The organism is Wujia sp., from assembly GCF_056872695.1.
Window position 1 is genome coordinate 57672 of the sequence record NZ_DBMFCD010000008.1, and the last position, 57671, is coordinate 115342.

The 57671-nt window shown below is 45.1% G+C and carries 51 protein-coding genes, 1 other RNA gene and 1 riboswitch (2 of these 53 cut by a window edge); of the genes, 5 read left to right on the forward strand and 47 right to left on the reverse strand.

Annotated elements, in window-relative coordinates; translation table 11 throughout:
- On the reverse strand, positions 1-307 hold the start of the coding sequence (gene argC, locus ACZQK9_RS08815; protein WP_483270348.1) for an N-acetyl-gamma-glutamyl-phosphate reductase. It extends 737 nt beyond the left edge of the window; 307 of the gene's 1044 nt are visible here — the first part of the coding sequence; the start codon lies at positions 305-307; the stop codon falls past the left edge of the window.
- A gap of 250 nt (positions 308-557) precedes the next feature.
- Between argC and ACZQK9_RS08820 the strand changes: the two genes are divergently transcribed.
- Positions 558-1796, forward strand: a complete 1239-nt coding sequence (locus ACZQK9_RS08820) for an argininosuccinate synthase (protein WP_216507531.1) — start codon at positions 558-560, stop codon at positions 1794-1796.
- Positions 1797-1864: 68 nt separating this feature from the next.
- Here ACZQK9_RS08820 and ACZQK9_RS08825 read toward each other — a convergent pair whose 3' ends face one another.
- The 8 genes from ACZQK9_RS08825 to ACZQK9_RS08860 form a co-directional block, all read right to left on the reverse strand.
- Complete coding sequence (locus tag ACZQK9_RS08825; RefSeq protein ID WP_483270349.1) at positions 1865-2794, reverse strand: glycosyltransferase family 2 protein; 930 nt, start codon at positions 2792-2794, stop codon at positions 1865-1867.
- A 27-nt stretch (positions 2795-2821) separates the two neighbouring features.
- Positions 2822-3745, reverse strand: a complete 924-nt coding sequence (locus tag ACZQK9_RS08830) for a glycosyltransferase (RefSeq protein ID WP_483270350.1) — start codon at positions 3743-3745, stop codon at positions 2822-2824.
- Positions 3742-5646, reverse strand: coding sequence for a glycosyltransferase family 2 protein (locus tag ACZQK9_RS08835; RefSeq protein ID WP_483270351.1), 1905 nt, complete (start codon positions 5644-5646; stop codon positions 3742-3744). Before ACZQK9_RS08835 ends, ACZQK9_RS08830 begins: the two co-directional genes overlap by 4 nt.
- Positions 5647-5665: 19 nt before the next feature.
- A complete protein-coding gene (locus ACZQK9_RS08840; RefSeq protein WP_178016924.1) occupies positions 5666-6643 on the reverse strand; it encodes a glycosyltransferase family 2 protein in 978 nt (325 codons plus the stop codon).
- Between the two features lie 144 nt (positions 6644-6787).
- Positions 6788-8140, reverse strand: coding sequence for a cell wall hydrolase (locus tag ACZQK9_RS08845; RefSeq protein ID WP_483270352.1), 1353 nt, complete (start codon positions 8138-8140; stop codon positions 6788-6790).
- A 102-nt stretch (positions 8141-8242) separates the two neighbouring features.
- Positions 8243-9115, reverse strand: coding sequence for a DegV family protein (locus ACZQK9_RS08850; RefSeq protein WP_178016926.1), 873 nt, complete (start codon positions 9113-9115; stop codon positions 8243-8245).
- A 17-nt stretch (positions 9116-9132) separates the two neighbouring features.
- Entirely contained in the window at positions 9133-10233 is a 1101-nt protein-coding gene (locus ACZQK9_RS08855) for an N-acetylmuramoyl-L-alanine amidase (RefSeq protein WP_178016927.1), read from the reverse strand.
- A 142-nt stretch (positions 10234-10375) separates the two neighbouring features.
- A complete protein-coding gene (locus tag ACZQK9_RS08860) occupies positions 10376-11206 on the reverse strand; it encodes a DegV family protein (RefSeq protein ID WP_178016928.1) in 831 nt (276 codons plus the stop codon).
- Between the two features lie 235 nt (positions 11207-11441).
- Between ACZQK9_RS08860 and ACZQK9_RS08865 the strand changes: the two genes are divergently transcribed.
- Positions 11442-12356, forward strand: a complete 915-nt coding sequence (locus ACZQK9_RS08865; RefSeq protein ID WP_178016929.1) for a DUF368 domain-containing protein — start codon at positions 11442-11444, stop codon at positions 12354-12356.
- Here the strand turns inward: ACZQK9_RS08865 and ACZQK9_RS08870 are convergent.
- Both ACZQK9_RS08870 and ACZQK9_RS08875 read right to left on the reverse strand, forming a co-directional pair.
- Positions 12337-13236 (reverse strand): DUF2156 domain-containing protein, encoded by a 900-nt coding sequence (locus ACZQK9_RS08870; RefSeq protein WP_483270353.1) that lies wholly within the window; start codon positions 13234-13236, stop codon positions 12337-12339. The genes ACZQK9_RS08865 and ACZQK9_RS08870 overlap by 20 nt on opposite strands.
- A 6-nt stretch (positions 13237-13242) precedes the next feature.
- Positions 13243-14835, reverse strand: coding sequence for a hypothetical protein (locus ACZQK9_RS08875; RefSeq protein WP_483270354.1), 1593 nt, complete (start codon positions 14833-14835; stop codon positions 13243-13245).
- Between the two features lie 167 nt (positions 14836-15002).
- Here ACZQK9_RS08875 and gltX point away from each other — a divergent pair, with 167 nt between their 5' ends.
- Positions 15003-16460: a glutamate--tRNA ligase gene (gene gltX / locus ACZQK9_RS08880; RefSeq protein WP_483270355.1), complete on the forward strand. Its 1458-nt coding sequence runs from the start codon at positions 15003-15005 to the stop codon at positions 16458-16460.
- 151 nt (positions 16461-16611) lie between these two features.
- On the opposite strand, the gene yfbR is transcribed toward gltX, so the two are convergent.
- From yfbR to ACZQK9_RS08985, 21 genes are all read right to left on the reverse strand, one after another.
- Complete coding sequence (yfbR, locus tag ACZQK9_RS08885) at positions 16612-17211, reverse strand: 5'-deoxynucleotidase (RefSeq protein ID WP_483270356.1); 600 nt, start codon at positions 17209-17211, stop codon at positions 16612-16614.
- A gap of 83 nt (positions 17212-17294) precedes the next feature.
- A complete protein-coding gene (locus ACZQK9_RS08890) occupies positions 17295-17420 on the reverse strand; it encodes a hypothetical protein (RefSeq protein ID WP_483270357.1) in 126 nt (41 codons plus the stop codon).
- Positions 17421-17608: 188 nt separating this feature from the next.
- On the reverse strand, positions 17609-19504 hold the full coding sequence (gene ftsH, locus ACZQK9_RS08895; RefSeq protein WP_117780797.1) for an ATP-dependent zinc metalloprotease FtsH: 1896 nt from the start codon (positions 19502-19504) through the stop codon (positions 17609-17611).
- A gap of 205 nt (positions 19505-19709) precedes the next feature.
- The gene (gene glyA / locus ACZQK9_RS08900) at positions 19710-20945 is read right to left on the reverse strand and encodes a serine hydroxymethyltransferase (RefSeq protein WP_117780796.1); all 1236 of its coding nucleotides are present in this window, start codon (positions 20943-20945) and stop codon (positions 19710-19712) included.
- A 76-nt stretch (positions 20946-21021) separates the two neighbouring features.
- On the reverse strand, positions 21022-21930 hold the full coding sequence (locus ACZQK9_RS08905) for a YihY/virulence factor BrkB family protein (RefSeq protein ID WP_021985712.1): 909 nt from the start codon (positions 21928-21930) through the stop codon (positions 21022-21024).
- 15 nt (positions 21931-21945) lie between these two features.
- Entirely contained in the window at positions 21946-24300 is a 2355-nt protein-coding gene (locus ACZQK9_RS08910; RefSeq protein ID WP_483270358.1) for a SpoIID/LytB domain-containing protein, read from the reverse strand.
- Positions 24301-24317: 17 nt separating this feature from the next.
- A non-coding RNA gene (ssrS, locus tag ACZQK9_RS08915) (6S RNA) lies at positions 24318-24498 on the reverse strand.
- 127 nt (positions 24499-24625) lie between these two features.
- Positions 24626-26689 (reverse strand): FtsX-like permease family protein, encoded by a 2064-nt coding sequence (locus ACZQK9_RS08920; RefSeq protein WP_178016936.1) that lies wholly within the window; start codon positions 26687-26689, stop codon positions 24626-24628.
- Positions 26676-27443 (reverse strand): ABC transporter ATP-binding protein, encoded by a 768-nt coding sequence (locus ACZQK9_RS08925; protein WP_021985715.1) that lies wholly within the window; start codon positions 27441-27443, stop codon positions 26676-26678. Before ACZQK9_RS08925 ends, ACZQK9_RS08920 begins: the two co-directional genes overlap by 14 nt.
- 509 nt (positions 27444-27952) lie before the next feature.
- Entirely contained in the window at positions 27953-28990 is a 1038-nt protein-coding gene (locus tag ACZQK9_RS08930; protein ID WP_178016937.1) for a hypothetical protein, read from the reverse strand.
- A 53-nt stretch (positions 28991-29043) separates the two neighbouring features.
- Positions 29044-30537: an MBOAT family O-acyltransferase gene (locus ACZQK9_RS08935; protein WP_483270359.1), complete on the reverse strand. Its 1494-nt coding sequence runs from the start codon at positions 30535-30537 to the stop codon at positions 29044-29046.
- Positions 30538-30639: 102 nt separating this feature from the next.
- Positions 30640-30867, reverse strand: coding sequence for an acyl carrier protein (locus tag ACZQK9_RS08940; RefSeq protein ID WP_177969446.1), 228 nt, complete (start codon positions 30865-30867; stop codon positions 30640-30642).
- A gap of 166 nt (positions 30868-31033) precedes the next feature.
- A complete protein-coding gene (locus ACZQK9_RS08945; RefSeq protein WP_483270360.1) occupies positions 31034-32239 on the reverse strand; it encodes an alanine racemase in 1206 nt (401 codons plus the stop codon).
- Positions 32236-33921, reverse strand: a complete 1686-nt coding sequence (locus ACZQK9_RS08950; protein WP_483270361.1) for an AMP-binding protein — start codon at positions 33919-33921, stop codon at positions 32236-32238. Before ACZQK9_RS08950 ends, ACZQK9_RS08945 begins: the two co-directional genes overlap by 4 nt.
- A 177-nt stretch (positions 33922-34098) precedes the next feature.
- Positions 34099-35124, reverse strand: a complete 1026-nt coding sequence (locus ACZQK9_RS08955) for an SGNH/GDSL hydrolase family protein (protein ID WP_483270362.1) — start codon at positions 35122-35124, stop codon at positions 34099-34101.
- The gene (locus ACZQK9_RS08960) at positions 35111-36634 is read right to left on the reverse strand and encodes an MBOAT family O-acyltransferase (RefSeq protein ID WP_483270363.1); all 1524 of its coding nucleotides are present in this window, start codon (positions 36632-36634) and stop codon (positions 35111-35113) included. Before ACZQK9_RS08960 ends, ACZQK9_RS08955 begins: the two co-directional genes overlap by 14 nt.
- Before the next feature lie 147 nt (positions 36635-36781).
- Complete coding sequence (locus tag ACZQK9_RS08965; protein WP_483270364.1) at positions 36782-37795, reverse strand: ATP-binding protein; 1014 nt, start codon at positions 37793-37795, stop codon at positions 36782-36784.
- The gene (locus ACZQK9_RS08970; protein ID WP_483270365.1) at positions 37792-38601 is read right to left on the reverse strand and encodes a response regulator transcription factor; all 810 of its coding nucleotides are present in this window, start codon (positions 38599-38601) and stop codon (positions 37792-37794) included. The genes ACZQK9_RS08965 and ACZQK9_RS08970 overlap by 4 nt, the downstream gene beginning before the upstream one ends.
- Entirely contained in the window at positions 38552-39463 is a 912-nt protein-coding gene (gene nadA, locus ACZQK9_RS08975) for a quinolinate synthase NadA (protein WP_483270366.1), read from the reverse strand. Before nadA ends, ACZQK9_RS08970 begins: the two co-directional genes overlap by 50 nt.
- A gap of 89 nt (positions 39464-39552) precedes the next feature.
- Positions 39553-40080 carry a DUF3877 family protein gene (locus ACZQK9_RS08980; protein ID WP_216507505.1) on the reverse strand — a complete coding sequence of 176 codons (528 nt, stop codon included), beginning with the start codon at positions 40078-40080 and terminating at the stop codon, positions 39553-39555.
- A 66-nt stretch (positions 40081-40146) separates the two neighbouring features.
- Positions 40147-40941: a tRNA threonylcarbamoyladenosine dehydratase gene (locus ACZQK9_RS08985; protein WP_178016947.1), complete on the reverse strand. Its 795-nt coding sequence runs from the start codon at positions 40939-40941 to the stop codon at positions 40147-40149.
- Positions 40942-41302: 361 nt separating this feature from the next.
- Here ACZQK9_RS08985 and ACZQK9_RS08990 point away from each other — a divergent pair, with 361 nt between their 5' ends.
- Positions 41303-41761 (forward strand): MarR family winged helix-turn-helix transcriptional regulator, encoded by a 459-nt coding sequence (locus ACZQK9_RS08990; RefSeq protein WP_483270367.1) that lies wholly within the window; start codon positions 41303-41305, stop codon positions 41759-41761.
- 21 nt (positions 41762-41782) lie between these two features.
- Complete coding sequence (locus ACZQK9_RS08995; protein ID WP_483270368.1) at positions 41783-43114, forward strand: MATE family efflux transporter; 1332 nt, start codon at positions 41783-41785, stop codon at positions 43112-43114.
- Between the two features lie 214 nt (positions 43115-43328).
- On the opposite strand, the gene ACZQK9_RS09000 is transcribed toward ACZQK9_RS08995, so the two are convergent.
- The 15 genes from ACZQK9_RS09000 to ACZQK9_RS09070 form a co-directional block, all read right to left on the reverse strand.
- The gene (locus tag ACZQK9_RS09000) at positions 43329-43964 is read right to left on the reverse strand and encodes a GDSL-type esterase/lipase family protein (RefSeq protein ID WP_178016957.1); all 636 of its coding nucleotides are present in this window, start codon (positions 43962-43964) and stop codon (positions 43329-43331) included.
- A 135-nt stretch (positions 43965-44099) separates the two neighbouring features.
- Positions 44100-44873, reverse strand: a complete 774-nt coding sequence (locus ACZQK9_RS09005; protein ID WP_178016950.1) for a DUF1189 family protein — start codon at positions 44871-44873, stop codon at positions 44100-44102.
- A 3-nt stretch (positions 44874-44876) separates the two neighbouring features.
- Positions 44877-46664, reverse strand: coding sequence for a LytS family sensor histidine kinase (locus ACZQK9_RS09010; RefSeq protein WP_483270369.1), 1788 nt, complete (start codon positions 46662-46664; stop codon positions 44877-44879).
- Positions 46665-46667: 3 nt separating this feature from the next.
- Complete coding sequence (locus ACZQK9_RS09015; RefSeq protein ID WP_483270370.1) at positions 46668-47477, reverse strand: HAD family hydrolase; 810 nt, start codon at positions 47475-47477, stop codon at positions 46668-46670.
- Positions 47478-47537: 60 nt separating this feature from the next.
- The gene (ribH, locus tag ACZQK9_RS09020) at positions 47538-47999 is read right to left on the reverse strand and encodes a 6,7-dimethyl-8-ribityllumazine synthase (RefSeq protein ID WP_021985734.1); all 462 of its coding nucleotides are present in this window, start codon (positions 47997-47999) and stop codon (positions 47538-47540) included.
- A 358-nt stretch (positions 48000-48357) separates the two neighbouring features.
- A complete protein-coding gene (locus tag ACZQK9_RS09025) occupies positions 48358-49560 on the reverse strand; it encodes a bifunctional 3,4-dihydroxy-2-butanone-4-phosphate synthase/GTP cyclohydrolase II (RefSeq protein ID WP_483270371.1) in 1203 nt (400 codons plus the stop codon).
- Between the two features lie 55 nt (positions 49561-49615).
- Positions 49616-50272 carry a riboflavin synthase gene (ribE, locus tag ACZQK9_RS09030; RefSeq protein ID WP_483270372.1) on the reverse strand — a complete coding sequence of 219 codons (657 nt, stop codon included), beginning with the start codon at positions 50270-50272 and terminating at the stop codon, positions 49616-49618.
- Positions 50254-51348 (reverse strand): bifunctional diaminohydroxyphosphoribosylaminopyrimidine deaminase/5-amino-6-(5-phosphoribosylamino)uracil reductase RibD, encoded by a 1095-nt coding sequence (gene ribD, locus ACZQK9_RS09035; protein ID WP_483270392.1) that lies wholly within the window; start codon positions 51346-51348, stop codon positions 50254-50256. The genes ribE and ribD overlap by 19 nt, the downstream gene beginning before the upstream one ends.
- Before the next feature lie 236 nt (positions 51349-51584).
- Positions 51585-51699: riboswitch (FMN riboswitch) on the reverse strand.
- 61 nt (positions 51700-51760) lie between these two features.
- A complete protein-coding gene (locus tag ACZQK9_RS09040; RefSeq protein ID WP_483270373.1) occupies positions 51761-52489 on the reverse strand; it encodes an NAD-dependent protein deacylase in 729 nt (242 codons plus the stop codon).
- A gap of 68 nt (positions 52490-52557) precedes the next feature.
- Complete coding sequence (locus ACZQK9_RS09045; protein ID WP_178017052.1) at positions 52558-53796, reverse strand: CdaR family protein; 1239 nt, start codon at positions 53794-53796, stop codon at positions 52558-52560.
- A complete protein-coding gene (gene cdaA, locus ACZQK9_RS09050) occupies positions 53783-54655 on the reverse strand; it encodes a diadenylate cyclase CdaA (RefSeq protein WP_178017053.1) in 873 nt (290 codons plus the stop codon). Before cdaA ends, ACZQK9_RS09045 begins: the two co-directional genes overlap by 14 nt.
- A 28-nt stretch (positions 54656-54683) precedes the next feature.
- Positions 54684-55868, reverse strand: coding sequence for a proline-rich domain-containing protein (locus ACZQK9_RS09055; protein WP_178017054.1), 1185 nt, complete (start codon positions 55866-55868; stop codon positions 54684-54686).
- The gene (locus ACZQK9_RS09060; protein WP_178017055.1) at positions 55869-56642 is read right to left on the reverse strand and encodes a hypothetical protein; all 774 of its coding nucleotides are present in this window, start codon (positions 56640-56642) and stop codon (positions 55869-55871) included. It abuts the gene before it with no gap.
- Between the two features lie 112 nt (positions 56643-56754).
- Positions 56755-57513: a glycosyltransferase family 2 protein gene (locus ACZQK9_RS09065; RefSeq protein WP_483270374.1), complete on the reverse strand. Its 759-nt coding sequence runs from the start codon at positions 57511-57513 to the stop codon at positions 56755-56757.
- A gap of 2 nt (positions 57514-57515) precedes the next feature.
- On the reverse strand, positions 57516-57671 hold the final stretch of the coding sequence (locus ACZQK9_RS09070) for a CDP-glycerol glycerophosphotransferase family protein (RefSeq protein ID WP_178017057.1). It continues 1110 nt past the right edge of the window; only the last 156 of its 1266 coding nucleotides appear in the window; the start codon falls outside the window, past its right edge — the gene reads right to left on this strand; its stop codon occupies positions 57516-57518.

Below are 57671 nucleotides of genomic sequence, written 5' to 3' on the forward strand. Positions count from 1 at the left end.
GGAAATCCGCGGACAGATCTACGATCTTCGTATTCGATAAAATCTGCTCATTCACAAGTGATGCACAAAGTCCCTGCGGTGTTGCAGTGAATATCACATCTGCCTGCTTGCTAAGGTCTTCCATATTATCATCCATACATTTCGCATCGACTAACTGAAACATATTCCGATATACAGATGCGTATTCCTGGTCAATATAACTTCTGGATCCATACCAGACGATCTCTGCGTCCTTATGGCCCAGCAAAATTCGTACTAATTCCTGACCGGCATATCCGGTTGCTCCTATAATTCCGACTTTTACCATTCTTCCTGCCTCTTTTCCATAATCACAAATTTGTCTCATTATACATCCGTAGTTTTATTTATGCAACCCTCTTTCAATATTTTATGTATAATTTTAAAAAATGCCATTATTTTATGCATATTTTATTCGTTTATGCGTTATTTATACATAAATATGCAAAATTTCCGGTTGCATCTTACCGAAAAAAGAAGTATACTAGACAAAACGTGTCGAAACGTGAATTATTACATATTTTATGGAGGAAACTTTGATGGGTAAAGAGAAAGTTATTCTTGCGTATTCCGGTGGTCTGGATACCACAGCAATCATCCCTTGGTTAAAGGAAACTTACAATTTCGATGTTGTATGTGTATGTATCGATGTCGGACAGGAAAGCGAGCTGGAAGGACTCGACGAGAGAGCGAAATATTCCGGAGCTGAGAAGCTCTATATCCTGGATGTTGTTGATGAATTCTGTGATGAGTACATCCTTCCAGGTGTAAAGGCAAATGCAACTTACGAGTATGAGTATCTGCTTGGTACTTCTTTTGCAAGACCTCTGATTGCAAAGAAGCTGGTGGAGATCGCACGTAAGGAAGGTGCTACAACGATCTGCCACGGTGCTACCGGTAAAGGAAATGATCAGGTTCGTTTCGAGATCAACATCAAGGCACTTGCGCCAGACTTAAATGTCATCGCAACATGGAGACAGCCAGAGTGGACGATGCAGTCCCGTGAGGACGAAATCGCATTCTGTAAGAAACACGGTATCGATCTTCCATTCGATGTAACAACTTCCTACAGCCGTGACCGTAACATCTGGCATATCAGCCACGAAGGTCTGGAACTGGAAGATCCATCCTTGGAGCCGAACTGGGATCACCTCCTTGTACTTGGTACTTATCCTGAGAAGGCACCAGATGAGGCTGAATATGTAACTGTAAACTTTGAGAAGGGTGTTCCGACTGCTGTCAACGGCAAGCAGATGAAGATGTCTGATGTCGTCCGTGAGCTGAACCGTCTCGGTGGCAAGCATGGTGTTGGTATCGTCGATATCGTAGAGAACCGTGTCGTAGGTATGAAATCCCGTGGTGTCTATGAGACTCCTGGTGGAACCATCCTCTTGGCTGCCCACAAACAGTTGGAAGAGCTCATCCTCGACAGAGATACACTTGCATTCAAGAAGACCGTTTCTGACAGATATGCAGATCTTGTATACGAGGGAAAATGGTTCTGCCCACTCCGTGAGGCACTGCAGGCATTCATCGAGAGCACGCAGGATCGTATCACAGGTGAAGTGAAGTTCAAGCTTTACAAGGGTAATATCATCAAGGCTGGTACAACTTCTCCTTATACACTCTACTCTGAGTCACTTGCAAGCTTTACAACTGGTGATCTGTACGATCATCACGATGCCGAAGGCTTCATCCATCTGTTCGGTCTTTCTATGAAGGTTCGTGCAATGCTTGACCAGAAACGTGAAGAGAAGGATAAGAATAACGGTAAATAATCCTACAAGTAACTATACTGCAAAAAGAACCATGGTTTTAAACACCATGGTTCTTTTTTAACTCTGTTTTATCTATTTTTGCGTTTCTCATCGACATACTCGATCCGTGGCCGGAAGAACAATCCCTTCACAAACCCCTTCGTAAGCACCCACATACGCTTACATTTATGTCCATTTCCCTTCTCGCATAAAATCTTTTTATACATATAGGCAACCAGTTCAAAGTAGCTCAGAATGTACATAATACCATTTCGGTATGCCGTACATCCATCATTTCGAAACGCCAGCTCATAGCGGTCGATTCGTTCGTAATCATCCACACTGATATCAGAACCTTTGTTATTCTTCATCTTATGAATCACTTTGCTGTCTGTGACAAAGTAAGATGGGATACGTCTGGAAATACGCAGCGTATACTCCTGATCATCCCCCCATATAAAATATTCCTTGAGCGGAAGGCCTACCCGTTCAATCGTCCGTCTCTTAAAAAACAAAGAAACAAAGGTCGCCTTGCATACCCGCACGATTCCCTGCCCCAACATATCGTATTCCTCTACTGAACATTTCAGATCAATCATCGGCTTATTCATATTGCAATAGCTTCCATCCGTCCACAAAACGCAGCTTGCCAGAAAACCATACTTTCCTTTCAGCTTCTTATCAGCGGCAAGCAGCTTCTCCAGAGCATCCGGATTGGCGATCGTATCGTCATCCATAATCCACATATACTCGTACCCACGGTTATACGCTTCCTTCAAACCATAATGAAATCCGCCTGCTCCGCCAAGGTTACTTCCCGTATTCAAATATGTTACCGTATCATTTACATCGACAAGATCTTCGATATATTCATACGTTCCATCGGTGCTTGCATTATCAATCAGCAAAATATCAAGCTGATTCATGCTCTGTGCAAGCAACGCTGTGATACACTCCCTCAGCAGTTCCTTCCGGTTATAGGTTACGACAACTGCCGCAATCCGATTTTTCTGTTCCATAACTTCCTCCATATCCTGTTTCATCATCTAATTCGGACTATATTTTTCATTTTTTCCAAGTGTTCCTTTATATCCATCCCGCAAAGCTTCCCGCAGCATCTGCGCTATGTATCTTCCCTGTTTTCTTTTTCCCGGCAGAAACTGCATACCATAAGCACACGCGATAAAAACAAGAAACTCCGCAATGATTACCGCCTCTGTCCACGGACTGCAATGCGTCTTTACTGCATCCAGCCGGTTCCGGTGACCATAATAGGTCCGCCAGTTCATTCTGGCAAAAAATCCTTCCTGTCTGCCAGACGGCAAAACTGTTTTATGATTCAGATGTGCTGCGTTTATATTTACGATACCACCATATTTCCGCAGGCGCATGGAATACTCCGTATCATCATACCAGATAAAATATTCCGACTTCGGAAGCCCGACCTTTGTAAGCATATCTGTACGAACCATAAGTCCACAAAATGTAGCCAGATCATAACGAAAGCATTTTCTCTCATATGCAGATAATGGCACATTTCTTTCCAGATGTAACAGATGGTTTGCAATGACTCGTCTATGACTTGTCTGAATTTTACCGTCCGTGTACACAGTTCCGGAGCATGCTACAAAATTCGGATACCGCCGTATCACTCTGTCACATTTCTGTATATAGTCCGGTGCAATCATTGCGTCATCGTCTATAATCAGCACCCAGTCCAGATCTTCCTTTTCTGCAAGTGAAAGTCCTACACGAAACCCTCCGGCTCCACCAAGATTCTCCGATTGTTTTGATATCAGGAAATGCGGATCCGCCTCAAACTGCTGCAGGTACACATCTGTACCATCCGTACTGCAATTATCGACAACGATAATTTTCTCAAATGGCACCGTCTGCTGCATACAATGTTCAACACATTCTTTCAACAGCTCCAATCGATTATACGTAACTAATACTACTCCATATTTCATCTCAATCTCTCCGTTACTATCGTCTTCAATTCCCACGCGAAATCTGTATCCTTCTGTTCCAAAGCAGGAAATGTATATGCTTCTTTTATATATTGCCTGCAAACCTCACTATCCAGATGCTGCGCTTCTATCGTCTGCAGCAAGAGTTCCAGCCAGTGTTCCAGTTTTATACGTACCAGTTTTCTGCCCTGTACTGCATCCTTTCTTCCCGCGAAAAAACATCCCAGCGAATCCACGATCTGTCCGGTTTTGCACATTTCCTTAAAATCATCTTCCGAAAACATCTTCCGGCTTTTCCCGGTCGAAATCGAATAATTATACAACCTCTGCGGGATTCCCGCATAGCTTCGACATAATGCATACAGGATACAGCAGACATATACATCATCCTTATAGTAGATATCTTCACGATCGCACATTTCATATGCTTTCTTCATCAGAGACGTCCGCACAACCTTATTCCACGGCATCTGCCCCAGTGCATCCTGTGTTAACGCATCGAGAATATCTGCCCCCTGCAAAGCTCCAATATGAATCCTGCAATAATTATCATGTAATAAATCATCTTTTATTTTTTTCAAACGATTGAGTACGGCTGCCTTAGCACTTCCAGACGCGTCTAACACAACATTTGCACAAAACTCCATCACATCCGGATAGTTACATTCTTTCAGCTTATTCCGGATTGTCCGCAAAGCACCTGCAGGAAGACTGTCATCGCTGTCAATCTGAAAAACATATTGTCCACGTGCCTGTGCAATCGCACGCTTCCGTGTATATACCAGTTTTCTATTTTCCTCGTTTACAAGCACCCGTATGCGTGCATCCTTTTTCTCATAATCCCGGAGAATCTCCAACGTTCCATCTGTCGATCCATCATCCACACACAGAATCTCACAGTCATAAAACTCCTGACTGAGAATACTGTCCAGACATCGTGCAATCCATTGTTCTACATTATAACATGGAATACAGACAGAAAGAAGCGGTGGGCGCATCGCGCGAATCAATACCCGCAACGATTCAGCCTGATTCTTACAGACAAAAATTTCCTTTTCCCGGCGTTTTTTATATGCGGAATTTGTAGACACATCTTCCATATGCAAAATATCAATATCCGGGTCATAAACTGTCTTCAAGTCATGTTCCCTGCAACGCAGATACAACAATTCCTCTTCCTTAAACATAAATGTATCCGGACAAAAGCAATCCGAAAAATGATCAATATACAATGGTGAAAACACAAGGCAGCATCCATGCAACAATACATTTTCATGCCGTTCATGGTAGACAGAAAAATCAACCGTTTTGTTCTGTTCTTCTTCCGGCTTCTTTCCTGCCTGAAATGGCTTCTGCACCATACGAATCGCTCGGTTTGCAAGCTCCCGTTCCGGATACAGTTTGGACGAAAAATACCGATACAATTTACTCAGCCGTCTATATTCAGATATATAGAAATCAACCGGCTTCAGCAAAAAGTCAAACAGATTTTCTTTTTCTCCAGGTAACGTCACATGCGGTCCCAGCACAGCAAACCCACTTGTCTCATATTCCTTCTTCAGCCGTTCCAGCATATCCGCCTGCTGTACCATTACATCATTATTCATGACACAGATCATATTGCACTGCTTCTGCTCCCGCAAAAAACGGTACCCCACATTGTTTCCACGCGCGAATCCGAGATTATCCTCATTGACCAGAACTGTAATCTGCCCCTTGTCCTGATAAAACTGCCGCAGTTTTTCCCCTGAACGGTCTGGAGAATGATTATCTACAATCGCAATCGCAACATCCGGTCCATACAGTTTCTCCACACAGGAGATGCACTGCTTTGTCACATCCATTCCGCCATAATGCAGCACCACGAATCCAAATTTATATGTTTCCTTTCGTTCTGCCATACTTTTCCCCTGCTCCGATCTATAAATATGCATCATAACTATCTATAAATGCATCCCGTTTTTTCTTCGTAATTTTTTCTAAAACAAGCAGACACCGATAACGCAGCTTATCCCACGCAAAAAAACCGATATTACCGAAATACCGCACATAGTCAATCCTCAGATGTGTCATTTCCGCAATCTTCTTCAGATAAAAATGCTGACGTTTCCGGTCTCCGGCATTCTCGCATCGTTTCGCCGCGTCAATATAAATCATAAGCTTCCGATCCCATTTATATTGCTCCGGAAGATCTGCAATCAGATCTTTATATTTATGATTCTGGTATCTGACTGCCTGTACCCACCCATCAAACTTATTCGTAAGCCGGTGCTTATCTGAAATATTATGCCGCAACAGCATCAACGGTTCCTTCACAAACGCCACCTTTGTAATCTGGCACAACCGGATACATACATCATATTCCTGCCAGAATCGTATATTCTCATCAAAACAGCCAATCTGGAGCATCAGGGATTTTCGAACCATCATCATGGAAGTTGTGCAAAAAATAAATTTAAACACAAACTGGGATAAATCTCCCTGCTGGTCGTCCGCCGGAGTAACCTTCACCATCATATTCTGATAATCATATACATCGATATGTCCGCAAAAAACGAGTCCCACTTCCGGGTCTTCAAACAATGCAAGCTGTTTTTCAAGCTTGGTTGGAAACCATTCGTCATCATCATCCAGAAATGCAAGGAACTCTCCATTCGAAGCCTGAATCCCCCTGTTTCTCGCATAATTTCCGCCTTTTGATTCTTCTGGTGTGATAAATACAGGTTTTATCCTTGTATCCTTGATTCCCTCCAGATATGCACGTGTTTCATCCGTGGAAGCATCATCCACGACTATACATTCCAGATCCTGATATGTCTGATTCAACACACTTTCCACTGCTTTTTGTAACAAATCCCTACGATTTTTCGTTGTTATGATTGCGCTTATCTTACACATAGTTGCATTCTTCCCTATCCTTATAATTGTAGTCAGTTTAGCAAACTAAAACATTGATGTCAATGTTTCACACCTGGTTATAATACAGAAAAAAACAACACCCTGACAAAGTGCCAGGATGTTGTCTTATGCTTTTCAATTTTATTAAAAGAACACGTGATTTCCGATTTGCTTGTAAGTACCAAGTGTACTTGTATCCACATTTCTTGCCGGACGGAATGACATCAGATCTCCGATGTTGTTATTTCCTGCACATGCATCTCTGGCTGCCTGAATACAGCTTGCCTGTGCACCATTCTGAATCAGTCCCTGTAATCTGGAATCCGATACTACACTGAACTGATTTGCTGCATACACGACACTACTGATCGTGTTGCCCCATGCGCCGGACTGCAAACGATTCAATATTACATTTGCGACTGCAAGCTGTCCCTCATAGGACTCACTACCACATTCCAATGTCATAACAGCCGCCATCAGATTAATATCTGCATCACTCAAAGATACTGGTGTTCTGGATGAAGAACCAATTGTAGAACTGTTATTTGCCTGTGTTGTCGCTTCCGTAGTAGTCTGCTGTGTTGTCGAAAGCTTCTCCGTTGTGGTCTGTGTTGTCTGTTTGTTCTCCTCCACACTGCCTGTTGCCTTTTTCTCCTCTGTTGTAGATGCTGTATCTTCTGATGTCGCATCATTTTCCGCCTCTACCTCATCCACAGGCTCTGCCACACGATATCCCTCTGTGACTTCCATATAATCTGCACTTGCATATCCCTCTGCACCCGTCGCTACCTGAAGGCATACCCATGCATCATCTGTTTTCTCAGGTGTAACAGCATAAGTTACATTCTCATAAACCGCGCCAACAACCTCAGCGTCCTTACTCGCAGCTGCACGAAGGTTGATGCCATCCTCTTTTGCAACGGCTGTCATAGAATAATACTTCTTTGCAAGCGCATATGCTTCCTCACCGACTGTCACATAATCTGCTTTTACATATCCTTTTACATCACCGGATGTAATCTGCACCCATCCATCTGCCTGTGCAAGTACATCGCCACAGGCTCCGATATTCATGTGTCCAACGATTGCAGAATCTGTAGATGCCTCTGCACGGACATTCACATCGTCTCGATTGGCTGCACACTTATCTGAGAACTCAGCAACTGCCGCAGCAACCACTTCTTTTTCTTTTGCTTCCTTATCTGCTGTCATGACAGACTCTAAATCCGCACGGATCATATTTGTTCCGGATGCGTTCATAGAAGCCATCGAACTGTCCAGAATTACAACCTCTTCCACATTTCCTGAAGCGATTGCGGTCTCTGCCTTTGCTTCTTTTTTATCACCAATTACGATAACAGCCCCTGCACACATGGCAATCACTGTAATCATAATCGTAAAAGCTAAAATATTTCTGACTATGTAACGACTGTTAAATACATTCTTTGTAAGAAATAACCGCATATTCCGTACTTTTAACTTCGTTCTTCTACTCATTTCTTTCACCTTGCAAAATAATTTTGTAACTTTTTTCGTACATTGTTACATTTTTATTACAAATGTATCTTAACATTATCTTACAAAGGTGTCAATAGTTTGTTACATATTTGTTACAAACGCAATCGCTAACATACCGGAACCGACATGGGTACCGATGATTGGCCCAATCGGTGCGATCATCAGATTGTCCGCCTGCATGCCTGCATCCACTGCCATCTGTTTTAATTTCTCTGCTTTTTCAATACAATCCGCGTGTCCAATTACGGCACGAAGCTTCCCTAAATCTCCGCCCTCTTCAACAGTCTTTGCAATGAGATATTCCATTGCCTTGTTCGTGCCACGCGCCTTGGAACGGATCACCAGCTTACCTTCCTCATCTACACTCAGTATCGGCTTGATTTTAAGCGCACTTCCAACCATCGCCTCTACTGTCGATACACGTCCACCGCGTTTTAAATGGAACAGATCTTCCACCATAAACCAATGATGTACATGTCCACGTGTCTGCTTCACCCACTCTGCAAGGACATCCAGTTCCAGCCCTTCCCGCTTCTTGCGCACGATCTCATACAGAAACGCCCCCTGTCCAACAGCGGCTGAACGGGAATCCACACACACAACCTTTGCCTCCGGGTATTTGTCCAGCACCATATCCGCGCCAAGCACAGAGGATTGATACGAACCGCTTAAGCCGGAAGAAAAACTGATATATAAGATATCCTTTCCTTCTTTTACATATGGCTCAAAGAAATCCTGATACATCACCGGATTGATCTGTGATGTCACAGGCATCGCCCCCTTGCGCAGACGCTCATAAAAGCTTCCGATGTCACCGTCGCGCTCATCCAGATAATACTCGTATACCTGTTCCTCAATAGAATAGGAAAATGGTACGATCGGAACCTCTAACTCTTTTACAACCGCGATCGGCAGATCTGCCGTTGAATCACTTATAACGATATAGTCTCGCATACAATCTATCCTCCAATTTAATATCCATAATACGCATCCAAGCCATCTGCAAGTCCCTGAATGATCTCTTTCTGATAATCCTTGTCAATCAACTTGGATTCTTCCTCTGCATTGCTCAGATATCCCAGCTTGATCAGTGCTACCGGCTTTTCACTCCAGTTAATCGCTGTCATCTGATCCGTCTCGTAGATTCCCTGATTAGCACATGCTGTGTTATCCAGAACTCCCTGCATCAATCTCGTTGTCAGACGGTAACTGTCATTGTACAAATCACTGTTAAACTCACTGTCCTGCGTCATGCACACACCCATTACACCCGCCAGAGAGCTGTTCTCACTAAAGTTCATCTGGATACGCACATACACCGTTGCTTCCGAATCATTTGCAAGCAATGCGCGATCCTTGTTTGACAGATTGATCTCATCGGTATCTCTTGTCATCAACACCTGATATCCACGGCTTTCCAGCTCAGTCTTTAACAGATTCGCATAGGTTAAATTCAATTCACTTTCTTTCGTTCCAAGTGTCGTTCCAACATTTCCGGTAGAAGCCCCCTGCTTGGTCACATCAGTATCCGGTCCGATCTCGACCTGCTCGGCATTCACAACTGCCTGATTGGCTGGATCAAGCATAACAATCTTCTTTATCTTATCGGCATCACTTTTTGTCGCCGTATCCGTCGGCGTTTCTTCCTCGGTTGTATCTGGCAGGATTCCGGCTGGCGGCTCTGTCTGAATCACATATTCGGAATACACATAAAATGTACTGCCATCCACAAGAACCTTCGTCCACTCTTCATTGTAACCAACACGATTCAATACCTCACCACCCGGAAGCAGTTTGTAGATATCCGCATCTGTAGACGCCGCCACACGGACATTAATCGTCTCACCCAGAGTTTTTACATAATCATTTGTAATATAAAACCCATCTGCGTCCATCGGCAGATCCGGTTCCTGTGCCGCATCCGCATTCGTTGCAACAACTACAGGTGCTGCTGTCGTAACCATCTCGGTTGTTCCATCCTGTTTTTTCCCACAGCCACCAACCAACATCATACAAACGGCACCAATCAGCCAGCCCGCCAGTTTATTTCTTCGATTTAATTTTTTCTTCATAGCTTGTTACTCCTATTTTCATACTTCAATTCATCTGTAAAAAGCGTATTTATAAATAGTATCATTCCATAAAAAAAAAGACAAGATGTTTTTCCGCATCTTGTCCTTTTAAACCTTGCTTTAACTCTTTTAAATTGTTATATCAGAAACAAACAATCACACCACCACGGCTCTCGTAAGTGGTACTGACCCCATAGGCATCAAGAATCTTCACATCTGTAAATCCAAATTGTTCCATCAAAATCTTTTTCACGTTCTTACAGCGTTCCATGCTTCCGCACTGCGTAATCCGGACCGGTTTTGTATTGTCATAGCCTTCCTTCTCAATATGTGACAACAGCTTATTTAAAGCTTTGTTCATCCCCCTTGCCTGATCAAGCTGCTGGATTTCTCCATCCACTCCATGCAATACCGGCTTGATATTCAACATATTGGCTGCCAGCGCCTTTACCTTCGTAATTCTCCCATTCTTCCGCATCGTATCAAGACTGTCTAATACGAAAAGTGTACGGATCTCTCCAACATATGTTTCTGTCTTTTCCACGATTGTCTTGAAATCAAGATTCTGCTCTATATAACTCTCCAGACGTTCACAAATCAGATGCTGTGCTGCCGCAGCGGACTTGGAATCAAACACATGGATCTTTACATCCGGATGGTTCTCCTGATAGATCTGCTTTGCAAGCATTGCACTGTTGTAGGAGCCACTTAGCTTAGAAGAAAGTGTCACAACAAATACATTCTCTGCACCCTCAAAATGCTGCATATAATTCTCAGGGGATGGGCAGGATGAACGTGGACAATCCGGGCAACGTTCTACCATATCCAGATATTTCTCCTGATCAAATGTATCATCGTCAATCACATCCGTATCTCCAACTGTGAGAATCAATGGCACCCGGCTGATATATTCCTTTTTCAAATCCTCGGCTGTAAAATCACAACAGCTGTCTCCAACAATCTTATATTTCATAGTTTTCGCCTTTCAACTCTTTCGGAACTATTACACGTGGTTTTTAATACTACATATAATAGCATGTCAAAACACGAATTGCAACCCATTCTTATACGAATTCATAAGTTTTTCATGATTTATAAAATATTTATCTTTTATTTACCTTTTTCAAATTGTATTTTTATACCTTTCATAGTATAATTTCAAAAGTTTGTATTATACATTCAATATAATAATGAAGGAGTACGAAAACGTGAATTTTTTAGTTGATCTGATCAAAGGTGTTTTTGTCGGTATCGCAAATGTTATTCCGGGGGTCAGCGGAGGTACGATGGCAGTTTCGTTCGGCATCTATGACAAGCTGCTGAATGCAATTTCCAGCCTCTTGAAAAGCTTCAAAAAAAGCTTTTTGACCCTGCTTCCGATCATACTCGGAATGGCAATTGGAATTGTTGGTTTTACTTATATCATTCCGTGGCTGCTTGCAAACTTTCCATTTGCAACTTCCTGTGCATTTACAGGACTGATCATCGGTGGTATTCCAGCTATCTTACGTTCCCTGAAGGACGGCTGGCAAAGTGAAGAGAAGAAATCTCTGCTTGTGAACATTCTTGTATTTTTGATTTTACTTGCCGTAGCAATGGCAATGGTATTTTTAAATGGTGACAGCGAAAGCGGCATTGCACTTACCGCAAGCGCCGGTATGATCGTGAAGATCTTCTTCATGGGTATTATCGCAAGTGCAACCATGGTAATCCCTGGTGTCAGTGGCTCTTTAGTGCTTATGATCCTTGGATATTACTTCGGTGTTATCAATTCTGTAAAACAGTTTGTAGAGGCACTCCGCACACTGAATCTGCAGGGCATGCTGAATCAGCTTTACATCCTGATTCCTTTTGCAATTGGCTGTGTACTTGGAATCTTCTTTATCTCCAAGCTCATAAGCTATCTGCTGAAGCATTTTGTATCTGCGACGTTCAGCGGAATCTTCGCACTTGTAGCATCTTCTCCGATTTCGATCTTCTATAAGGTAAATCAGGAATACAGCATGAATGGAACTTCCGTCGTATCCATCATCGTCGGTGTGGTTCTGCTGGTTGCATGTGTAGCATTAACCTTATTCATGGAAAAACTCGGAGCACCGGAATCTACGGTGTCCGAGTCTTAGTTACGATTCCTTTCTCCACAAGGCTGTCCGGCTGATAGGACAGCTTTGCCTGGCGAAGTCCGGGAATTCCCATATCTTCTTCCCGATTTATATAGGTATAGTCCGACAATTCCCGTCTGACGAATTCCCGATTGATCATGGCATATGCACCTTGTACATCTGCGTATGCCTTTTCAAAATGAACATCAAAGGTGTCTTCTGTTAACCGTTCTCCCAGAGTAAACGCAACAACCTTGCCATCCGCACGGATCAGTCCGCCAATCATGCCAAACATCTTCCGATGCGCAAGCGCATAGGCAATGATTGCTTTCTCATTTTCTTTATCCCCATCGTGTTCCGGGTTGTTCTCCCGCGCCCATGCTTCTTCTAATTCCAGACATTCCTTCCAGTTTTTCCCATTGATCCGCTCATACTGATAATCCGGGTAATTCTCTAAAAACCGGTTGATATGGTTTCGCTTTGCATGCAGCTTCTTGCCTGCAAGTGTCGCTAGCGATTCCTGTCTGTACAGATAATCGGCACTGTCTCTGTCATATTCGATCTGATACTGTCCCGGATACCAGCGTTCAATCATCTCGAACATTTCCGGCTCCACCATATACATAGTAAATGGCAGATTACTTTCTCCAAAGTAATCTACCACCCTGTCAAATGCATCCTTTGGATCGTGTTCCCCAACCGGGAACGTAAATGAGGTCGGGACACCATCCTCCACTCTGCAAAACACAAGCATGTCCTCTAAAATCGTGAATTTCGTCTGATAGAAATCACACCAGAACAGACTGTTTGCAGCGGAAAATTCGCATCCTCTGTAATGATTGTACTGTAAATAATGATCTAACAACTCTTTGGTCTCGATACTCGGTCTGATAATGTCCATATTTGTCTATTTTCCTTCCAATAATGTATCGACGTCATTTCGTCCGTACGCACATAATTGTTTGCGGATTTCCTGAATTGTATACTCGTCTGCATGAATTTCCACCTTATCCAGCAGATGATCCACATAACCACACCACTTCTCGTAGATACGGACCAGATCCTGTTCCGTCGGTTCCTTCTTCTTGTGATCATTCAAGGAAACCGTACCTGACATAATCTCCTTCATCGTAAGTGTCCGCGGCTCAATGCCATATGCGATATAGCGGATTTCCTCAGTACGAACCAATGCACAGTCATACATCTCTACCAACAAATCCTCGATACAGTCATCTGCAATATTAAAATGGTGATAATATGCTTCAATCGGACGGCGTGCCGGACGGTCTGCCGCATCCTCTTTGTTATACCAATAGAAATCCTCGTCACTTGCAACCTTGGATTTCGCACGTTTATTCTTCTTTGAACCATAGGAAGAAAGCTCTTCATTGATGCCAAACATCGTCTCAACCGGCACCTTTGCCGCCTTCAGATCTCCCATGATGGCTGCACCCATCGCCTCTGCTTCCCGTACGGACGCAGCAAGCGCTTCGTTACTGATATTGATCTCCGGAATATCCGGTCCAAATGCCGAATCAGAAAAGTCTTCTTTTGAAGCCTCTGATTTCGGTTCTGCAACCGCTTCCGGTTGTTTCTTCTGCTTTCTTACATGTTTTTTCTTCTGCTTCTTTGGAGATTCAACCGGCATCTCTGTTTCTGCTGGTTCCTCTGTCGTTGTAACAGATTCCGGTTCCTGTTCTGTTGGAACACCTTTTTCTATCAGTTCCGACGTTTCTGTAATATTCTCCGATTCCGATGAATCCGTAATTTCCTCCGGTTCAGCGAAATTACTTTCCACATCTTCCGGTTCCCCGTAAACATCCGGCATAGCTTCTTCTATGTGCTCTGTTTCTGATGTCTCAGTTATATCTATATCTGCATCTTCCACTGGTGTTTCCAATTCTGTTTCAATCTCTGGAATAACATCTGCATCTTCCGCCGGTGTTTCCTTTTCCTGCATTGAATTCCATCGTTCTTCCTTAACTGCCTTTGTGTCAATCTCCTGTGTCGGTGCATTTGCCTGTTCGTGATCAATCTGCAAAGATCCCGGTACATCAAATGCACTATCAAGCTCTGCGTCATAGTCGTCAACTTCTACGTTCTCATAATCTTCGTAAGAATCATCTACATCGGCTGCATCAACTTCTTCATAGTCACCCTCGTCTGTATCAGTGTCATACCCGCCAGCCTCAGCGTATTCATCTTCATACTCATCGTCATAGCCAGCCTCATCCTGTGCAAACGCAGAATCTCCACCCGGCATATCCAGATTATCTACATAGAAATCATCCGATAACATGGCATCTGCATCATCAAATACCGTTTGTCCTTCGTCCGGCTGTTCGGTATCTTCATACTCTGTTCCATCCTCAAACTCATCCTCGTCATCATAGCGGCGCTTTGACTTGCTTGCAATCACAGCAATTGTTGCTATAACCATAATCAGAAATAGCGCAAGCAATGCGACAAAATATATCATTGAAATCATTGATCGATCCATATCATTTCCCAGCTTTCTTAAAAAATAACCACTCCCAAAAATGAGAACAATCCTTTTGTAGTATACTAAAAATAATTTCAATAATCAACATTATGTTGTAAAATGATTTTTCCTTTGTTATAATTTCCTAAGAATTTATCTGTTATACAGGAGGCTATCATATTAAAATGGCAAAGAAGATTAGAACAAGATTTGCACCAAGCCCAACCGGCCGGATGCATGTAGGAAATTTGAGAACTGCATTATACGCATACCTGATTGCAAAGCATGAGGGTGGCGATTTTATTTTGCGTATCGAGGATACGGACCAGGAGCGTGAGGTAGAAGGCGCTGTCGACATCATCTACCGTACCCTAAAGGAAACAGGACTTGAGCACGACGAAGGGCCGGACAAGGACGGCGGCGTTGGTCCATACATCCAGAGTGAGCGCCAGAAGAAGGGCATCTACTTAGAATATGCGAAGAAGCTGATCGACAAGGGCGAGGCATACTACTGCTTCTGCGATGAGTGCCGTCTGAAGACACTTGTCACCGAATTCGAGGGAAAGACCATCTCCCGCTACGACAAGCACTGCTTACACCTGTCCAAGGAAGAGGTTGAGGCAAACCTTGCGGCTGGCAAGCCATATGTTATCCGTCAAAACAACCCGGAAGAGGGCACAACAACATTCTCTGACGAGCTGTACGGTGACATCACAGTTCCGAACATCGAGCTTGACGACATGATCCTGATCAAGTCCGACGGTTTCCCAACCTACAACTTCGCAAATGTTGTGGACGACCATCTGATGAACATTACACACGTTGTCCGCGGAAATGAATACTTATCTTCCTCTCCAAAGTACAACCGTCTCTATGATGCATTTGGATGGGAGGTTCCAACCTATATCCACTGTCCACTGATCACGAACGAAGATCACCAGAAGCTCTCCAAGCGTAGTGGTCACTCATCTTTCGAGGATCTGTTGGAGCAGGGATTTTTGACCGAAGCAATCATCAACTTCGTTGCATTGCTCGGCTGGAGCCCGGAGGATAACCGTGAGATCTTCTCTTTGCAGGAGCTGGTAGAAGCATTTGACTACCACAATATCTCCAAGTCTCCGGCAGTTTTAGATATGACGAAGCTCAAATGGATGAACGGCGAGTACATCAAGGCAATGGACGATGAGAAGTTCTACGAGACGGCACTTCCTTACATCCGGGAAGTCGTTGGCGACAAGATGGATGCGAAGAAGATTGCCGCTATGGTAAAGACAAGAATCGAAGTATTCCCGGACATCAAGGAGCAGATTGATTTCTTAGCAGCCGTACCGGAATACGATATCGCAATGTATACACACAAGAAGATGAAGACAAACGCTGAGAATTCATTGCAGTTATTAAAAGAAGTTCTTCCGGTTCTTGAGGCACAGGAAGCGTTCGACAATGACAGCCTGTTCGCGGCTCTTTCCGCATTCGGTAAAGAGCACGAGTACAAGACCGGCTTCGTCATGTGGCCGCTTCGTACCGCTGTATCCGGCAAGCAGGCAACACCTGGCGGCGCAACCGAGCTTATGAGTATCCTTGGCAAGGACGAAACACTTGCAAGAATCAATGCCGCGATTTTGAAGCTGGAGAATGCATAATCTCTCAGCGCAAGCATATAAGCTATGATAAATCAATCGTCATGATATAATCTCATGTAGACGCGCTCCCGCTCAGAGAAAACACGCAGCGGATACAAAAAATAGGGACTACCTGAAATGGTAGCCCCTATTTTTGTACCGACGTGTTTTTTTAATTCAACTCATCGAGCGTCTTCGCATAAGCTGGCAGGAATTCCTGCACGAAGTCCTTTACTTCCGGGTAGCTATCGGATAGCTCCTGCACCATCTGCTCCGTGCTTTCTTTCGCCTTGACGAATTCGCGGTTGCCGGTTTTTTCTTCCTCCATACACTTGATCAATGCAGAGAGTTTATCTGCCGCTTTTACGAGCTTCCACAGATACTTCGTCTCTTCCGTATCATCGCCCTGCTTGAAGAAGTAGTCCCGGTAATATGTCTGCAGATCTTCCGGAAGCTGTCCGATCAGCTTCTCGCACGCTTCATCCTCGATGGAATGAAACAAATCCTTCATCCGGTTGTTGTAATACTTGATTGGTGTCGGCATATCGCCGGTGATGATCTCAGACGCGTCGTGATACAGTCCGATCACTGCCGCCTTGTCGGCATCTAAATGCTTGCCATACCGCACATTCCCGATCACGCAGAGCGCATGCGCCAGCATGCTCACCTCCAAACTATGCTCGGACAACGTCTCCGGGTATGTGTTCCGCATGAGTGCCCAGCGTTCAATGTATTTCATGCGCGCCACCGTCGCAAAGAAATTGTATTCCATTTTGATTTTCCTCCACATGTTTGAAACGTATTGTGATTTCTATATCCATGTATCAACAATCAGAAATATATGATGTATTGAAACTAAGAAGTACTAAATGTTCTGATATACACAATAATATCGTCCGCAACCGCCGCACGGGTATTGCCCCCTCGCTTCGCTCGTCGGCAGATTGTCGGGCGCATCCTAAATATGAATCTACGATTCATATGAGCCCTCCGCTCGCCGTCCGTGGCTCAGTGGCGGCTTGTTTGAACATCGTGTTCAAACATTGCTGAATATTTACAGAACATCAAGTACTTCTAAGTTCCAATCATATTTATATTTCCAGACATGGATACATACGGATATAGAAACCACAAAAACGTTTCCTGCTATTTATTAAAAATCACGTTTCCTACTGTACCTTCTCCGCTTCCGTAAGCTTCACGTTCTGGTATTTCTCATACAGTTCCATGAATTCCTTGCCACTCAGATTTTCCTTCTCGTAGAGTACCTGCGCGATCGCATCGAGTGTCGGCATATTCTTTTTCAGTAACTTGTATGCCTTCTCGTAGCTTGCTTTCATCATGTTCTTGACTTCGGTATCGACCTTCGTCTCTGTCTCGGAAGAACAGTTAAGTACGCGGCGGTTATCCAAGTATTCTCCGGTTACGCCTTCGAGCTGCACCATGCCGAACTTCTCGGACATACCGTACATCGTGATCATCGTCCGCGCCAAGCTCGTCGCCTTCTCGATATCGTTGGAGGCACCATTCGTAACGGAATCAAACTTCAGCTCCTCCGCGGCACGCCCCGCCAGAAATGTCACGATATCCTCTTCCATTTCTTTCTTCGTCTGCAGCTGCTTCTCTTCCTCCGGCACCTGCCATACATAGCCAAGCGCGCCGGATGTACGCGGTACGATCGTGATACGCTGGATTGGAAGCGTGTTCTTCTGCAATGCGGCAACAAGCGCGTGTCCAACCTCATGATAGGCAACGATTTTCTTCTCTCTTGGGGAAAGCAGCTTCTCCTTCTTCTCTTTTCCGGCAAATACAACTTCCACCGAAGCGATCAGATCCTTCTGGGATACATAATCCCGCTTGTTACGGACAGCCATTAACGCTGCCTCATTGATGATATTCGCAAGGTCTGCACCGACAGCCCCGGATGTGGCAAGTGCAAGCTCCTTGAAATCTACCGTCTCATCCATCTTGACATTCTTGGAATGTACCTTGAGTGTATCGATACGTCCCTGCATATCCGGCTTTGACACGATGATTCTACGGTCGAACCGTCCCGGACGAAGCAATGCCTTGTCAAGTACCTCCGGGCGGTTTGTCGCAGCAAGCACGATAATTCCCTTCGAGCTGTCGAAACCATCCATCTCCGATAAGAGCTGATTCAAGGTCTGTTCCCGCTCGGAATCGCCACCGCCATGACGCGTGTCACGCTTTCCTCCGATCGCATCGATCTCATCGATAAATATGATACATGGCGCCATATTGTTTGCCTTGCGGAACAGATCACGCACACGGCTCGCACCGACACCAACAAACATCTCCACGAACTCCGAACCGGACAGCGAAAAGAACGGAACGTTCGCCTCTCCGGCAACCGCCTTGGCAAGCAGCGTCTTACCGGTTCCCGGAGGTCCTACAAGCAGGGCTCCCTTCGGCAGCTTCGCACCGATCTTTAAGTACCGGTCCGGCTGATCTAAGAAATCCACCATCTCGCAGAGGGATTCCTTTGCCTCCTCCTGACCGGCAACATCCGCGAATGTCACACCGGTTTTCTTCTCCACATACATCTTTGCATTGCTTTTTCCGATGCCGCCGGATTTGGACATATTCCGCATCAGTAACGACATCAGCAGATAGAAGGCACCGATCATTACCACATACGAGAGAATCGTCGAAACGACTGCATTTTTCCCTTCATCCATTTCCTCAAACTGCACACCCGCCTTCTGCAGACGGTCCACGATCTTGTAATCACTGATGCGGATCACATAATACGTCTTGTCCATCTCCGCACCCGTCTCCTTCGAGATCGGCGTGAAGCTGATCCGGTCATTGTAGAGCTTCACATCGGTAACTAATTTATCATCAAGCATCTGCAGGAATGTGTCATACGTGATCTTCTCCTGTTTGGACTGCTGTATCGCCGTAATTCCCTGCCAGATCATAAATGTCAATAGAATGGATACGATCCATATCACCACCGTCTTGGATGGCTTTTTCTTATTATTATTCGAATTCCGGTTGTCCGAATTGTTCTCCGGGGCGGAATTTTTCTGCTGATTTTCCATATATCATTCTCCGTTATTCAAGCGTACTTATCTATAAATCTCATACAACCATGAGCAAGCTATTTCTTTCTGTATTATTAAGATATTTCTTAAGACATAATAAACCGGAAGCCACATGTCAAGGGAACGGATTCCCTCTCGCGCAGCCCCCGGTTTTGCATTTGATTTTACTTAGTATACGATTTGATCTCGTTCTTTATGCGTATTATGCATACAATGGATACTTGTCTGTGATGCTCTTTACAAGTGCCATTGCCTTGTCATTATCCTTGTCAATGACTGCAGCCTTGATTGCATCTGCGATCACAATCATATCATCTTCTTTTGCACCACGTGTTGTGATAGCCGGTGTACCAAGACGGATACCACTTGTAACAAATGGCGACTTTGGATCGTTCGGTACCGTATTCTTGTTCGCTGTGATATGAACAGAATCGAGAAGCTTCTCCACTTCCTTACCGGTCAGGTCAAGGTTCTGTAAGTCAACAAGCATCAGGTGATTGTCTGTACCGCCGGATACGATCTTGAATCCACGCTCAGTCAGTGCCTGTGCCAGACATGCTGCGTTCTTCACAACCTGCTTCTGATACTCTTTGTATTCATCTGTCAGTGCTTCCTTCAGGCAGACAGCCTTACCTGCAATCACGTGCATCAGAGGACCACCCTGAATACCTGGGAACACTGCCTTATTGAAGTTATATTTCTCATTTACTTCATTGCTGGAAAGAATCATACCACCACGCGGACCACGCAATGTCTTGTGCGTTGTGGTTGTTGTTACGTGTGCGTATGGGATTGGGCTTTCATGAAGTCCGGCAGCAACCAGACCTGCGATATGTGCCATATCTACCATAAGTACTGCGCCAACCTCATCTGCAATCTCACGGAAACGCTTGAAATCAATTGCTCTCGCATATGCAGATGCACCAGCTACGATCATCTTCGGCTTGCATTCCTTCGCAATGCGGAGTACCTCATCATAATCAATAAAACCATCATCGTTAACACCGTAAGGTACGACATTGAAATACTTACCTGACATATTGACCGGTGAACCGTGTGTCAGATGTCCACCGTGTGCCAGATTCATTCCCATAAATGTATCGCCCGGCTGCAAAATAGCGAAGAATACTGCCATATTTGCCTGTGCGCCGGAATGTGGCTGAACATTGACATATTCACATCCAAACAACTTCTTTGCCCGCTCTCTAGCAAGGTCTTCCACTACATCAACATACTCACATCCGCCATAATAACGCTTTCCCGGATACCCTTCAGCGTATTTGTTTGTAAGCGGACTTCCCATAGCTGCCATAACTGCCTTGGATACGATATTCTCTGATGCGATCAGCTCAATATTATGATCCTGTCTGTTGATCTCGTCCGTCATTGCCTGTGCAATCTCTGGATCGAAATTTGCTATTTCATCAAAACTGTACATCTTTGTCCCTCCATCTTGTTATAATTCTATCTGTTAGATTATCGCACATCCCTTGGGGAGTGTCAACCGATTGACCTTAAGATATCTCTGCTTTTTCTTTCTGATTTTTTTTAATTTTTTGTTTTTCTTCCCGTTTAGCTTTTTTCTTCATGTGGTATTTTTCCCGGTATTTCCAGATCAGATCTGACAGATAATAATTGATTTCTGCACCATACAAAACAATCTGCATACCGATATACAGCCAGATGATAATCAATACGACAGATGTCATACTACCATACATCTTTGAATTATCCGCCGAATATTTGATATATACAGAAAATCCCCGCGTCATCAGCATCCATGCAAGCGAAGCAAGCACAGCTCCGGTAAACTCATGCCGCATATGTCCGCGCCGGTTCGGAAGCTGATAATAAATCAGAAGCAAAAAGACAAAGATAACAAGAAATGTCACAACATTCTTCAAGCTCAAAATCAAAAGTGTTGCATCTGCAAATGCCGGGTAATTGTCAATAATCTTATGGGCGATCTGCGAACCGAATGCCTGTATCGCGATCACGACGATACAAAGTACCATAAACACCAGTGTATATAACGCACAGATCAGCCGCACAAGGAAATAATTTTTGTTCTGTTCCACACCATAAATTTTATTTAACCCGGTCGAGAGTGCCTGAATGCCCTTTGCTGCAGACCACAAGCTGACAAATACCGTAATGAGTGTAAACGACTGCACATTTGCATTGACTACATCATCCACAATATACGCCACATAAGATTCCAGTCCGCTCGGTACGACACGCAGAATATAGCCAAGTACATTTGTGTTCATAACGGACAGCTTCGATACGATCATAACAAGCAGCATCATAAACGGAAAAAATGAAAGCATGACAAAGAAAGCAACCTGTGCCGCATACGCCGGCACGCTGTCTGCGGTTGCTTTGTTCACAAATTTGATAATAAACCGAACGACCTTTTTCATACATCCCCCGTTTTGTTATTCTGAATCTGCTGTTTCCTCTCCATCATCCATTGTATAGATCGACGTAAAATCAACATACGAAAAATAATGCCGTAATATATATTTGTAGCTTTTTCCCTGTCTGCCAAGCACGCCGGCACCATAGATACTCATTCCTGCACCATGTCCGAATCCACCACCATGAACGACAAATCCCGCGTCTGTCTTCTCCACATAATAATATGGGCTTGGAAGTGACGTCCAGCCAGTTACCGTCGAGTCATCCTGCCGTACAATCTCCTGATTGACTGGATTCAAGATCGCACGGATATTGCTCTGTCCGCTGATGGATATCGTATGTTCACTGCCGTGGATGACAAGCTTGGATACAACACCACTCACCGTCCGCTCTGTCACCTCGATCTCTGTCACGGTTCCAAGCTCCGGCACGTCTGCCGATACAAACTCGCCGGTTTCATCCTCGACAAGTATCGCCTCTGCCATCAGAGATTTTCGGTTTTCCAAAACCGTCTCGATCGCGTCTGTCATTTCTTCCTGCGTAAATGTTATATCCCACCGATAGTACGGCGAATCTTTATCTATAATAGTATACGCATCACTATCTGTCAAAAATGCCTCAAAATCAGCTTCATCCGATAAATCGATCTTGTCCTTATCCAGATTCTCCACATTGGACTCCAGATAACTATACGCATCGCCGCCCCAGATCTCAGCATTCGTGCAGGTCGTTCCGAAAGATGTGTTAAATGTCATCGGTACGATCAGTGTTCCGTGATACGTCGGAACAAGCCCGTATGTATCCTTTACCGCGCGGATCGATGCATCGGTCTCTGCCACATTATTATATACCTGACACAGACTAGAATCGTCAAGATGCGCATGATATTCTGCGTAGCTTTCATCCTTTAACTTCGCATATGCCGTTCCTCTGGCACAGATTGCCATCGCCTGCATGGCTGCATCCGGGTAATCCGACGGCATTGCATTTGCCACGACATTTGCCAGATATCGTTCTAATGAAAGCTCATTGATCACATAGATATATCCATCCTGTACATCAAGCTCCATTGTTCCATCGTATTCCGGATTGCCACATTCGCGTGTCACGCTGAGCAGCTTGATCCGCCCACTGTGTGTATCCGGTGTTACCTTCAACACTTCGTCTTTTTCATACTCCGATGCCTGAATCGTCACCATATCGCCTGCCTGATACTTCGTCTCTGTCTCATCCGGATTCGTTACTGTAAACGCAGATGTCGCTGTGAGCTGTACCATTTCCATCTCATAGGATGTGTAATCATCATTACTGATAATTACGCGGATATCCTCACTTTTCAGTTCCTGATTGATCACGACAGCCCCGACTTTTCCATCCTGCATATACATGTCTACATACGAATAGCCGGTCAACAGGGAAAGGCTCTCCTCATCCACGGCATCCTCATAGACGTTATACATTTTATAATGCTCCGCAAGTGTGAGTCCGCCGACATTTTCCACCTGAATGTCTGTATCTCCCGTCGAAATGACTCTGCCACGCAGCACCTTCTGTGGTCGTTCAATCTTACAGATTCCTGCATAGTTAAAGACAAGATTTGCCACATAGCCTGCCGTCTCATAGTCAGCTTTGGTCTGTCTGTCCGCATCCAGACTCGTTGCGACTGTCACAGCTTCATCCGAGACACCCTCCATCCGGACAGGGTAGATCTTTTCCAGATTTCCATATAAGAAGGTACACATACCATCCGAGATTTCCTTCACCCATACATTCTGCAATGTAATTTCAGAATTGCCAAGGCTGTTTATCTTGAAAATCATGCCATTCTTCATATAGACATCAAGCACGTTTCCCTCATAGGTTTCATCAATTTCAAATTCTGCATTATAGGTGTCCTGTCCATCAGAAAAAGACGTTTTATCCTCCTCTGATATTGCAAGCACCAAAATATCTTTGCGAAGCAGCCCCTTCACGGTTGCCGACGCCACAATCCTCTCATAGAAGTCCTCGAATTCCGCCTTTGTCACATAGTCAGAATCCTTCTTTCCATTTAATGCTTCCTCATAAATGGACGTTTTTACCTGTATTACCTGTGCCACTGACTTCACAAACGCCGCATCGATCACTTCACTCTTCTTCAAAGGATCGATCAAACGGGATAATGCCTCAGATTCTGCCTTTGTATCTGCCAGATAACTGACGACCTTCTCCACATCTCCATATGTGTAATATACGCTATAATCTACAGCTGCTTCGGTTATCTCCGTATTTTGTTCTGCTTTGTGCATATGCCGTGCGATCTCATGACCGGCTATCATAAGGATTCCCGTTACAACCAGCAATAAAACAAACGTGAGTATCTTCTTTTTCACGTATTTTCCTCCAAAAAAATATATCCGGGATGCCGGTTCCTGCCTTTTGACTCCTAGCTGACGCTAGGTGGGCAACCGCATGTGATCGTCTGTCTTCCACTCGAAGGAGGCCTGACATAATATCACAGATATAGGAATCCCGTTTAAAGTAAATGTAGGTTCAAAAATAACAGGAGTTATCGAACATTCCAGATATATTATATTTTTAATATGTGCTAATTATAGCCTAGTTATTCTGATTTTTCAAGATATTTATTCATGTATGCATTGCGGTGATTTTTCGCACAGGCCGCCCGTGTCCATGATTATTTTCCTGTGCAGCCGGCTATTCACTGATAATCTTGCGGCTGCAGATATATGTGATTGCAAAATAAAAACCATATATCACAAGTATGATTGCTGCTGCAAGCAGAATCGAACCAAGCAGTCCGCCCCGTCCAAATACGGTCAGAATGAACATCGCTGTCTGCATTCCGAAGATCGAATGCACGATTGCAAGCAAAAGCGGCATGGCAAAGAACACGCCAGACTGTGCCAGGAGGGAATGACGGATTTTCTTCTCATCCACTCCAATTCGGCGCAGGATTCGGTATTTCTCCTTGCTGTCGGCTGCCTCGGAAAGCTCCTTGAGTGACAGAATCGCGGCTCCGGAGATCAGGAATACAACACCTAAGTAGATTCCGATGAATACGATCATCGCAGTAAGACCCACACTGTTGTCACGGAGCCGCTTGCTTGTCTCGCAGTTCATGGAATAATAGGAGCCATCTTCGCTTAAGAGTGTTTCTGTCTTCGCCTCCTGCAGTTTGTAGAAATTTGCATCACTATAGTACTCATTAAGCGCATCCACCTCTGTTGGGTCTGTCGTATTGTAATTTGCTGAATAGATATCATACCAGAAATCACAGTCAGACATATCTACAGAATCCGGCACAAGCAGCACGCCTGCATTGCTCTCCGAATTGCTGATGTGCACGATTCCATCTACGCAAGTACTGTATTTCGGATGATAGGTCTTTCCTTTTATCGTAACCGTCTGTCCCTCCGCAAGTCCTTCGTTGTATCGTGGTTCCATCTCCCCGTAATTACAGAGTATCACATATTCATCCTCTGCAAGGTCGATTGTCGTTCCACCAAAGGATTTTACAAAATCATTGTATTCTCCAATGTGCATCGTCTCCATCGATGCTTCTTTGAAATAATCCTCCGATCCACTCTCTGCAAATGCCTTTCCGAAGAAATCTCCGACACGAATTTCCTCCGGTGCATACAAATGCATTTCTGTCACATCCGTAAGCTTCGATGTATCGATATCACAGGCTTTCAGGTTTTCTTCCACATTGTGTCCGGTCATATCATAGTCCTCGGCTGCATCATAGGAATACAGCTTTGAAAACTGCACATCAACCGGAGTACAGGTCTCTAACACATGGTTCATCGAATTTCGGATTGCCATCGAGCTTGACAGGATACAAATCGTGAAAAAGAGAAGCAGACAGATAATCCCTCCAGAGAACACCGTCGTGTTGATCCGGCTTCCAAGCTCTTTCACACTGAATGAGTTGATGCCTTTATAATAAAACCGTCTGCACCGCTTCACGATTGCAAGCAACATTCCGGATACCGACCAGAATATAAGGAAGGTTCCGATGATACCTTTCGCGATCTGGATACCAAGTCCCTGAAACTCAGAGATTGTGCGGACACCGGCTGTCACTTTATAATATGCCGTTCCAAGCAGGATAGCCGCTACAATAAATACAAGCACACAGACAACCGGATTTTTTGCGTGGTTTTTTTGTGCCTTTGCGCCTGCATAAAGCAGGTTTATTAGCTTGGCGCGGCTGACAATGATTACATCTAATGCCATAACAATCACATACATGATTGCAAAATAAATAATCGTTTTGATGATGGCTGATGTGCTGACCATAAACCGGAAGTTCGTCATATCCGCTTCGAAAAGATTTGCCGTCACAACGCTCATCCCCTGCGAGATTCCAATACCGAGCAGCAACCCGATTACCAGAGAGATCACACCGATCAGCAGTGTCTCGATCACGAGAATCTTTGCTACCTGTGTTTTTCCCATACCAAGCGTTAAATAGATACCGAATTCCTTCTTCCTTCGTTTCATCAGGAAGGTACTTGCGTACACGACGAGGAAACCAAGTACGATCGATACGAACACACTGACGACAGACATCGCCTCGTTCATAAGCCCAATGATTTCTTCCGTATTTGACGATACCTTCAGCATAACCGTCTGGCTTCCAAGTGCATTAAATACATAGAAGATTGCTACGCCTAAGATCAATGTTGCAAAATAAATCAGATAATTCTGCATACTTTTCCGGATATTCCGGGTGGATAATTTAAAGAGCATCATTCAAACTCCCCCCTAACACTGTCACAACCTCAATAATGCGGTTAAAAAACTGTTTCCGGGTATCATCACCTCTACGGATCTCATTGAATATCTTGCCATCCTTGATGAAGATCACGCGCGATGCATAGCTTGCTGTAAATGCATCGTGCGTAACCATCAGAATCGTTGCAGCAAGTCCTTCATTCATCTCCTTCATGCTTTCCAACAGATAGCGGGAGGATTTGGAATCAAGAGCACCGGTTGGCTCATCGGCTAAGATCAGCTTCGGATTCGTAATCAGGGCTCTGGCTGCCGCCACACGCTGCTTCTGTCCACCACTCATCTGATAGCTGTATTTGTTCAGAACTTCCTCGATTCCAAGCCGCTTCGCAACCTCTTGGATCCGGCTGTCAATCTCCTTCGGTTTTACATTCTGGATGGAGAGAGCCAGTGCAATATTCTCATATCCGGTCAGCGTATCCAGCAGATTAAAATCCTGGAAGATAAATCCCAGCTCTTCCCGGCGGAACTTATTTAATTCATTTCCCCGGATGGTTGTGATGTCCTTATCCCCGACATAGATATGTCCGGCTGTCACACGGTCGATCGTGGAAATACAGTTTAAGAGCGTTGTCTTTCCAGAGCCGCTGGCTCCCATAATTCCGACAAACTCGCCTTTCTCTACAGAGAAAGAAATCTTATCTACCGCCTTTGTCAGATTCGCTTTGTTGCCATAGTATTTTTCTACATTGTCAAGCTTTAATATCTCATTCATAGATAGTCTCCCTTCGTTTGCTAACATTCTGATTGCGGGCAGGCATGTTGTGCTTCTGCCGCTTAACGGTTTCTGGATTTCAGCTGTTATTTTGCCTGCTCATGCACGCAGACATACTGTGTTCCTTCCACATCAGCCTTTTCCATGATTCTCATACCTTAATGGTTCTCTGGTTTCCACATGAATTGTGCAAACCATCTCCCGCATCAACTGTACTCAGTATATATGGTTTTTCATCCGCCATCCATCGGTCTTGATTACAGGTTTCTTACGATTTTGTAATATAACGGTTGTATTATATATTGATTTGGTGCAGATGCCTATGGGTGAGATTCGTTGTTGAAGTAGCCATTTGGGAATTTTGCTTGATTTTCTGCTGTTTTGCTCCAATCCACTTGCTTCCTGTGACTGCTCCATTGGGGGATTTACCCATATTTCAGGTTTTTGCTCCAATTCAAGAAAAAAGGAGGCATCCCTGCCTCCAAAAATAACATGGTATATATCAATAATCACTTCTTACCTGATGCATACTCCACACTGTCTTCCTCCCAGTGTTTGTAATCCGGATTGTTTCTTTTGTCTTTCAACCCATAAGCTTCCGATAGCCAGTTTCCCACATATGCGCTTACCTTCTTCGCGCCTTCAAAGTTCAGATGATCGCCACCATCCTTCGTATCGGACGCCCAGTCAATGCCAAGCGCATCATTCAGATTCAGATCTTCATAAGTAACTGCGTTTGCCTGTGCCCAGTCAGCTACACTGTTGTGCTTAGCATAAGTCCAGTTCTTTGGAGACGGAGAACTGACCAGGACAAGATCCGCACCATGATTTTCACAATATTCTTTCATAAGGAGCAGATATTTTTCTGCATCGGCATCTATCATCCTTCGTTCCTCACTTGCATGCATGTAAGCTCCACCCTCATAAGGCTTGATCGTATTTCTCCTGATAAATCCACGGTTCTTCCCATCCTTTTTCTTTGTCAGGGCATTTGTACTTACAAACGCATCCTTCCAACGAGAATGATTCTTAAAAATCTCAACATGATCGGACAGACGATCTAAAACATAATCTTTCGAATCGCCTTTTGATTTCACGCTGCGGAACAGGCAGTTCGTCTCTAAAACAACAACCTCTGGCGTCTGAGTCTCAAATGCCGCCTGTAAAATTGCATATGAATCGCACATGCGCTGTGCGGATGTCCCGCAGATAAACGAGGTGTAGCCATGCTCCGCGAACATCTGTAATGGATTGAAGCTCGAATAGCATTCACTATCCCCTAAAAACAATACATCGATCGTATCCTTCACTTCACTTTTTACTTCCGCATCCTTCGTCCGGACGGCTGTTGTGTCGTAGATATCTGCATTGTTTTTCGGACGCAGGAATTTTCCTGCCAGTAACAGGACCACACAAAGTCCGGCTAAAAAACCGACGCTGCCTGCAGCCATCCTAAAAGTTCTTTTCCATTTTCCACTTACTTTTTTCATATACATTCTTCTTTCGTAAATCTTACACCATCCATACGCCGCATACATGTTACTCATATTCATTCTTCCATCCTGACGCCGCATACATGATTCACATATTCATTCTCCTGTCAATACGCCGCATATATCATATCTACGATCGTATATCCGCTGCCATATGCGCCAAATACAACGACTAGAAGTATAACCGCATACCAGAAACTCCACCGGACCGGCAGCTTGCATTCCGCCACCCTTCTCCGGATTGAAATCCCCTTCTCGTGAATAATATCCACCACAAATACGAGCAGGATACTTACAGATGCCAGAATGAGATCCGGCACATCCACGCCGAAATTTGACTCCGTAAGTGCTGTGATATGAAAATCTGTTATGATTCCACGAAGCATCCGGAATCCGGTTGCAACGGTATCTGCACGGAAGAACATCTCACCGATGTTCACAATCAGAAACATTTTCAGGAACCGGAATATTCTGAATCCAATGCTGTCTGTATCAAGTCTAAGATGCTCCACAAGCTTCCTGCATGGTTCCTCAGTCAGATTCTCAATCACGATCAGCACAAAATAATACATACCATAAAAGATATAATTCATATGCGGTCCGTGCCAGATACCATTTGACAGCCAGACGAAGAATAACGCAATCGTTGGTGCCACGAATTTACTGACCGAAAATCCGGCTTGCTTCTTGATCTTCTTCGCAAGATTCTTGACCGGTTTCGCAAGGGAGATTGGATAAAACACATAATCCTTCAGCCATGCGCCAAGCGTAATATGCCATCTGCGCCAGAAATCCCCTGCATTCTTCGCGAAGAACGGCTGACGGAAATTCTCCGGCAATGATACACCGAAGATCTCGCCGCTTCCCATAATGATATCCATACATCCGGAAAATTCCATGTAAAGCTGCATCGTATACGCAAGCACACCGACAAGGATTGCCGCACCGTCGAAATTGTTGTAGCTGCTGAATACCTTTGATACAAGCGGTGCCAGCCGGTCTGCAATCACCATCTTCTTAAATAGTCCCCAGATGATACGCTGGTACCCAAAAACAAGATTTTCAAACTGAATGCTTCTTCCGCCATACAAAGCTTCTGCAGTCTCAGAAAAACGGCTGATCGGACCTTCCATAATCTGTGGAAAGAAGCTTAAGAATAGTGCCACCTTGAACGGATTCTTACAGGACTCCTGAGTGCCTCGATAGACATCTGTCATGTAGGAAATCGCCTGTAAACTGTAATAGGAAATACCAATCGGTGCTGCAAGTGTCACACCAAATATCCGCAGGTATTTGAGTGTCACAAGTGCCCCTAAGATCAGCACAATCCCGACTGCCAGCACGCCACGTTTCTTCCGTGTAAGTGCTTTCCCGCGCAGGTCACTATGCTTTTCAGGAATTAGCGCAAGCCATCTTCCGGTTCCGTATGTCACAAGCGTTGCCAGAAGCAACCAGACAAGAAGCTTACCGCTTATCATACAGAAAAATGTATAATCCGCTGCCAGCAGCACCAAAAAACGGAACCGCGCCGGACATAGCTGGTACAATGCGATTACAACCGGCAAAAATATTAAACTATATGTAAGCAGATGATACGCCATATGTCCTGTTCCTTTCTCTATCGTATGATTTTGTGCCTGATTTTTTCATCCCACATCCACACGCACCCATTCGCTTGAATGCTTTCCTGTGTGTATGGGATGCTACGCCTCCTTCAATCTACAGATCATCTCCCACAGGCTCTTTGCTGAATTAAAGTTCGCCGGAATCAGTTCTGCCGGTGATACCTCAACATCAAAAGTATCCTCAATCTCTGACACAAGTGATAAAATAGCAAAGGAATCTAAGATATGATCGTCAATTAATGTCGTACAGTTCTCAAAATCCTCACCTGGTGCAATACCTTCCAAAATCTCTAATAATTCTTCCATGTTACAAATCCTCCTATTTTTTTATTGTGAACCCATGCTTTCTCATGCATTGCCGCATTCCGGTTTCCTGTTTTCATGCATCCTGCGTTGTCGCATTCTGGTTCTCTGTTTTCATGCATCCTACGTTGTCGCATTCCGGTTCCCTGTTTTCATGCATCCTGCGTTGTCACATCCGGTTCCAGTTTCCACCGCCATGAAACGGATACGTCTCCACCCGTTCACGCAGCTTTTCGATTTTTCCGTCTGTCCTGCTGATTAAAACCTGCGGCAGTTCCCGGCTCAGAAACATTGCCATACCCTCGGTCGCCGCATAAGCGCCACACCGTTTGAAGCAGATCACATCGCCCTTTTCGGGATTGTGCAAAGTGACATCCCGCGCGAGCACGTCATTCACGGTACAAAGCGATCCACACAGATGAAACAGCTCTCCGTCATCACCATCTTTTTCTGCAAGCACTTTCATCTCCGGCTGCTTCATCCCCATCATCCACCCATAGTAGTTGATCTGGTGGATTCCGCCATCTAAGATCACAAATCCCGGCTGTGCCGTCCGCTTGACATCCATCACGCGCGTCAGATAATAACCACTCATCGACACAAGGAACCGCCCAAGCTCGATTGTCTTTTTGCCGTAAGCGTCACATGCCCGAAGCTTCTCGGCAAGAGCCTGTATCTGCGGCTCCGGCTCGCTTTCCCGCTGATCCTTCTCGCTGTCATTTACGAAATAAGAAACCTTCATGCCTGCTCCGTATTCAAGCTCCGGAAGTTTCATTCCGGTCTCAGCTTCGAACGTCTCTGCGAATGAGGTCAGGTTATCCATCTCCTTCTCCAGCTTGCTTTGCCGCTTCTGAGTCCCGGCATAATAATGAACGCCCGCCAGTGTCAGATATGGACTTTCCTGCACCTCCTTTGCCAGCCGGATAAATGTCTCCGCATCAACACCGAACTGATTGCCACTCGAAAGCCGGATGAGAACCGAGAGCTGCATCTGATTTTTCTCTGCGAGTGTCCGCAGTATCTTCGCATGTTCCTCCGATTCGATCGTGTAGATTCCGGCGCCCTTGCTGTAAGACAAGATGCGTTTCATGGATTCGTAGGTCTTGTTAACCCCGGATACCACAATCTTCTCCGGTGCGATCTCTGTCTGTATGCAGATCTCATATTCGCCCGGGGAGCAGACTTCCAGCCGGTCAACCATGTCTGCCACATACGGAATCAGAAACGGATTCGCTTTTACTGCAAAGCAAAGTCCGGTGCCCTCCGGCAGCAGACTGCGAAGCAATCGGATTCGCGCTTCCACTTCCCGCACATCGAAGATATAGGTCGGCGTTCCATATGTCGACGCCGCAATTCTTAACTCTTCTATATTCATGCAAACGCTCCTTCCTTATACTGTGCTTCCAACAGCTTCTTGTCTGTCTTGCCGTTCTTATTAAGCGGCAGCATGTCCACCTTGCAAAATACATTCGGAACCATGTAATCCGGCACCTTTTTCTTCATCGCGGTAATCAGATATTTCTTATCATCAATTCCGATGTAACAGGCAACAACCTTGTTTTTCTCCCGGTCGTAAAAGCACGCGGCACCCTCGATCTCCGGGATTGCAGCAAGTGCATGTTCTATCTCTTCTAACTCAATCCGGTGTCCCATATGCTTGATCTGAAAATCTTTCCGTCCCGCGAAATAAAGCAATCCGTCCCCGCCATAGCTTGCCAGGTCTCCCGTCCGGTAAATCGTCTCCGGGTAATCAGAACTAAGCGGATTTGCCACAAATGCATTCGCTGTCGCCGCAGCATTCCTGTAATATCCGAGGGCGAGTGTCGTACCTGCCACGCAGAGCTCTCCAATCTTGCCAACGCTTCCCGGTTCAATCAGATGCTTTTCCTCGTCAAGCAGAAATACCCGTTCGTTCGGAAATGCAATTCCGATTGGAAGCTTCTCCTCCTCGGTATATTCGCGTTCCAGAATATGATAGGTGCAGTTACAGGTGATTTCCGTCGGTCCATATAGATTCACAAACATCGCATCCGGATAGCAGCTTTGCCATGCGTGAAGCTGCCGGATCGGCATCGCCTCACCGCTGAATAAAATCTTGTTGATATCTGCCGGCACTTTATGTTTTAGTCCGTGCAGACGATTCAACAGGCAGAGTGCCGATACTGCCCAGATCAGTGTTGTGACATGATTCTCATCGAGCATATCCACAACCGAATTTGGGAACATAAAATATGCTTTCGGAATCACAACTAAGGTTGCACCCACCTTCATCGCACTGTAGATGTCCTTGACCGATACGTCGAAATCAAACGGTGCCTGATTGCCGATCACATCGGCTTTGGTGATATCGAAAATCTCCGTAAACTGATTGATAAATTCAATCACCGACCGATGTGCCACAAGTACGCCCTTCGGGGTTCCGGTCGATCCGGAAGTAAAATTACAATAGAGCGGATCGGTATCGATCATGGATTCCCGGATTTCCTGCAGCCGGGCATTTTCCATATCCGATAATTCCATCTGCCAATCTGCATCTCCGGTTTCACCGGAATCATTTTCATCTATCGCATACAATTCCTCTTGCTGATTCACACATCCGGTTGTTCCATCTGTGCCGGTCTGTGCCATGTTCTCTGTATCTTCCGGATTTGCACATTCAAATTTCAGCCCGTGTACCAGTGTCTCCATCCGGATCACCCGCTCCGTACAACCACACGCTGCAAGCTTGTCCGGTGCATTGCTTCCGTCTACGATCACCTCCGGCTCTAACACCGAAAGCATCGACCGGATACGTGCCTCCGGGAACGATGGATCGACCAACGTGTAGAAACATCCCGCATAGACGATTCCGAAAAATACCGCCAGCGTATCCGCACTCTTATCCGCAAATACACAGACCGGATGGTTCGGTGTTGTATGCTTTACCAGACGGCTGCCAATATGTCTTGCCGTCTTCCATAATTGTTCATATGTATAAGCACAGGCTGTATCCTTCACAGCAATCTTGTCCGGATACTTCTGTGCACTTTGTTCCAGATATTCCAATACATTTTTCATAATGTCCTCCATGCGTGCAGGTTCAAGATGCCTGACTACGAAAATGCTCCGGCAAATTTTCACACATCATATATATGCCTCCATCTGCGTGTCTGCTGCATTTTTCTGTTCTGTATCTTAGTATAGCCACTTAAATATTAAGATAAAACCAAGCAATCATTTAAGATTTGTTTAAGTTTACGGAAGGAGTTTTTCAAACTCTGCCGCCCGCTTGTTCCATGCCTCATACCGGGCATCCTTCCGGCGATCCGGCAAGGTATAATGCGTCTGCAGATACTGCTGCAGATATGCCGTCACCTTCCGGCAGCCATTATAATTAATATGATCTCCACCATCGAGCGTATCTAAGTTCCAGTCTATTCCCAATTCTTCGGTATCCAGATTCAGATCAAGATATGGAACATCCAGCTTATCCGCAAGTGCCTGCACCTCATTGTGCCGCTGCATCGTATGATTAGTCGGAGAAGGCGCCGTCACCAAAAGCAGCTTCGTTCCATGCGTATCGCACAGGTCTTTGATCTCCTCGAGATAATACTGCGTGATAAATGTCACCGGTGTTTTCTCATCCGTCGCATGCATGTAGGCACCGCCGGTATATGGCGCCACGGCTACCCGCAGTTCAAATCCATTGAAAATCGTCGTCTGCAGTTTCGGATCGGCAGGTTCCATCTTCCAGAACCGGTGGTATTTGAAGACTGGGAACATCTGCCGTGCAAGCTCCTGCGCGGATTTTGCAGCATCCCGTACCACACTTGCATCTCCTCTGGAGAAAAACTCATTCGTCTCTAAGATTACCACCTTCGGAGATTGCCGTTTTAGAATCTTCTTAAGCGAGAAATAACTTTCCCCGATCCATTGTCCGGACTGTCCACCGATATATGATGCAATCCCCGTGTCCTTCCATAACTGATAGGTGGACAATACCGTATAACTCTCGCTGTCGCCAAGGATTGCCACATCAACCATATCCTCCGGTTCGGACAGCAGATGCAGCAGGTACCGTTCCCGCTCGGAAACCGAATCCTGCAAGCCAAGCCGGATCGGATCACATATCTTCCCGGCTGCTACAAGAAGCAGCAAAACCACCATTGCAAATGCGGCTGCCCGAAGCCATATCTTATGTGTCCCGGATTTTTTTCTTCCGGAATCCGTATTTCCCGAAATATCTTTCTTTTGTATATCCATATCTTTAGAAGCCTGCATAGATCAGATCCACCTCCTGATATCCCGGTCCATACGCACCGAATATAAGCACGACAAAGATGAGTGCAAGATACACGAGCCAGCGCACCGGCAGCCGTTTCTGCAAGATCACGCCACGCACATCAATCTTCCGCTCACGGAAATGATTTACCACGCCAACGAGCAGCAAAGACGCAAGAATAATTCCAATCTCCACTCTGCCAAGTCCAAGCGTAAGCAACGTACCGTCCCAGAGCCTGTGTAGCTCAAAATCACGGAACAGTGATGCAAACATATGCATACCGATGCCCAGTGTATCCGCCCGGAAAAACAGTTCTCCGGTAAAAATGATCACCCATGTTTTTAACATTCGAAGTACATTCCACCATGTCGTAGCTTCGGTAATCTTCCATGCTTCGCCAAGCTTCTTCATCGCCGGTTCAAGCATCAGTTCAATCATGATTACAACGAAATAATACATGCCGTAGAAAAGGTAACTCCAGCTCGCACCATGCCAGAGTCCGTTGCACACCCACACAGGGAATAACGCGATTGCGGAAGCAACCATCAGCTTCACATATTTGCTCGCATGCTTCTTCGCAAAACGGTTCCATTTCCTGGTGAGCTTCGACATGGAAACCGGATAGAAAATATATGTCTTGAACCATCTGCCAAGCGAAATATGCCATCTACGCCAGAATTCGGATGCATTCTTCGATACGAACGGCTGTGCAAAATTCTCCGGCAATGTCACGCCAAAGCATTCCGCACTTCCGATCACGATATCCATACAACCGGAAAACTCCATATAAAGCTGGACAGTATAGGATACTGCCGCGACCACGATCATCACACCGTGATAAGACGCATACCCGTCAAACAACGTCTGCACCACAACATACAGACGGTCTGCAATCACAACCTTCTTGATGAGTCCCCAGCCAATCCGCATATAGCCCCGGACGAGATTCTCACTCCGGATATCTTCCCCTTTCGTGAGTGCATCTGCTGTATCACTGTACATACAGATTGGTCCTTCCATGATGATTGGGAAGAAGCTTAAGAAGAGTGCAAGCTTCGCAAGGTTTCGCTCCGGTTTGATCTTCTTCCAATACACATCCGCCATGTAACCGATTGCAGAAAGCGTGTAAAATGAGATACCAAGCGGCAGCAGGAAACGCCGCACCGGAAGACGCAACGACGACTGTGCCGCTCCAAAAAGCAAATTCAGATTCTCTGCAAAAAATCCGCTGTATTTCATCACAAGCAGCATACCAAGAAGCAGCCAGACCCCTATTGTCAGTATCGTTTTTCTGCGTTTTTTCTCACCGGTAGCAGCCAGTCTTCCAACTATGTAAGTGATTCCGGTTGCTCCAGCCAGAAATAGAATCAATCTGTGGCTGAACAAAAAATAGAAACAATAACTAAAAAAGAGCAGCACACCAAAACGAACCCGCTTTGGTGCAAGCTGATAACCGATGAGAACCACCGGCAAAAATACTAAAAAATACATGGATTCATGATAAGCCATGTTCCAAATCCTCGCCACAGTATCCGACTGTGCCTTTCTTCCATATTTGTGTCCCAAGCAACTGTCCTGCCTGTATCATACATTCTTCCATGCGTTCTATCCATCGTAGTTTATGACAACTCTCTTACATTTTTGTAAGGTTATAAACTACTCTCTCGTCAGGAATGTCTCTTTGCCAAAGACAATCTCTACCTCAGTATATTCCCCATGCACGGACGTAATCGCAATCGAATGTCCAAGCTTATTGCAAAGCTGTTTACATATATACAAACCCATTCCGGTAGAAGCATTTCCACGCCGTCCGTTCTCCCCGGTAAAGGTCTTGTCAAACACCCGGTCGATATCCTGTTGTGTTATACCGATGCCATTATCACGGATTCTAAGAACCGTCTTATCTGCCATATCCTCTACCGCAAAAGAAATACACGATTGCTTTGCGGTATCCCGGTATTTGATACTGTTGTTCACGATCTGACCAAGCATAAATGCAAGCCACTTGGAATCCGTGACAACGGAATGGTTTGTATCGTTTTTTTCAATTCGTATTTTATTCCCGATCAGCAGATCCTTCTGCTGCTGTAACACCTGATTGATGGCAGCATCCAGATTGCACGCGGTGAGCAGATAATCCTTCTCTGCCGCATCTGCACGTGCATAAAATAGAATCTGCTCAACAAATCCGTTGATACGGGCAAGCTGCGCCTTCTGTTTCTTCAGATCCTGACTGCCATTATAATTCATGAGATTTAATGCCGCAATCGGAATCTTGATCTCGTGGATCCAAAGTTCTAAATATTCCTTGAAATCCCGTAGGGAATCCTCGGTGTCATTTAACTTATCCCGCATGGACTTCCCGGTGTCATACAGAACATCCATCCAGATTTTGCCTTCCTCGAAATCCGGTTGTACCATCATCTCTGTGATCAGATATTTCTGATCCAGACCGTCAAGGATTCCCTGCAGCTCCCGGTAGAAACGGCTCCGCTTCCGGTAATCCGCACCGAAGGCACACAGTGACGTTACAAAAATAATTCCCTCCATCACCCAGATAAAATCCATCCGTGCTTTGCAGGCAAACCCTAACAGCTTGAATACTACCATGATACATACCACCGCAGCAACAAAGCCGATTCTGTCTTTTAGATAACCTCGAACTGTCATTCCAAAATATACCCCTGTCCACGTTTTGTCCGGATTGCATCCGCCACACCAAGATCGGAGAGTTTTTTCCGCACACGGTTCATATTCACCGTCAGCGTGTTGTCATCCACAAATGCTTCCGAATCCCACAGATAGCTGATCAGCTCATCCCGCGTCACGATCATATTCTGATGCTTTAACAGATAGGATAAAATCCCCGCCTCATTCTTCGTCAGCTCCACGTTGTTATCTCCGACACATAAGATGCCGCGAGCCATATCGAGTGTCAGCTTCTTATAGGTGAGTCCTTTATCCGCGTCCAGCTTTCCAAGGCGCTTGAATACCGCCTCGATATGAAGCAGCAGAATAGACGGATTGTATGGCTTCGCAATAAAATCATCCGCACCGAAGCTCATTGATATTACTTCGTCCATCTCTGTGTTTTTGCTTGTCACCATAATAACCGGAATATCCGATGTCTTACGCAATTCCCGCAGCACGCTCTGTCCATCTATCCCCGGAAGGTTGATATCGAGCAATACCATATCCGCCTGCGAAGCAAGGATCTGTCCGGCAACATCGTTAAATTCTCCGACACACTGTGCATCATACTGATTCGAGATCAGAAGATACTGCAATTCCTGTGCCAGTGCCATATCATCTTCCACAATTAAAATACGTTTCATCTCATACTCCTCGCCCGGTGGTTTCCGTGCATCTACTAACCCATCAGATTCCTCCGGTGGTTTCCATGCATCTGTCAGCTCAACGGATCTGCTACTGTGCCAGACGAAGCATCTCATCAAGCGGTTTTTTCGCCTGTTCACACATCTCCTCCGGAAGAATCACTTCATCCTTCAGATCTTCAAGCTTCTCGAGCACCTTGTCCAGACTGACCTTCTTCATATTCGGGCAGAACTGTCTGTGTCCGACAGAGAAGAATTTCTTGTCCGGATTTTTCTGCATCAACTCATAGAACACACCCATCTCGGTGCAGATCAGAAATTTCTTACTGTCCGATGCAGTTGCATAATCAATAATCTGGGACGTACTTCCAATAAAATCTGCAAGTGCTAATGTATCACTTGTACATTCCGGGTGTGCCAGCACCAATGCGTCCGGATGTAATTCCTTCGCCTTCTTCACATCCTCACTGTGAATACTCTTATGTACATGGCAGAACCCGTCGTTGAAGATAAAATGCTTCTCCGGTACCTGTTCCGCTATAAAATGCGCCAGATTGTAATCCGGAATAAAATAGATATCTTTATTCGGAAGCGCCTTCACAATCTTCAATGCGTTCGACGATGTCACGCAGACATCCGAGTGGGCTTTCAATTCTGCGGTCGAATTGACATAGCAGACAACCGCCACATCCGGATATTCTTTCCGCACTTCCTTGATCTTCTCGACTTCCGCCATATGCGCCATCGGACAATCCGCTCCATCGTCTGCCATATAGACATGCTTTTGGGCATTCAGAAGCTTTGCGCTCTCTCCCATAAAGGAGACACCGCAAAACAAAATATTCTGTTGTTCTACTGTCGTTGCAACCTTTGCAAGATAGTATGAATCACCGACATAATCTGCAATCTCCTGCACCTCGCCATCCACATAATAATGGGCTAAGATCACAACATCTTTTTCTTTCTGCAGTTCCTTGATTCTCGCTTTTGTCTGTTCGTTCATGGAAAAACTCCTTTTCTATTTTAAATCATGGTTGTATCCAACTTGTATCTTTTTTATTAAACTCCGCTTTTGCTTTGTTTAAGATTTTTTTAAATCGTATCAAAATCATCCTTCGTAAACCGGTGATAGGTAATTCCGAACTGGTCGTCCGTCACGCAGTACAGATAAGGCTCCACATTCTTATCCGCAAAAGAGAGTACTGTTCCCAGATCTTCCTCATCATCTTCTTCACATACGGTCGTTCCGTGCGCTTTCGCAAATGCCTCAAAATACGCCCGTACCTGCTGAATATCCTGCGTCTTAAGCACCTTCAGAAATCCCTCTAAAAATTCCGAAACCGGAATCTCACGGTTAATATAATCACAGCCCTCCGGACTGACAAACACGCAAAAACGATCTGCTTTTTCAGTCACTTCCACAATCCTGAGCTGCGGTACATTTTTCTTAAAATATGCTTCTGCATCCTGACAGATCTTCTCCGAATCCTCGTCCACCGGAAGCTTCAGATACCCACACATCGACGCCTTCGGATAATACAGACGCACCCCCGCATCATCCGTGCCAATCTTTGTCTGCCATTCTTTCACGGTGTCTATCACATGCTTCTCTAATGTCATCGTCTCTGCCTCCTGTTCCATCACATGCATACCAATTACTCGTATAACTCGTATATCTTACCTGCATCAACCTATATTGGATGATTCCTTCTGTGTTTCGCGTGGCACGTCCTTCACTAAATCCTTCACTACCTCACCGGCAATAATAAGACCCGCCACCGACGGAACAAATGCAACACTGCCCGGTATATCTCTCCGCTCGGTACATTTGTGCTTTGCACCAGGCGGACAAACACAGTTCGTCCGGCAGCTGATCGCCATATCTTCGATCGGACGGATTGCCTGTTCCTCGGAATATACAACCTTTAACTTCTTCACACCGCGCTTTTTTAATTCCCGCCGCATCACCTTCGCAAGTGGACAGACCTTCGTCTTGTAGATATCTGCCACCCGGAACTGACTGCCGTCTAATTTATTGCCGGCTCCCATACTGCTGATGATCGGAATATGTCTCTCCTGCGCCTTCATCACAAGAGCAATCTTCGCAGTCACAGTATCTACTGCATCTACCATATAGTCATAATCTTCATACGGAAACTCATCTGCGTTCTCAGGCAGGAAGAAACAATTATGAATCTGTACATCTGCGTTCGGATTGATATCCAGAATCCTCTCCTTCATCACTTCCGTTTTATATTTTCCGATTGTCTTATGGGTCGCGATGATCTGACGGTTCAGATTTGTCAGGCACACCTTATCGTCATCGATCAGATCAAATGCACCAACCCCGCTTCGTGCCAGCGCCTCACAGACATAACCACCCACGCCTCCGATTCCAAACACGGCAACGCGGGAATCATGCAGCTTCTCCATTGCATCTTTTCCAAGCAGCAGCTCTGTTCTAGAAAATTGTGTCAGCATCTTTTTACTCCTGTCCTGTTCTTCGTGATACGTCTTATATTATACATATGTACATCATTGTATATCCATTTTTGCCCTAGTATACTTCAATCCCTGCAAAATAGCAATGTATCTTGCCATGTTTCGTTAACAATTACAAATAATTTACATACATCCTCCTCTTGACATAAGTCCGAAGTCGGACTATACTGAGTATGATTTCGGACTTATAAGAGTACGAAATCAGACATATATTGTCGAATTGCAGCGATGCAGAAAACGACCGTTTTCAAAGCCAAGGATAAAAATGGACGGTTCCTATCCGCAGCCAGATTGCAACAAGCTCACAACAAACTTACACGAAAAAGGAGAAGCCATGAACATGAAAGAACACAATAAAGAAGAACAACCTTATATGAGTGAGAAACTGGTTATCTTCAACCGCATCTATAAAGAATATAACGAAATCTACCACGAAGCAGCCATACGATTAGGACTCTCAAACAGCGAATTTGACACGCTGTACGCAATCTGCGAATTAGGTGATGGCTGTAAGCAGACCGATATCTGCCGTACAACCTTCATTCCGAAACAGACCGTGAACTATGCAATCCGGACGCTGGAAAAAAAAGAATATCTGACACTTGCATCTGGAAAAGGCCGGAGCATGCACATCTATCTGACCGAACAAGGATTGCAGCTTGTGCGCCGCACCATTTTCCCAATGGTTGAGATCGAGAACGAAGCATTTCCAAAGCTGACAGAAAAAGAATACAAATCAATCCTGCATTTCCACACGCAATATCTCTCAGCCCTGCGTATGGGAATCCAGAAGCTATAACTCAGACGGAGGATTTACAGCATGAAAATACAATTATCCGAACATTTTACATATAAGAAGCTGCTGCGCTTTGTACTGCCTTCCATCATCATGATGATTTTTACATCCATCTATGGCATTGTGGATGGATTGTTCGTATCGAACTATGTCGGCAAGACTGCATTCGCCGCAGTCAATCTGGTTATGCCTATCATGATGGGGGTATCCGCACTTGGCTTCATGGTCGGTACCGGTGGTAGCGCGATTGTAGCGAAGACACTCGGCGAGGGTGAACACAAGAAAGCAAATGCGTATTTCTCGCTGCTTGTCTATGTGACGTTCATCGGCGGCATCGTCTTCAGTATATGTGGTATGCTTCTGGTCCGTCCGGTTGCCTCCCTGCTTGGTGCAGAGGGTGCATTGCTAGATAACTGTGTGTTATACGGGCGAATCTGTTTTATCTCCATGCCTGCCTTTATGTTGCAAAACGTATTCCAGAGTTTCTTCGTGACCGCAGAAAAGCCGAAGCTTGGTCTGGTTGTCATCATCATCGCAGGTGTGACAAATATGATTCTGGATTATCTTTTTATCGCAGTCTTAGGCTGGGGTTTACCGGGTGCCGCAATCGCGACAGTCACCGGCGAGTGCATCGGTGGCTTCTTCCCGGTTCTCTATTTTGCACGGAAGAATTCAAGCTTGTTGAAGCTTGGAAAGACGAAATTCAATGGATCGGTTCTCTTAAAAGCATGTACAAACGGTTCCTCCGAGCTTATGACGAACCTGTCTTCCTCCCTTGTCAACTCGCTCTACAACCTGCAGCTTATGAAATATGCAGGCGAAAATGGTGTTGCCGCCTATGGCGCGATCATGTATGTAAACTTCATATTCATATCGATTTTCCTCGGATATTCCGTCGGCAGTGCGCCGATCGTAAGCTACCACTACGGTGCCGGAAACCGGGATGAACTGAAGAATATGTTCAAAAAAAGTACCTGTCTGATTGCTATCTGGGGCATCCTGCTTGTTCTGCTGGCACACATAATCGCAGGTCCACTGACGAAGATCTTTGTTGGCTATGACGCCGAACTGTACGCGCTTACAAGACATGGATTCCTGATTTGTTCGTTCACCTACCTGATTAACGGATGTAATATTTACGCATCCTCCTTTTTCACTGCACTCAACAATGGTCTCATCTCTGCACTTATTTCTTTCCTGCGGACACTTGTGTTCCAGCTGGCTGCTGTCATGCTGCTGCCTCTTATATTTGGATTGGATGGTATCTGGGGTGCGATCATCGTAGCGGAAGCGATCACATTGTGCATGACACTTTTCTTCGTGTTCTCGCAGCAGAAGAAATACGGATATCTGTAATTAACATACAGCAGCCGGAATCAGACATAGAACAACCGAAACATAGAACAGCCGGCATCAGACGTAGGTATACCATTCGATTATCAAATACCGCTTCTTGTTCACATTAAAAAACCGGTAAGAAACTATTTCCTATAATAGTCTCTTACCGGCTTTCTTATATCCTTACTAAATTATAACTTCCGTTTTATCTACAAATAATCTGCAAAGGAAGTTACGCAGCCTCTGCAAATATATCATCCAGCTTCGCATAGATTGCTTCTGCAAGCTTCGCATGCCCTTCCTCATTCAGATGCTCCTGATCGGTCTCGCTCGGTGCAGCAACATCCGATGCATCCAGAAAATACAGATGTTCGTTTCTGGCTATATCCGCATAGACATCTGCAAGTCCCTTCGATATCTCCACCGACTCTCTCGAAAACTCCGGGTCATAGGTTTTCTCCCAGACCTTTTCGCCCAGATGTATCGGCGAAACAAGCAGAATCCTGCTGCCCGGTGCAAAGCTTTTTATCTTCGAGATTACCGTCTCTACACCTTTTCCGATCAGCTCCGGTGTCGTCTTATACGCAGTCTTACAATCATTGGTCCCAAGCATCAATATGATGAGATCAGAGTCACCATGTGTTTCAAGCACTGTATTGACCAGTTTCGCACCATTTCGATGGTCACGGAACGGATCATCAAAGACGGTCGTCCGTCCGCAAAGTCCTTCCTCAATCACACGATACTGTTGAAGCCCGAGCTTCTCATTCAGACGTCCGGTCCACCGGATATCCCACGGATATCGTGCATGTTCCTTTGGTACTAATCCATATGTATTCGAATCTCCATAACATAAAATCTGTCTCATCATACTCACCTCGATCAATTTCTTTCATGCCCCTATTATACTGTTATAAGGTGCATTTGAAAAATACAAGGTTTTTATATCTGATTATAATTGTCTGTTATATCCAATTTCTGCTTCTGTACACACAATCGTCCGCTACAATTCCCGTTCATCCTTTATCAGAGCAACGCTCACAGTAATCATATGCACAGTCACGAAAATTCCTATGACCGATACCAGCAGCCCCGGCAAAAAGGCAATCGCCTGATTGAAATTCGACAGGATCATCGAAAAAGACTGTCCATAGAAGCAAAGCGCAAACACCTGCCCAAACCGTAAGTTTAAATGGAACTGATGATTCATGCTATTCACAAGAATCGAAAACAGGAGTGCAACAACCGCATACTTTACAAAATAACTGAGCATTGTACCAAGCAATGTCACAAAGAGTGTTGCATAGATTGATGGAATCATCGCCACAAGACTGTCGTTGTTAAAGCCATCCGGCAGATAATCAGACAGGTAATAAACCCCATAATCCGTAACTTTCGAACCAAGCACCATGCTGACACGCACGGTTTTGCTCCCAACCGCGAAAAACATCCCCTGTTTTTTCAGGCTGTCATTTTGTACTGTCTCCTGTGTCGTATCCACTAAGAAATTTGCAGCGTTGATATGCATATCAAAATTATTGGATACAGAAAGGGTATCATCTGTATAATTTACCTCGCCCAGACTCTGCGTGAAGAGCTTCTCAAAGCCTCCAAATCCTGAGATGATAGATGCCGTCGGAACAACATAACTGACAACGGCTAAGACAAGCATCATCACAATAACATACGCAACAAATCGCCTGCACGGTAATTCTATCATATTTTTATATTTTGATGGTTTAAACCATCCATACACGATCTGCTCCGAAAACGTCATCTTTTACTCCTTTATAATATATCCCCGTTTTGGAATCTTCACGGTCAATATGGTACCTTTGTCTTGTTTTGTACGCACTTCGATCAATGCTCCCACCGTCGATTTCAGTTGTTTTTGAAGTTCGCGGAAATCCTGTTTTGACCGGAACTTCTTTACCGGTGAAATACCAGCTCCATTGTCCACGATCTGGATTGCAAAGCAGTCTAACCGCTCATAGCTTCGCACGACAACCTTTCCTTCCTGCTTCGTCTCTACAGCCGCCTCGACCGCATTTTCCACAAGTGGTTCAATCGTGTTGTATGGCACCTTGAACTCTGTAACCTTGTCCTCCACGAGAACCTCAAGCCCCGGATGAATCCGCTTCTGCATGCCAAGATATGCCCGGATATAAGAAAGCTCTGTATCGAAAGAAACAAGTTCCTGCTTATAGACAGCATCCATGTTATGCTGCATAAACATCGAAGTATCGTAGATCAGACGGCTGTTCGCCTGATCGTGTGTCTTTAAATCCGTAATTGCTGTATTTAATGCCCGATAGATAAGTGCAGTGTTGATTGTCCGCACTGCCTGCGACTTCTCATGCCCGACACTGCTCAGTGCCGCATCACGTTCTGCATTCATCTCCCGAATCACTGTTTTTTCAATAGAAATCATCAAAAGCACTGCAAATACAAACAATCCAATCTGCAGGACAACACCCTGATAACTCTTGTAAAACCGGAAGAAATGCAAGATGAATTCCACCATGCATGAACCGGTCAATATCACATTCGCCCAGAAATTACTGTAAATACTCTTATCCTCATATGTGTCGGCCGCTAAATACATAATCAGACACAGCAATAGCAAACCAACCATAATCAAAATCTTCGTAAAGAACATATAGCTTGCAAAATCACAGACGCCCACTAACTGAAATACAATTCCAGTCAGGAAATTCACTGCATATACATAGATCAGAATCTCAAAGATCTTCGCATAGCGCCGCTTCATCGCAAAGCTTCGCAAATACATAAAATATAGCAATGGCATCAAAAGCAAAAAGATCTGGCTTGCCATGTAGGTTGCAAACTGATTTTTCGTCAACAGCTGCATCATTGTATTTCCAAAGAAAATCCATGCCGCCGCGAAGACAATAAACCCAAATCCATACGCCGCCTTCTGCTTGTTGATATTCTCATTTGTCATAAATAACAGCGATACCCCCAGTAGAATCGTAAGCACCAGGATCATGAGTGACACAACAAATGGAATACCATTTCGCCGTATGAGCCACGATACAATATCGCCGTGCGAACCATAATAAATCCCCGGTACTCTGCCACTGTATCTGCCATAGGCAGAGGAAAGCTGAATCGTTACCGTCTCCCCGGCTCTCGCGTCAATATCCACCACATGATATCCGGGCACCGCATTTTTCATCATCCTGTTATCTGCCAGCACACCGCTTTCATAGACACGACGGTCGCCGATTGAGACAATCACGTTCTGGAACTCTGTATAAAAACAGATTGCGCTGTCCTCGCCGGCATCCTCCGGCATCTGGTGCGTAATCGTGATAATCTCACCTTTTTTCGTTTTGAGCTTTGTCGGCAGATCAATAATCTGTTCGTCCGATTCGCCCTGCCGGTACAACACCCACGTATCATCAAGCCTCTTCGGTGTGCGGAAGGAAATCTTCTGATTGCCGCCATCCGATACGACAAGGGCAAAAAAGAACATCATCAACACGCCAACCGCTACGGCGATCACCGTCAATATATTCAGTTGTCGAAAACGCCGTTCATTCATCACTTACTCTATTATCCCAAAATGCCGCATGGCTTTCTCGATACCATCTGCTTCCACGGTATCGGTGCGATAGGAAGCAGCCTCTGCTACTTCCTCCGTGCAGACGCCCATCGCAATGCTGTTTTGTACATATCGTAACATATCCAGATCGTTATTGCTATCCCCAAACGCATAAACACGTTCCAATGGGATGTTATATTTCTCCATCAAAAACCGAATTCCAGTTGCCTTGGAAAATCCCTGAGGAACAACCTCTAAGAAGTTACCTTCCCTCTGAATACAGGTAAAATCCTGTGACATATAGTCAATAAACTCCTGCATTTTCGGGTTGCCTTCCTCATACCAGCATGCAAACTTGTCAAAGCAAAACGCTGGATCCTCAATACTTTCTATGATGTTTCGTCCCATTGATTTGAAATAACGAAGAATCTCCTGATATCCGGCATCCTCACCTGCAAGTTCATTGTCATAACCGGTATGCTCCGTATGCTCAAAGATTGCCATCATACGGCACTCCCGGCATTTATACGCGATTTCCCGGCAACGCGCCTGCGGGATACGATGATGCAGCATCACTTCTCCCTCAGACACAATATACGTACCACAACCGCAGACATATCCATCGAAACCAACTTCGCGAATAAAATCATCCACATTTGCCATGACACGTCCGGTATTAATGTAAACGAGGTGTCCCCGTTTCCGCGCCTCGCGCAATGCACGCTTCGCGCTCTCCGGAAATGTCCGCTTACCATCGGTTGTAATCAATGTACCATCAATATCAAAAAACAACATACAACGTTCTTTTTTCATATCCGCCTATCCTTATTTCAATCTAAATCTCTGTCTTGTTGTAATGTTTCTCACTATGCTTTAAATCTGCTTCATGAGGTTAATCATCTCAATAGCAGATAAAGCGCAGTCATATCCCTTGTTTCCGGCCTTTGTACCTGCGCGCTCGATTGCCTGCTCGATATTCTCGGTTGTAACAACACCGAACAATACCGGAATCTCTGTCTCCAAAGATACCGATGCTACACCCTTGGATACTTCGTTACATACATAATCATAGTGGCTTGTTGCTCCACGGATAACAGCACCAAGACAGATTACCGCGTCATACTTTCCAGACTTTGCCATCTTCTTTGCAACAACCGGAATCTCAAATGCGCCCGGTACCCATGCAACTGTTACATCTTCTTCCTTCACGTCATGACGGATCAGACCATCCATTGCACCGCCTACCAGTTTGGATACGATAAATTCATTAAATCTTGCTGCTACAATTCCGATTTTTGCGCCGTCTGCGACTAATTTTCCTTCTAATTTGTTCATTTTCTTTCTCTCCTTATTCTTTTATCTACCGCCACATCCATATACTTTTTGCATCCGATGTTCTCCCTATGTATGTTCCACGCAGACGCGCTCTCGCTCACTTCCGCATGTAGCGGTACTAAATTCGATGTAGCCAGTAACCAATTACTGGCCACATCTCATTAAGTGCCGACATGCTGCAATGGTCTGCGTTGGAATCATACATAGAGGAACATCTATATACCATTCATTATAACAGGATGTGGCTTACATACATTTTAATAATTTAACGGAGAGGCGGCATTCACCACCTTTTATGTGTTTGGTATACCGTCTTTCCTGAAATCTATCCTTGTTAGTTTTATATATATCAATGTCATCAATCTACGTTATCGAGAATATGTCCCATCTTTTCTTTCTTTGTCTTTAAATAGAACATATCGTATTTGCTTGGCTCCATCTCGATTGGCACACGTTCAACGATTTCCAGATTGTAGCCGGAAAGTCCGTATACCTTCAGCGGGTTATTCGTGAGCAGGCGCATCTTGTGTACGCCAAGGTCAACGAGAATCTGTGTACCGATCGTGTAGTCACGGGCATCCTCCGGGAACCCGAGCTTCAGGTTCGCCTCGACCGTGTCAAGCCCCTGATCCTGCAGCTGATATGCACGGATCTTGTTGATGAGTCCGATTCCACGGCCTTCCTGACGCAGATAAAGAAGCACGCCTCTGCCTTCCTTGGCAATCTGCTTCATCGCTGCATCATACTGCTGTCCACAGTCGCAGCGTGCAGAGCCAAGCGCATCTCCGGTCAGGCACTCGGAATGTACACGACAAAGGACTGGTTCACCGTCGGTGATGTCACCCTTTACGAGTGCAACATGATGCTCACCGTTTAATTTATTCACATATCCGTAAATCATGAACTCGCCATAACGTGTCGGCATCTTTGCTTTTGCCACGCACTCGACAAATACCTCATGTTCCTTGCGGTACTGGATCAGCTTCTCCACAGTTGAGATTTTCAAGCTATGTTTCTTGGCAAACTCCTCCAGATCATCACGTCTTGCCATCATTCCGTCATCGCGCATGATCTCACAGCAAAGACCGACCGGTTTTAAGCCTGCAATCTTCATCAGATCCACGGTTGCCTCGGTGTGTCCCTGACGCTCAATTACGCCGCCTGGTCTTGCCTCAAGCGGAAACATATGTCCCGGTCTGCGGAAATTCTCCGGCTTCGCATCATCCTCTACAAACTTACGTGCGGTGATACCTCGCTCATACGCAGAGATTCCGGTTGTTGTACTTACATGATCGACGGATACAGAAAATGCTGTACAATGGTTGTCTGTATTTGTAATACACATCTGTGGCAGATGCAGCTTATCTGTGTATTCCGGTGCCATCGGCATACAGATCAGACCTTTGGCGTAGCTTGCCATGAAGTTCACATTCTCTGTTGTTGCAAATTCTGCAGCACAGATGACATCCCCCTCGTTCTCGCGATTCTCATCGTCCATGATCACAACACATTTTCCTTTTTTGAGGTCTTCTACAACCTCTTCAATGCTGTTTAATTCCATGTTGTTCCTCCTTGTCTGTTCATAACTCCACTATGTGTAATTATCGCTATTTTCTCTATAAGAATCCATGCTCTGCAAGAAATCCCATATCAACCTTCGAACTTTGTTTCTTATTCTCCGGTTCTTTAAAATGAAGCAGATGCTCCACGTATTTCCCAATCACATCATTTTCCAGATTCACAATATCACCCGGCTTCTTCGTAAGCAATGTCGTCTCCTGTCCGGTATGTGGGATAATGGATACCTGAAACCGGTCGGTGCTGACCGTTGCGACCGTCAGGCTGATGCCGTCAATCGCGATTGAGCCTTTCTCAATAATGTATTTCATGATCTGCGGTGTCGTCTCAATCGTTACCCAGACCGCGTTTTCTTCCCGCTCCAGACTCACAATCGCTCCAATGCCATCGATATGCCCAGATACGATATGCCCACCGAGGCGCCCACCTGCCGCCATCGCGCGCTCCAGATTGACCTTGCTTCCGGTATGCAGCGTGCCAAGCGATGTCCTACGCATTGTCTCCGCCATGACATCCGCCGTAAATGTATTGCCCGAAATGGATGTTGCCGTCAGACAGATGCCATTGACCGCAATGCTGTCTCCGACCTTCGCATCTTGTAAGACATATGGTGCCTCAATCGTAAGACTCTCTGATTTCGATGCTTTTCTCGCAGCCAGAAGCGTTCCAACCTCTTCTATGATTCCTGTAAACATATTTCCCGCTTCTCCTTTCGATATCGTAGTAAGATGTCGTCCCCGACCCGCTCCATACGGTCAAATGCAAACCGGTACGCGCCATTTGGATCTGGCACACCTTTGCCTTCCACAGGGGTTTTCGCCTCCGCACCGCCTAAGATCTTCGGTGCGATATATATCTGCACCTCCTGCACGATATCCTGTGCGAGTGCCTGCTCATTTAACGTGCCACCGCCTTCTAACAGGATACCGTCGATATCCTGTGCACCAAGCTGCACCATCAGATCATACAGATCAATACGTCCATCTTTTTCCTTGCATTGTAGTATCTGCACATTTGCCTGTTGTAATTCCTTTGCCTTGTCCGATGCGCCATCGAGTGTTGCCACGATTGTTGGAACATCCACCGCCGTCCGTACCAACTGACAGTCAGCCGGGATTCGCAGATGACTGTCACAGACAATACGAACTGGATTCCTTCCACCTTCGATCCGACAGGTCAGTGCCGGATCATCCTGTAAGACCGTATTGCAGCCGACCATGATTCCTCTGAGCCAGTTTCTTGTCTCCTGCACATGCTGTCTTGCCGCATCCCCGGTAATCCACTTGCTCTTGCCGGTATATGCCGCAATCTTGCCGTCCATCGACATCGCATATTTCATAACTACATATGGTAACTTTGTCGTTATATAGTAGAAGAATACCGAATTAATCGCATCGCAGGCATCCTTCATCACACCGGTTTCTACCTCAACGCCATGCTCCCGCAAAAATGCGATCCCTTTTCCTGCCACCTTCTCATTCGGATCATCACTGCCGACATAGACTTTTTTGATGCCGTGTTCCACGATTGCAAGCGTGCACGGTGGCTGTTTGCCATAATGGCAACACGGCTCCAGCGTCACATACATTTCCGCACCTGCCGCATCCTCGGTAAGACTTGCAAACGCCGCCCGTTCTGCATGCAGATCACCGTATCTGGCATGATACCCCTGTCCGATGATCCGGTCATCCTTCACGATTACCGCACCCACAAGTGGATTCGGATTGACTGCACCAGTTCCTTTTTTCGCAAGCTCGATTGCAAGCTCCATATATTCCTGTTTGTATGCCACTTTCTCACCTTCTTCGTTCTATTCACTAATCAATGCCTGCTGCCACAATTGCAGGCAGCCTTGTATCAGTGCTTGTATTTGGTCAATTATCTTCAAAAATCAAACCCCGGTCACATATCGCTATGTACCGGGGTTTCAGACTTCTATCCGCATTCAAATCAAATGGCTTTCATGGTGTTTTATGATGCATGCCGCCATTTTCTCCTGCTTCTCTTATCCTTACTCTCTCATCCAGACTATACTGTCGGCTTTGGAATCTCACCAAATCATGCATCACTGCGCGCGGGCTATACCGCCGGTGGGGAATCACACCCCGCCCCGAGTAAATATTTATTTACTTTTAAACACAACTGTACTTTAGCACCATCGTTTTTGTCTGTCAAGTCCTGCCTCAGACCTCAATTTGAGATAGTACCTCTCCGATCTTTCCATTGATGACGATATCCGCATAGGAATCACGTGGAGTTGATGCCATGTTGATCACAACCAGATATTTACCATGAAAATAATCAATCAGCCCTGCTGCCGGATATACAGCTAACGATGTACCACCGATAATCAGCATATCTGCCTTCGCAATATGATTGATGGAGCGCGTCAGGATACTCTGGTCAAGTCCCTCCTCATACAGAACAACGTCCGGTTTGATAATTGCGCCACATTCGTCACATGTCGGAATTCCTTTTGATTCCACAACATACGAAAGTGGGAAAAACTTCTTACATTTTGTACAATAATTCCGATGTACCGATCCATGAAGCTCCAACACTTCTTTGCTTCCTGCTGCCTGATGCAGTCCATCAATATTCTGCGTGATGACTGCCCTTAATTTCCCCGCCTGCTCCAATTCGGCAAGCTTCCTATGTGCGGCATTGGGCTGTGCCTGCGGGAACAGCATCTTGTCCTTGTAAAACTCATAAAACTCTTCTGTCCGCTGCATATAAAAGCTGTGGCTTACAATCGTCTCCGGCGGGTATTTATACTTCTGGTTATACAGACCATCCGTGCTTCGGAAATCCGGAATCCCGCTCTCCGTTGATACGCCGGCACCTCCAAAGAATACAATTGAATTACACTGTGCAACGGCTTTCTTGAATTGTTCTATCTTTTCCTGTGCCATATACTCACGCTTCTTTCTTCTTTGCAATCCTCCATCCGGCGGATCAACCATCTATCACCAATGAATCTTTATTCTTCCGTAGTTGTGACATTCACACTGACCGTACCACTCATCTCATATGTAACACCCTCCAATTGCCTCAGAGTCACTGTCACATTCCCATGATTTCCTACCGGAAGTCCGGAACAGTCAATCGTTGGAACAATATCGTCCAGCGTCAGCTTTGATACGACATCTGAGAATCCGGATGCTGTGATTGTAAAGTTGTTCAATGTAATCTCATACTGATAACCATCCACCTGCTTGTCAAGCACAAAGCTGTTTACTGTCACAGTCAGCTTCTTATCCTCCAGTTTTGTAATGGATATATTCACTGTGATTTCCGGCGGGATATTCACAACTGAAACCCCATCCGGCAAATAATCCCGTATATCTACATCTGTCTGATAATCCTCTGTCATACCACTCACAGATACATCATCCACTTCCACAGTCTCAATCTTCGACAACGCCTCTGCCGGACCAACCAATTCTACATTCTGCGGCTGATATACGACTCCTTCCACACCGTAACCATCCCCCGGGGTTCCACGCAGATTAACCTCGATTGGTACCGTCTTGGTTGCATAAATCTCAACACTTACCTTTGCGGATGAAACATCCAGCGTAATCTTATCATTTGTAATTTCTTCCCCATATGCATCATAGATATGAAGCTCTGGCTCCGTTTCAAAACTTGCATTTCTCTGATCCACGTCTACGGAAGCACGTATCTCCGTGATTTTTTCCACAGCACTCTTCGGTCCATCAACCTTGATAATATTCGGCGTAGACGAAGTTCCACTTACCGCAAACCCATTTTTTGTACTGCCAGTTGTCACCACCTTAATCGGAAATTGCTGTGTCACTTTCTCTTCCAGATTTAACTTCATTGTATTATCCACACAGGTAATACTGATTTCATCTTTCACAGAGCTGCTTTTGGCTTCCACAGAGACCGTCACTGTATTCGTAATGGACATTGTTGACAGATCTGCAATGGCAGTGAAATCCTCCCTGCCAAGAGTTCCAACCACAGAGCGCCGTCCTTTTACAATAATATCAACCGTATCCCCACTCACAACGTCATAGACCTGATCCAGCTCATCCAGCACATCACCATTAATCTGCGTCACCGGAATGTCTGATATCTCTCTTGTTGTCTGATAATCCGAAATATTCGCGACAGCAAGCCATGCAACGATTGCAAGTAAAACAGCGGCAATTTTATACCCGATATGCCCAATCTCTTTCTTATTTTTTTCCATTTTTTTTGCCCCCTTTCCGCAGTCTCGCACGTCTGTGCTCCGGAACTACCGGCTGTAAAGAGGTCAATTTCTTTCGAAGTTCAATTGCATCCAGATTCCGATACAGGGTTCCACCATACGCTACGGAAATCTCACCCGTCTCCTCCGATACAACAATCGTCATACTGTCAGACACCTCACTGATACCAACGGCCGCCCGGTGTCTTGTTCCCAGTGCCTTGTTCAGATCAATACGATCTGTAAGTGGCAGATAACAGGTTGCTGCAAGCACCCGGTTATCCCGTATAATAACCGCACCATCATGCAATGGTGTATTATGCTCAAAAATATTGATCAGAAGCTGTCTTGTCAGAGCTGCGTCGACCAGAATTCCTGTATTCTCATATTCTCCCAGTGCAACATCCTGTTCAATCACAATCAATGCACCAGTTTTTACTTTTCCCATATCAATAGAAGCTGCAACCAGTTCGTCAATTGTATGATTGTTCACACGCTCAAGATGCAGATTTTTGTCATCCCGTGTCAGAACATCTGTAAAGATCTTCTTTCGTCCCAGTTCCTCCAGTGCCCGACGCAATTCTGGCTGGAACAGAATAATCACAGCGATAATACCGACACTGATCGTATTCCGGAAGATCCATAAAATCGTATTCAAACGAAAAAGGGTTGCCAGTCCGACAAAAATAAACAACACAACAATTCCTTTGAACAAGGTCCATGCCCGTGTCTTTTTAAACCAGATCATGATATGGTAAATTACATATGACAGAATAATAATCTCAATGATATCCGTGACATGAATCTTTGGTATGTAAAACCAATCAAAATATACACTTAATGCTGTGAGTAACTTTTTCAAACTAACACCCCTTAACCATCGCTAGTCCTTATCGATTTGTCTGCCCATTGTTACGGTTCTGCTTTGGACGAGGCTGTCTTGCCTGACTATTCGCCCCCTGTTGTGGACGTGGCTGTCTTGCCTGACCATTTGTCCCCTGCTGTGGACGTGGCTGTCTTGCCTGACCATTTGCACTCTGCTGTGGACGTGGCTGTCTTGCCTGACCATTTGTCCCCTGCTGTGGGCGTGGCTGTCTTGCCTGACTATTTACACCCTGTTGTGAACGTGGCTGTTTCTTCACTTCTTCCACAACATCTTCATCCGTCATTGTTTTTACAAGTTTTCTCTGAGCTTCTCCAACCTTCGGAATCGCTTTTACATAGTAATAATAATCATCATCTTCAAATTGTACAGACTCTTTATGTGAGTAATCAATGACACTCTTGCACATCTGCACGACGACACCAAGCACACCGCCAAGAATTGCTCCAAGCACAAGGCTTCCTGCCGGGACGCTGACATCAACCATCATACCACATATTAAAAATACAAGAATCGTAAATACACTTCCCACACCAATTGCAACATACCATGCATAATCAAAATTCAGCTGATGAATCAGAGAAGTTACCATTACCACAATGGCAAATGCAATGACGGCAAGCAACATTACCTTATCCTTCATCAAACCATTGACTACATAAGAATACCCCTGAAAATCAGTATCCTCGCCCAAAAGGATTGTGGCTCTTGCCTCCTTTACATACTGTGAAAAATAGTAAATTACTACGCCAAATGCTGCTGGAACTGCACCGGAAAATCCTGCAAAAATCGCAACCATAACCGGAGCCGCAAACGGAATCTTCAACATATACAAAATCGGCACCAACGCCAATACATATCCGGTATTCTGAAACATCCGGATATACGCACAATACATAATCAGAAAAAGCAGCAGACACAGCACACCTATATCCATAGATACAGAAAAGCAATGAACTGCCACGACAACGCCCGCCAGAAAAACTACTACAGGGCCTGTCACAAGCGCGCTAATCACGGACAGCAAAAATGTAATCACACCTCTGTGTAAAAACTCGCTGTAACCAAACAATGAGTTGATACAGGAAAACATAATGAATGAAAAGATAAACCGGATGATCGGAGTCGCTACCTCATCATATTTTCTCAAAAAATCGCGTATCGAATTTCTTACTGCTATCATTCCAGTCATTTATTTGTCTCCCCTTCCTGCACCATCCGGTGTATTTGTATTATAGACATGATTTTCCCGATACATACTCTGCTGCTCCTGTCTGATGCGTTGCAGTTGTTCCCGTTCCAATTGTTCCCGGCGTGCACGGATCCGACGCCGCTCTTCTTCCATCTCCTGCTGCCTCTGTGCTTCCTCCTGCTGTTGTGCAGAAATCCGCTCGTTCCTACGCTTTACGTTCTCAATAATCTCCTGATTCTTTTGTTCCTGCTGCGCCTGCAGCTGCCGCTGTATCATCTCCGAACGACTGACATTTGCACGGGAATTTGCCTTCGGAGCATGTTTTCTGGCTGCGGAAACATCATCGGTTGCACGCTTTGATTCATCCACCATACGACGTCTCTGCTCCGGCGGATCATCCGCATGAATCAGCTCCTTCAGGTTAATATTATACTGTACCAGACCATTTTTCGCTTTCTTATACCGGTAATTGTACAAGATAAACGCAAACAGAAAATAAATTGCACAGACAATCGCATAACCACCAAGCATCTTGTATACGATTGCGAAATAATCAAGGTCATTCAGTTTCTCCAAAACGCTGTCAAACGTCATGAATATATATCCTGCAATGACACACCAATACAGAACGGTCACTGCCACCCATGTCTTTAATACGTTGTAACGGACATAATCACTTCTATAATATTTACTCACAACCAAGCTTTTGTTCTTCTCTCTTTTCTCAAATATCGCAAGCTTCGTCATAAGGATGGTTTTCTTCTCGTCAACCATATCCATACCTCTCAAACCTTTATTCGGCAAAGCCGTTCTTTCTTATCATATCGCATCTCGCTTTTAAAATCAATCTTTGATTCCCCGAACAATTTGAAAATACCGTGAATTTTTAACACTTCACATACTTTTTCAAACCATTCACCATATAACTTACAAACATCCTGCATGATTTCCACACAGAATACCCTGCCAGCCGATATGTACGATACGTCATATGGGCCGATTTCCATTTATTTCTGGATTTTCCATTTTCAGACAACCGGTATTCCAATAGTGGTTCATCGATTCCAACCGCAAACGGATACGTCCGCAGCATCCTAAGCCATGTCAGATAATCCTCATGTACCTCACTGTGTTCCATCGGAAACTGTAACATGACCTCCCGGCGCGCAACGACAGAAGAACAGTTAATCACATTTGTCTTTTCGAGATCTGCAAGCGTGATTTTCTCCGGTGTATGCACCACGGTCTGTGTCAGACTTCCATCCGGCCGCATGAGCACACGGGCAGTGTTGCACAGACACGCACCTGTCTGTTCCAGCAGCTTCACCTGTTTTTCCAGCTTTCCGGCAACAAACCGGTCATCTGCATCCAGAAATGCCACATAACATCCTTCCGCCTCATTCACACCCCGGTTCCGTGTCTCTGCGACACCGATATTCTTCGCATTTTTCAACAGGCGGACGGAAACACCTTCCGTCTGTGCAGAATGTGCGTCCAGCCACGTCTGCACTGCCTCCATGGATCCATCCGTAGAACAATCATCGATCAGAAGCACTTCCTGTACATACGTCTGTGCCACCGCCGAAGCAAGTGCCTCACACACAAATTGTTTTGCATTGTAAACCGGAATAATCACCGAAACCATGCTTACTCTCCAAACATCATCTTCATAATACGTTCTGTTGCATGTCCGTCACATGCACTCATAAATTTCTGACGGAATTCCTGTACCTTTTTCTTATCAAACCGCTCATCCACATGCTGGATATACTCGATCATTTCTTCCGTTGTTGTATGAATCGG

Coding starts and splice junctions, on each gene's coding strand:
- glyA (WP_117780796.1), bottom strand. CDS start 20,945: ATGTACAGTTTTGATGAAATAGCAAATTTCGATCCAGAGATTGCACAG.
- ACZQK9_RS08955 (WP_483270362.1), bottom strand. CDS start 35,124: ATGCAGGCTTCTAAAGATATGGATATACAAAAGAAAGATATTTCGGGA.
- ACZQK9_RS08935 (WP_483270359.1), bottom strand. CDS start 30,537: ATGGCGTATCATCTGCTTACATATAGTTTAATATTTTTGCCGGTTGTA.
- ACZQK9_RS09025 (WP_483270371.1), bottom strand. CDS start 49,560: ATGGAATTAAACAGCATTGAAGAGGTTGTAGAAGACCTCAAAAAAGGA.
- ACZQK9_RS08820 (WP_216507531.1), top strand. CDS start 558: ATGGGTAAAGAGAAAGTTATTCTTGCGTATTCCGGTGGTCTGGATACC.
- ACZQK9_RS08920 (WP_178016936.1), bottom strand. CDS start 26,689: ATGATGCTCTTTAAATTATCCACCCGGAATATCCGGAAAAGTATGCAG.
- ACZQK9_RS09065 (WP_483270374.1), bottom strand. CDS start 57,513: ATGGTTTCGGTGATTATTCCGGTTTACAATGCAAAACAATTTGTGTGT.
- ACZQK9_RS09015 (WP_483270370.1), bottom strand. CDS start 47,477: ATGAAAAAAGAACGTTGTATGTTGTTTTTTGATATTGATGGTACATTG.
- ACZQK9_RS08850 (WP_178016926.1), bottom strand. CDS start 9,115: ATGCGAGACTATATCGTTATAAGTGATTCAACGGCAGATCTGCCGATC.
- ACZQK9_RS08840 (WP_178016924.1), bottom strand. CDS start 6,643: ATGTGTAAGATAAGCGCAATCATAACAACGAAAAATCGTAGGGATTTG.
- ACZQK9_RS08945 (WP_483270360.1), bottom strand. CDS start 32,239: ATGAATATAGAAGAGTTAAGAATTGCGGCGTCGACATATGGAACGCCG.
- ACZQK9_RS08930 (WP_178016937.1), bottom strand. CDS start 28,990: ATGAGTAACATGTATGCGGCGTATGGATGGTGTAAGATTTACGAAAGA.
- ACZQK9_RS09060 (WP_178017055.1), bottom strand. CDS start 56,642: ATGGTTGACGAGAAGAAAACCATCCTTATGACGAAGCTTGCGATATTT.
- nadA (WP_483270366.1), bottom strand. CDS start 39,463: ATGAACGAACAGACAAAAGCGAGAATCAAGGAACTGCAGAAAGAAAAA.
- ACZQK9_RS08985 (WP_178016947.1), bottom strand. CDS start 40,941: ATGCTGACACAATTTTCTAGAACAGAGCTGCTGCTTGGAAAAGATGCA.
- ACZQK9_RS08870 (WP_483270353.1), bottom strand. CDS start 13,236: ATGGACATTATCAGACCGAGTATCGAGACCAAAGAGTTGTTAGATCAT.
- ACZQK9_RS08990 (WP_483270367.1), top strand. CDS start 41,303: ATGAAAGAACACAATAAAGAAGAACAACCTTATATGAGTGAGAAACTG.
- ACZQK9_RS09000 (WP_178016957.1), bottom strand. CDS start 43,964: ATGAGACAGATTTTATGTTATGGAGATTCGAATACATATGGATTAGTA.
- ACZQK9_RS09055 (WP_178017054.1), bottom strand. CDS start 55,868: ATGACTGGAATGATAGCAGTAAGAAATTCGATACGCGATTTTTTGAGA.
- ACZQK9_RS08995 (WP_483270368.1), top strand. CDS start 41,783: ATGAAAATACAATTATCCGAACATTTTACATATAAGAAGCTGCTGCGC.
- ribH (WP_021985734.1), bottom strand. CDS start 47,999: ATGAACAAATTAGAAGGAAAATTAGTCGCAGACGGCGCAAAAATCGGA.
- ACZQK9_RS08890 (WP_483270357.1), bottom strand. CDS start 17,420: ATGAATCGTAGATTCATATTTAGGATGCGCCCGACAATCTGCCGACGA.
- ACZQK9_RS09005 (WP_178016950.1), bottom strand. CDS start 44,873: ATGACGTTTTCGGAGCAGATCGTGTATGGATGGTTTAAACCATCAAAA.
- ACZQK9_RS08925 (WP_021985715.1), bottom strand. CDS start 27,443: ATGAATGAGATATTAAAGCTTGACAATGTAGAAAAATACTATGGCAAC.
- ACZQK9_RS09010 (WP_483270369.1), bottom strand. CDS start 46,664: ATGAATGAACGGCGTTTTCGACAACTGAATATATTGACGGTGATCGCC.
- ftsH (WP_117780797.1), bottom strand. CDS start 19,504: ATGGAAAATCAGCAGAAAAATTCCGCCCCGGAGAACAATTCGGACAAC.
- ribE (WP_483270372.1), bottom strand. CDS start 50,272: ATGTTTACAGGAATCATAGAAGAGGTTGGAACGCTTCTGGCTGCGAGA.
- ACZQK9_RS08845 (WP_483270352.1), bottom strand. CDS start 8,140: ATGAGTAGAAGAACGAAGTTAAAAGTACGGAATATGCGGTTATTTCTT.
- ACZQK9_RS08960 (WP_483270363.1), bottom strand. CDS start 36,634: ATGGCTTATCATGAATCCATGTATTTTTTAGTATTTTTGCCGGTGGTT.
- ACZQK9_RS08965 (WP_483270364.1), bottom strand. CDS start 37,795: ATGACAGTTCGAGGTTATCTAAAAGACAGAATCGGCTTTGTTGCTGCG.
- gltX (WP_483270355.1), top strand. CDS start 15,003: ATGGCAAAGAAGATTAGAACAAGATTTGCACCAAGCCCAACCGGCCGG.
- ribD (WP_483270392.1), bottom strand. CDS start 51,348: ATGGAGCTTGCAATCGAGCTTGCGAAAAAAGGAACTGGTGCAGTCAAT.
- ACZQK9_RS08940 (WP_177969446.1), bottom strand. CDS start 30,867: ATGGAAGAATTATTAGAGATTTTGGAAGGTATTGCACCAGGTGAGGAT.
- ACZQK9_RS08905 (WP_021985712.1), bottom strand. CDS start 21,930: ATGAAAAAGGTCGTTCGGTTTATTATCAAATTTGTGAACAAAGCAACC.
- ACZQK9_RS08835 (WP_483270351.1), bottom strand. CDS start 5,646: ATGGCAGAACGAAAGGAAACATATAAATTTGGATTCGTGGTGCTGCAT.
- ACZQK9_RS08830 (WP_483270350.1), bottom strand. CDS start 3,745: ATGAAATATGGAGTAGTATTAGTTACGTATAATCGATTGGAGCTGTTG.
- ACZQK9_RS08855 (WP_178016927.1), bottom strand. CDS start 10,233: ATGAAGAAAAAATTAAATCGAAGAAATAAACTGGCGGGCTGGCTGATT.
- ACZQK9_RS08875 (WP_483270354.1), bottom strand. CDS start 14,835: ATGGATCGATCAATGATTTCAATGATATATTTTGTCGCATTGCTTGCG.
- ACZQK9_RS08980 (WP_216507505.1), bottom strand. CDS start 40,080: ATGACATTAGAGAAGCATGTGATAGACACCGTGAAAGAATGGCAGACA.
- ACZQK9_RS08860 (WP_178016928.1), bottom strand. CDS start 11,206: ATGAAATATAAGATTGTTGGAGACAGCTGTTGTGATTTTACAGCCGAG.
- yfbR (WP_483270356.1), bottom strand. CDS start 17,211: ATGGAATACAATTTCTTTGCGACGGTGGCGCGCATGAAATACATTGAA.
- ACZQK9_RS08950 (WP_483270361.1), bottom strand. CDS start 33,921: ATGAAAAATGTATTGGAATATCTGGAACAAAGTGCACAGAAGTATCCG.
- ACZQK9_RS08825 (WP_483270349.1), bottom strand. CDS start 2,794: ATGGAACAGAAAAATCGGATTGCGGCAGTTGTCGTAACCTATAACCGG.
- ACZQK9_RS09040 (WP_483270373.1), bottom strand. CDS start 52,489: ATGGCACAGGAAAAGATAGAACAATTCAAGAAAGCCGTTGCACAGTGT.
- ACZQK9_RS09045 (WP_178017052.1), bottom strand. CDS start 53,796: ATGGAAAAAAATAAGAAAGAGATTGGGCATATCGGGTATAAAATTGCC.